Origin of the sequence: Pedobacter cryoconitis (genome assembly GCF_001590605.1) — a bacterium.
GTDB classification, from domain to species: domain Bacteria; phylum Bacteroidota; class Bacteroidia; order Sphingobacteriales; family Sphingobacteriaceae; genus Pedobacter; species Pedobacter cryoconitis_A.
Map to the genome: position 1 here is coordinate 1,441,618 of NZ_CP014504.1, position 57,671 is coordinate 1,499,288.

49 protein-coding genes and 1 tRNA gene (2 of these 50 only partly in view) are annotated in these 57,671 nt (G+C 38.7%); 23 read left to right on the plus strand and 27 right to left on the minus strand.

Annotated features, from left to right (window positions below; genetic code table 11):
* From AY601_RS06145 to AY601_RS25895, 3 genes are all read left to right on the plus strand, one after another.
* Window positions 1-1,151: the 3' portion of a hypothetical protein gene (locus AY601_RS06145; protein WP_068397954.1), read on the plus strand. It extends 109 nt beyond the left edge of the window; only the last 1,151 of its 1,260 coding nucleotides appear in the window; its start codon lies off the left edge, out of view; its stop codon occupies window positions 1,149-1,151.
* 12 nt (window positions 1,152-1,163) lie between these two features.
* Window positions 1,164-1,631, plus strand: a complete 468-nt coding sequence (locus AY601_RS06150) for a hypothetical protein (protein WP_068397957.1) — start codon at window positions 1,164-1,166, stop codon at window positions 1,629-1,631.
* 325 nt (window positions 1,632-1,956) lie between these two features.
* Window positions 1,957-2,238, plus strand: a complete 282-nt coding sequence (locus tag AY601_RS25895) for a hypothetical protein (protein WP_198163630.1) — start codon at window positions 1,957-1,959, stop codon at window positions 2,236-2,238.
* A 151-nt stretch (window positions 2,239-2,389) separates the two neighbouring features.
* Here AY601_RS25895 and AY601_RS06160 read toward each other — a convergent pair whose 3' ends face one another.
* Together AY601_RS06160 and AY601_RS06165 are read right to left on the minus strand one after the other, a co-directional pair.
* The gene (locus AY601_RS06160; protein WP_068397960.1) at window positions 2,390-3,937 is read right to left on the minus strand and encodes a SusD/RagB family nutrient-binding outer membrane lipoprotein; all 1,548 of its coding nucleotides are present in this window, start codon (window positions 3,935-3,937) and stop codon (window positions 2,390-2,392) included.
* 13 nt (window positions 3,938-3,950) lie between these two features.
* Entirely contained in the window at window positions 3,951-7,121 is a 3,171-nt protein-coding gene (locus AY601_RS06165) for a SusC/RagA family TonB-linked outer membrane protein (protein ID WP_068397963.1), read from the minus strand.
* Window positions 7,122-7,692: 571 nt separating this feature from the next.
* Between AY601_RS06165 and AY601_RS06170 the strand changes: the two genes are divergently transcribed.
* The 3 genes from AY601_RS06170 to AY601_RS06185 all read left to right on the plus strand — a co-directional run bounded on the left by AY601_RS06170 (window position 7,693) and on the right by AY601_RS06185 (window position 11,139).
* A complete protein-coding gene (locus AY601_RS06170; RefSeq protein WP_068397965.1) occupies window positions 7,693-8,580 on the plus strand; it encodes an AraC family transcriptional regulator in 888 nt (295 codons plus the stop codon).
* A 430-nt stretch (window positions 8,581-9,010) separates the two neighbouring features.
* Window positions 9,011-10,726 (plus strand): IlvD/Edd family dehydratase, encoded by a 1,716-nt coding sequence (locus AY601_RS06180; protein WP_068397972.1) that lies wholly within the window; start codon window positions 9,011-9,013, stop codon window positions 10,724-10,726.
* Between the two features lie 113 nt (window positions 10,727-10,839).
* On the plus strand, window positions 10,840-11,139 hold the full coding sequence (locus tag AY601_RS06185; RefSeq protein WP_068397976.1) for a hypothetical protein: 300 nt from the start codon (window positions 10,840-10,842) through the stop codon (window positions 11,137-11,139).
* A gap of 262 nt (window positions 11,140-11,401) precedes the next feature.
* Here AY601_RS06185 and AY601_RS06190 read toward each other — a convergent pair whose 3' ends face one another.
* The 6 genes from AY601_RS06190 to AY601_RS06215 form a co-directional block, all read right to left on the minus strand.
* A complete protein-coding gene (locus tag AY601_RS06190; RefSeq protein WP_068397979.1) occupies window positions 11,402-13,051 on the minus strand; it encodes a hypothetical protein in 1,650 nt (549 codons plus the stop codon).
* A gap of 2 nt (window positions 13,052-13,053) precedes the next feature.
* Window positions 13,054-13,467: a DUF4280 domain-containing protein gene (locus AY601_RS06195; protein ID WP_068397981.1), complete on the minus strand. Its 414-nt coding sequence runs from the start codon at window positions 13,465-13,467 to the stop codon at window positions 13,054-13,056.
* Entirely contained in the window at window positions 13,464-14,315 is an 852-nt protein-coding gene (locus tag AY601_RS06200; RefSeq protein ID WP_068397984.1) for a hypothetical protein, read from the minus strand. The genes AY601_RS06195 and AY601_RS06200 overlap by 4 nt, the downstream gene beginning before the upstream one ends.
* An 11-nt stretch (window positions 14,316-14,326) precedes the next feature.
* Complete coding sequence (locus tag AY601_RS06205) at window positions 14,327-16,126, minus strand: type VI secretion system Vgr family protein (RefSeq protein ID WP_068397987.1); 1,800 nt, start codon at window positions 16,124-16,126, stop codon at window positions 14,327-14,329.
* Between the two features lie 127 nt (window positions 16,127-16,253).
* Window positions 16,254-17,375: a hypothetical protein gene (locus AY601_RS06210; protein WP_068397990.1), complete on the minus strand. Its 1,122-nt coding sequence runs from the start codon at window positions 17,373-17,375 to the stop codon at window positions 16,254-16,256.
* Between the two features lie 769 nt (window positions 17,376-18,144).
* Complete coding sequence (locus AY601_RS06215; protein ID WP_068397993.1) at window positions 18,145-19,770, minus strand: carboxylesterase/lipase family protein; 1,626 nt, start codon at window positions 19,768-19,770, stop codon at window positions 18,145-18,147.
* A gap of 546 nt (window positions 19,771-20,316) precedes the next feature.
* Between AY601_RS06215 and AY601_RS06220 the strand changes: the two genes are divergently transcribed.
* Complete coding sequence (locus tag AY601_RS06220) at window positions 20,317-20,949, plus strand: flavin reductase family protein (protein WP_068397998.1); 633 nt, start codon at window positions 20,317-20,319, stop codon at window positions 20,947-20,949.
* Window positions 20,950-21,093: 144 nt separating this feature from the next.
* Here AY601_RS06220 and AY601_RS06225 read toward each other — a convergent pair whose 3' ends face one another.
* A complete protein-coding gene (locus AY601_RS06225) occupies window positions 21,094-22,026 on the minus strand; it encodes an alpha/beta fold hydrolase (protein ID WP_198163631.1) in 933 nt (310 codons plus the stop codon).
* 201 nt (window positions 22,027-22,227) lie between these two features.
* Here AY601_RS06225 and AY601_RS06230 point away from each other — a divergent pair, with 201 nt between their 5' ends.
* Window positions 22,228-22,593 (plus strand): transposase, encoded by a 366-nt coding sequence (locus tag AY601_RS06230; protein WP_068398004.1) that lies wholly within the window; start codon window positions 22,228-22,230, stop codon window positions 22,591-22,593.
* 10 nt (window positions 22,594-22,603) lie between these two features.
* A complete protein-coding gene (locus tag AY601_RS06235; protein WP_068398007.1) occupies window positions 22,604-23,557 on the plus strand; it encodes a transposase in 954 nt (317 codons plus the stop codon).
* A gap of 135 nt (window positions 23,558-23,692) precedes the next feature.
* Here the strand turns inward: AY601_RS06235 and AY601_RS06240 are convergent.
* Window positions 23,693-23,765 (minus strand) — tRNA-Lys (locus AY601_RS06240).
* Window positions 23,766-23,971: 206 nt separating this feature from the next.
* A complete protein-coding gene (locus AY601_RS06245) occupies window positions 23,972-26,038 on the minus strand; it encodes an OPT family oligopeptide transporter (RefSeq protein WP_068398010.1) in 2,067 nt (688 codons plus the stop codon).
* Window positions 26,039-26,280: 242 nt separating this feature from the next.
* Here AY601_RS06245 and AY601_RS06250 point away from each other — a divergent pair, with 242 nt between their 5' ends.
* From AY601_RS06250 to AY601_RS06280, 7 genes are all read left to right on the plus strand, one after another.
* Window positions 26,281-26,979, plus strand: coding sequence for a hypothetical protein (locus AY601_RS06250; RefSeq protein WP_068398013.1), 699 nt, complete (start codon window positions 26,281-26,283; stop codon window positions 26,977-26,979).
* 27 nt (window positions 26,980-27,006) lie between these two features.
* Window positions 27,007-27,885 carry a hypothetical protein gene (locus tag AY601_RS06255; RefSeq protein ID WP_068398016.1) on the plus strand — a complete coding sequence of 293 codons (879 nt, stop codon included), beginning with the start codon at window positions 27,007-27,009 and terminating at the stop codon, window positions 27,883-27,885.
* A 40-nt stretch (window positions 27,886-27,925) separates the two neighbouring features.
* Complete coding sequence (locus AY601_RS06260; RefSeq protein ID WP_068398019.1) at window positions 27,926-29,209, plus strand: hypothetical protein; 1,284 nt, start codon at window positions 27,926-27,928, stop codon at window positions 29,207-29,209.
* A gap of 132 nt (window positions 29,210-29,341) precedes the next feature.
* Complete coding sequence (locus AY601_RS06265; RefSeq protein ID WP_068398022.1) at window positions 29,342-29,938, plus strand: TetR/AcrR family transcriptional regulator; 597 nt, start codon at window positions 29,342-29,344, stop codon at window positions 29,936-29,938.
* Window positions 29,939-29,945: 7 nt separating this feature from the next.
* Window positions 29,946-31,100, plus strand: a complete 1,155-nt coding sequence (locus tag AY601_RS06270) for an FAD-dependent oxidoreductase (protein WP_068398025.1) — start codon at window positions 29,946-29,948, stop codon at window positions 31,098-31,100.
* Between the two features lie 99 nt (window positions 31,101-31,199).
* Entirely contained in the window at window positions 31,200-32,066 is an 867-nt protein-coding gene (locus AY601_RS06275; RefSeq protein ID WP_068398028.1) for a hypothetical protein, read from the plus strand.
* 181 nt (window positions 32,067-32,247) lie between these two features.
* Entirely contained in the window at window positions 32,248-33,876 is a 1,629-nt protein-coding gene (locus tag AY601_RS06280; protein WP_068398031.1) for an ABC1 kinase family protein, read from the plus strand.
* A 68-nt stretch (window positions 33,877-33,944) separates the two neighbouring features.
* Here AY601_RS06280 and AY601_RS06285 read toward each other — a convergent pair whose 3' ends face one another.
* Window positions 33,945-35,153: an NAD(P)/FAD-dependent oxidoreductase gene (locus tag AY601_RS06285; protein WP_068398035.1), complete on the minus strand. Its 1,209-nt coding sequence runs from the start codon at window positions 35,151-35,153 to the stop codon at window positions 33,945-33,947.
* Window positions 35,154-35,301: 148 nt separating this feature from the next.
* Between AY601_RS06285 and AY601_RS06290 the strand changes: the two genes are divergently transcribed.
* Window positions 35,302-37,335: a PAS domain-containing sensor histidine kinase gene (locus AY601_RS06290; protein ID WP_068398038.1), complete on the plus strand. Its 2,034-nt coding sequence runs from the start codon at window positions 35,302-35,304 to the stop codon at window positions 37,333-37,335.
* Window positions 37,336-37,476: 141 nt separating this feature from the next.
* Here the strand turns inward: AY601_RS06290 and AY601_RS06295 are convergent, their stop codons facing one another.
* The 4 genes from AY601_RS06295 to AY601_RS06310 all read right to left on the minus strand — a co-directional run bounded on the left by AY601_RS06295 (window position 37,477) and on the right by AY601_RS06310 (window position 42,163).
* Complete coding sequence (locus tag AY601_RS06295; protein ID WP_068398041.1) at window positions 37,477-38,232, minus strand: LytR/AlgR family response regulator transcription factor; 756 nt, start codon at window positions 38,230-38,232, stop codon at window positions 37,477-37,479.
* Complete coding sequence (locus AY601_RS06300) at window positions 38,225-39,325, minus strand: sensor histidine kinase (protein ID WP_068398045.1); 1,101 nt, start codon at window positions 39,323-39,325, stop codon at window positions 38,225-38,227. Before AY601_RS06300 ends, AY601_RS06295 begins: the two co-directional genes overlap by 8 nt.
* A gap of 1 nt (window position 39,326) precedes the next feature.
* A complete protein-coding gene (locus AY601_RS06305) occupies window positions 39,327-39,974 on the minus strand; it encodes a hypothetical protein (protein ID WP_068398047.1) in 648 nt (215 codons plus the stop codon).
* Between the two features lie 80 nt (window positions 39,975-40,054).
* Entirely contained in the window at window positions 40,055-42,163 is a 2,109-nt protein-coding gene (locus AY601_RS06310; RefSeq protein WP_068398050.1) for a TonB-dependent receptor, read from the minus strand.
* 152 nt (window positions 42,164-42,315) lie between these two features.
* Here AY601_RS06310 and AY601_RS06315 point away from each other — a divergent pair, with 152 nt between their 5' ends.
* Entirely contained in the window at window positions 42,316-42,738 is a 423-nt protein-coding gene (locus AY601_RS06315) for an acyl-CoA thioesterase (RefSeq protein WP_068398053.1), read from the plus strand.
* Here the strand turns inward: AY601_RS06315 and arsB are convergent, their stop codons facing one another.
* From arsB to AY601_RS06335, 4 genes are all read right to left on the minus strand, one after another.
* Window positions 42,739-43,824: an ACR3 family arsenite efflux transporter gene (arsB, locus tag AY601_RS06320; protein ID WP_068398057.1), complete on the minus strand. Its 1,086-nt coding sequence runs from the start codon at window positions 43,822-43,824 to the stop codon at window positions 42,739-42,741.
* A gap of 11 nt (window positions 43,825-43,835) precedes the next feature.
* Window positions 43,836-44,255 carry an arsenate reductase ArsC gene (locus AY601_RS06325; protein ID WP_068398060.1) on the minus strand — a complete coding sequence of 140 codons (420 nt, stop codon included), beginning with the start codon at window positions 44,253-44,255 and terminating at the stop codon, window positions 43,836-43,838.
* Between the two features lie 61 nt (window positions 44,256-44,316).
* Window positions 44,317-44,646 carry an ArsR/SmtB family transcription factor gene (locus AY601_RS06330; RefSeq protein WP_068398063.1) on the minus strand — a complete coding sequence of 110 codons (330 nt, stop codon included), beginning with the start codon at window positions 44,644-44,646 and terminating at the stop codon, window positions 44,317-44,319.
* Window positions 44,647-44,757: 111 nt separating this feature from the next.
* Window positions 44,758-45,228 (minus strand): Lrp/AsnC family transcriptional regulator, encoded by a 471-nt coding sequence (locus AY601_RS06335; protein WP_068398066.1) that lies wholly within the window; start codon window positions 45,226-45,228, stop codon window positions 44,758-44,760.
* Between the two features lie 162 nt (window positions 45,229-45,390).
* On the opposite strand from AY601_RS06335, the gene AY601_RS06340 reads away from it, so the two are divergent.
* Window positions 45,391-46,533 (plus strand): histidine decarboxylase, encoded by a 1,143-nt coding sequence (locus tag AY601_RS06340; protein WP_068398069.1) that lies wholly within the window; start codon window positions 45,391-45,393, stop codon window positions 46,531-46,533.
* 365 nt (window positions 46,534-46,898) lie between these two features.
* Window positions 46,899-47,369, plus strand: a complete 471-nt coding sequence (locus AY601_RS06345) for a phosphatase PAP2 family protein (protein WP_157287751.1) — start codon at window positions 46,899-46,901, stop codon at window positions 47,367-47,369.
* Here the strand turns inward: AY601_RS06345 and AY601_RS06350 are convergent, their stop codons facing one another.
* Both AY601_RS06350 and AY601_RS06355 read right to left on the minus strand, forming a co-directional pair.
* The gene (locus AY601_RS06350; RefSeq protein WP_068398075.1) at window positions 47,370-48,374 is read right to left on the minus strand and encodes a GNAT family N-acetyltransferase; all 1,005 of its coding nucleotides are present in this window, start codon (window positions 48,372-48,374) and stop codon (window positions 47,370-47,372) included.
* A 586-nt stretch (window positions 48,375-48,960) separates the two neighbouring features.
* Window positions 48,961-49,824 (minus strand): DUF4249 family protein, encoded by an 864-nt coding sequence (locus AY601_RS06355; protein ID WP_068398079.1) that lies wholly within the window; start codon window positions 49,822-49,824, stop codon window positions 48,961-48,963.
* A 350-nt stretch (window positions 49,825-50,174) separates the two neighbouring features.
* Between AY601_RS06355 and AY601_RS06360 the strand changes: the two genes are divergently transcribed.
* Window positions 50,175-50,711: a DUF3347 domain-containing protein gene (locus tag AY601_RS06360; RefSeq protein ID WP_068398083.1), complete on the plus strand. Its 537-nt coding sequence runs from the start codon at window positions 50,175-50,177 to the stop codon at window positions 50,709-50,711.
* 118 nt (window positions 50,712-50,829) lie between these two features.
* On the plus strand, window positions 50,830-52,116 hold the full coding sequence (locus AY601_RS06365; RefSeq protein ID WP_068398087.1) for a citrate synthase: 1,287 nt from the start codon (window positions 50,830-50,832) through the stop codon (window positions 52,114-52,116).
* A 132-nt stretch (window positions 52,117-52,248) separates the two neighbouring features.
* On the opposite strand, the gene AY601_RS06370 is transcribed toward AY601_RS06365, so the two are convergent.
* Together AY601_RS06370 and AY601_RS06375 are read right to left on the minus strand one after the other, a co-directional pair.
* A complete protein-coding gene (locus AY601_RS06370) occupies window positions 52,249-53,424 on the minus strand; it encodes an aspartyl protease family protein (protein ID WP_068398090.1) in 1,176 nt (391 codons plus the stop codon).
* A gap of 32 nt (window positions 53,425-53,456) precedes the next feature.
* Window positions 53,457-54,050 (minus strand): 2OG-Fe(II) oxygenase, encoded by a 594-nt coding sequence (locus tag AY601_RS06375; RefSeq protein WP_068398093.1) that lies wholly within the window; start codon window positions 54,048-54,050, stop codon window positions 53,457-53,459.
* Window positions 54,051-54,163: 113 nt separating this feature from the next.
* Between AY601_RS06375 and AY601_RS06380 the strand changes: the two genes are divergently transcribed.
* Entirely contained in the window at window positions 54,164-54,562 is a 399-nt protein-coding gene (locus tag AY601_RS06380) for a hypothetical protein (RefSeq protein ID WP_068398098.1), read from the plus strand.
* 268 nt (window positions 54,563-54,830) lie between these two features.
* Here the strand turns inward: AY601_RS06380 and AY601_RS06385 are convergent, their stop codons facing one another.
* The 3 genes from AY601_RS06385 to AY601_RS06395 form a co-directional block, all read right to left on the minus strand.
* Window positions 54,831-55,775: a ketopantoate reductase family protein gene (locus tag AY601_RS06385; protein ID WP_068398100.1), complete on the minus strand. Its 945-nt coding sequence runs from the start codon at window positions 55,773-55,775 to the stop codon at window positions 54,831-54,833.
* Between the two features lie 21 nt (window positions 55,776-55,796).
* Window positions 55,797-57,062, minus strand: a complete 1,266-nt coding sequence (locus AY601_RS06390; RefSeq protein WP_068398103.1) for a NupC/NupG family nucleoside CNT transporter — start codon at window positions 57,060-57,062, stop codon at window positions 55,797-55,799.
* Window positions 57,063-57,129: 67 nt separating this feature from the next.
* Window positions 57,130-57,671: the 3' portion of a bifunctional nuclease family protein gene (locus tag AY601_RS06395; RefSeq protein ID WP_068398106.1), read on the minus strand. 76 nt of this gene lie beyond the right edge of the window; only the last 542 of its 618 coding nucleotides appear in the window; the start codon falls outside the window, past its right edge; its stop codon occupies window positions 57,130-57,132.

The following is a 57,671-nucleotide window of genomic DNA, read 5'->3' on the forward strand; positions in this document are numbered from 1 at the left end:
CCATGCAGTCTCTTGTAGAAATCGCTAAATCCTCTCTAGAAAAGCAATCGGTGGCGGGAAGTCCGCTATTGAGCAGCTTAAGATCCATTGGCATGGCGCCAGACTGGTCGAATATCAAGACTAGCATAAATAGTGAAAATAAAACCGTTCTCGCCATTCCTCTTGAACAAACAACTAATTCATTCTCTGAATTAAATGTGATTATAACCAATGGATTGCCACATGAGGTAATCAAAAAATATACTGTGTCGAATGACAATTCAATATTATTAGAGTTTTATGCCTTAAATGGTACATTACTAAAAGCAGGACAGTATGATGCAACATCAGGCAAGTTCCAATTAGCAAAGTCAATAACCAACAGGGTTATCTTATACGAGCAAAAAAATAAACTCGGTAGCAATGGTAATTTATTTTTGTTGTTAGGTAATAATAAAACAAAAATATCCACGGGAGTCAAAACTGTTGCCGTAAACGGCATCCATGACCTTGAAGAAGTTGAAATTGAAGGACAAGGCCCATCAACACCACAAATCGGAGATCCTCAGGGGCCTTCAACTGATAATGGTTATGGGCCTGTTGACTATTATCCTGTCGAATCCGTACCTCCATCAGGTGGATCAGTAGGTGGATCAGGTAGTGAAGGTGATCCGTCAAAAGCAGATCATCAGCTAGCCTCCGCCAACCTTCCTCCAAATAATACAGACGACAAACAGGTAGCAAATACATGTGTATTTAAGACAATGGAATGGATTAATAAGTATTTTGGTGGAAGTAAAGATCTTACAGCAATCATAAACAAGTATGCACAATCTACGGGACCTGCTGAATCTGGCCCGACTAGGGCTTATTATTTGGTATTGAATGGTGTAACTCAGAGTGAAATGCCAAATTTGATTGCTCTGTTTTTTAACACTAAAGCAACAGAATCAATTAAATCATCAATTGACGTTGGATTTCCCTTAATGGGAACTATCTCAACAGGGAAATTAACCAATGGAGGTGATATAGTAGGCCATGAAGTGATGATCACCGGTTACAATCTTAACGGCAGTATACAATATTTTGATCCAGAAACCGGGGTGTATGCAATAAAAGCGAGTCCGGCAGAGTTCACTAACTTAATTACCGTAACTTCAAATAAAAATTAAATTAAGAATTTCATGAAAAAGAACATTATTTTAATATGGTTTATTGTGCTTGTAGGAAACAATTTTTGTTTTTCACAAGATAAAGAGGATTTATCCAAATTGCCAATAGTAGTCCTGAAACTTTCCGATGGTACAGAAAAAATGACAAGGTATCCCTTAATTACATCTAAGCAATATAATGAAATGAAGATCCTACCAAGGGATAGTTTTTTCACAAAACATCCAGATTTAAAAGGGACAAATGTTCTTTCTTTTTCGTTAGTTCCAAGCGTCAAAAAAATATTAAGTATAACTGATATTTTTAAACTTTTTAAAATCGACGACAAGTATATGGACTACGATATTTACGGAACGGGTAATCCAAAGCCCCTTGCGGATAAAAAGAATATCTATGCACCTGAAAATTCCATACAGTCAGTGACTGTTGATGAACAGAAGAAAAGAGTTATGATTAAGTTGTTCTTTGCGGACAAACGTTAATCTACTAAGATATTAAAATAAAGGCCAGTTTAAACCAGCTGGCCTTTATGATTATTTGGATAAATATAGCCCCAAGACCCTGGTGGTAATTTATCTGTAGGTAGCCGCTTCAATACATCTGCTGACACGCAGTAAATATTTAGCAAGCCTCGACATTATCGATGGGTTCAGCGAACAGGAAATTTATACTGTAGGTTGGGAAGGCGAAATCTGGAAGTACGACGGTTCTCTCTTCAGTCAGCAAAACAGTCCGACCGAGCTGGCGCTCTACAAAGTTCGCTGTGCGCCGGACGGATTTGTCTATGCCTGCGGTCAGCTTGGAACCTTGCTTCGTGGACGCAATGATCAATGGGAAATAATAAAGCATGAAAGCACCGAAGAAGACCTCTGGGGTATGGAGGTTTTCGACGGACAGTTATATGTGTCTTCTACCAGTTTCGTCTATCGGCTCGAAGGCGATAAGCTCAATCCTGTTGATTTTGGGGTCGACATTCCACGCACTTGTTATCACCTGAGCGCAGCTGACGGGATCATGTGGTCCATAGGGATCAAGGATATAATGGAGTTTGATGGTTCGAACTGGAAGCGGATTTTGCGAATTGACTAATCCGGGTCAGTTTTGCCGCAACTCCCAATCTCGTGTCAAAAAATACAATACCATCTAAAAGAACTCGATCCTGTAAAACATGTTTTTACAGGATCGAGTTCGAAAGTTAGCTTATAAAAAAGGGAAATTTTGAGTACTATTGAGGATTTTCCTATTTATCCCAAAAAACACGTGTGTCCATATTATCTGGCCCACCATTGTCTGCAACTGCTGCCTGGTAATTCGTTGAGTTTGCAGAAAGCTCAAGCGTTGGATAAACAAACCGGCGAACAAAACCACCAGTTATATTTTGTCCTGGCATGGTATTGGGCGATAAGGCCGGGAAACCGCTTCTCCTGAAGTTAGCAAATGCCTCGGTACCATTGCCCCAGGACGCCACCCAATATTGAGTATTAATAAGGTTTAGTGCATTTGCCGTTGTATAAGCATTAACGGGATTATTAATAAATGCATTTTGTGTAGCTAAAGGAATGATGGCTGCTGGATTATAGGTTGTCCATTGATCCATTGCCGCACGGATACCATTCGCATAATAAACATCAGGTGTACTACCAGTTATCCAGCCTCTAAAAGCGGCCTCTGCCAGCAGTAATTGCGTTTGAGCATGAGTGATAAAAAATTGCGGAGCGGTTAAACTACCGAAAACACTATAATTAACCTGCGAATAATTAAAACCCGAGCCGTTACTACCTCTAAATCCAGGGGCAGTTGGTAAAGTAGCGTTGCTATAGCCTATAGGAAGTCCGAACTGATTTGCAGATATGGTGTCTGGTATGCTTGTAGGTGCCGATAATGGGTTTGCGTATTTGCCGGATATAAACTTCAATCGCGGATCACCACTATTTTTTAGTTGATCAACAAAGGGAGCCGCTAAATAATAAGTATTCGCTATCGCAGTAATAGTCTGGCTCACGGGATTCACGTAAGTTGTATTGTATTTCAGATAACAGTTGTCAGCATTTGATGTCATTACACCACCTGCTACGGCAGCTTGCACAATAGCTTGCGCTTTTGCAGGTTCAAATTTACTATATCTCATACCTAATCGAAGTAATAAGGAATAACCCAATCTTTTCCATTGGGCGATATTGCCACCGTAAAACACATCAGCCTTTACTATATCCTTTGTTGGATCTAAAGCTGCGGTTGCCGCAGTAACTTCGTTAATCAGGTCAGTGTAAATCATTGCCTGATTATCGTATTTAGGCGTAAGCACATTTGATAAATAGGCTTGTCCGGCTTCACTATATGGCACGTTTCCGTAACTATCTACCAGCATCATAAATTGGTAAGCTTTCCAGATTCTGGCTTCGTTATATAAATTTGTCCTTGCTGCATTGCCTTTGAGCTGGCTTAATATTTGGACCAGCAATTGAACAGGACCTGAAGAGCTTGTTGCGCCACTATTTGTTCCCGTATATTCAGCATTCCAATTTTGCGAAGTATAGGTTTGATTCAGCTGATTAAAATTAAATGCCGAGGTGATTCCTGAAAACGGATTTACAAATTGCTGCACAATTGTTGGCTCGGTTTCCATCGTTGCTCCATGCGTTCCAAATTGTGCACTCGTAAACAAGAATGATGCGTCGAGTTCTGTTGGGTTATTTGGATTAATATTCAATTGATCAAACCCTTTATTGCAACTGGAAATTACTGGGACCCAGATTGCGATGACTATAATTCTGATTAAATTTTTCATATTGTATATAGCGTTAGAATCTTACGTTTAAGTTAAATCCGAAAGTACGTGTTGTTGGTAGTGATGCTTGCTCATAACCTGTTAAGTTATCTCCGCTTGAGGCTATTGCTTCAGGATCAATGTTTGGCGTATATTTCTTAATGATCAATACATTATGACATACCGCAGAAAGCACTAAGCTTTTCACATATTTTTTATTGATAAATTTAGACAAGTCGTATCCCAGCGAAAGGTTTCTTAATTTAATAAAGCCCGAGCTATAAATAAATGGATCTAAGATATTCGTTGAACGATAATTTGCGTAAAAATCTTCTGCATTTACAGCGGTGGTATTTGGTAATCCGTCAGTAGCGTTTACGCCAGGAAAAATTACTCCACCCACACGGCCAGGTAAAGACTCTTTTGATAAACCTTCTCTTAATAAGTTTAAACTTGTGCTCGAGAGTACTTTACCTCCTGCTTTATAATCAATATGGGCAACAAAGGTAAAGCCTTTGTAGTTCAACGTATTTAGCCAGCCCCCTGTTGCTGTAGGAAGGCCACTACCAAAATTAACTGGTTTATCACTTGCTACGGGTTTGCCTCCCGATAATACGATATTTCCGGAAGCATCCCGCTTGTAAGTTGAACCTACAATTTGGTTAAGGGGTAAACCTACCACGTCAACAATAGACCCAAAAAACTCAGGACTGCCCACTACAAGTTGCGATTGGTTGTTAGCTAATGACAATACTTTTGAAGAGTTGAAAGCAGAATTAAAAGCGGTTTTCCAGGTAAATTTGTTATTTTGAACAGGTATTAATTCCAGGTTAAATTCTAATCCTTTATTATCCAAACCACCTAAGTTAACTAATGTGGTGCTATATCCGCTTGCTGCAGACAGGCTTATTGGAACGGCTTGATTAGTCGTTTTTTTATCGTAAGCAGCCACGTCCAGATTCACTCTGTTGTTGAACATGTGTAACTCGATACCTATTTCTTTTTCATTTACACCAAAAGGCTTAATTTGGGTGTTTGGTGAAGATGTCCCGTTTATACTTCCTAAGGGAAGCCCATTGAATGAATTTTGAGCAAGCGCAAATGTTAATGCATTGTAGCTTCCAACGCCCTGTGCGCTTCCGGTTTCTGCAACAGCAACTCTAATCTTTCCAAAATTTAACCATTTTGCTTTTGGAAGTAATTCCGAAAAAACGAAACTTCCGCTAATTGAGGGATAGAAATAGTGATCTATATCTCTGGCCAGTACCGAATACCAATCTGTACGGCCGGTAAGATTCAGGTAGAATAAATTTTTGTACGACAATTCTGCAGTACCATACAATGAATTTACTGTTTGTTTAGTCAAGTTGTAACTCGAATTTGCCGTAACACCGTTTCCGATCGTATATAAACCTCTGATGTAAAAGTTTGTTACCGCTTCATTAAATGTAGAGGAAGTTAATGGAAAGTTATTACCACCTGCCGTTGCATTAAATGAAAAATCTTTCCACTTATGCCCACCACCCAGCAAGAAGTCAAAATTATTTTGGCGTGTACTTGCTGTACTTATCCCATAGCTACCGTTGAACAGCCCTGCAGGTGCTGCAGATACAGCCAGCGTACCAGTTGGAGTGTTTGATTCATAGGTAGATTGCAAAAGGTCCATATTTGCCCTGCCCTGAAAATATAGCCAATCGAAAAACTGATAGCGTACCACAGCAGTACCTAACAAATGATCTTTTGTTTGTCTTTGAAATTGGTGCGCTAATATCCAGTATGGGTTGGTAACGGTAGCAAACCTCGAAGTTGGTGTTTCATTTCCGTTGGCATCCGTTGCGCCTGCCTCAAGTACATCAAAAGAAATGGAGTTAGCCAGCCTGTAAATTGATGTAGGAATTGCATTTCCCTGGACGCCTACAAGTGGCGGATTGTTATTAAATTGGTGATCATAGTTAACGTAAAATTGTGCAGATAATTTATCGGTAAGTTTATAGTTAATGCCAACGTTAAAAATCTTTTTATGAAAATCGTTGTTTGGTATTATGCCCTGAGCGTCTTGATTAGAAAGAGACACCCGAAAACTTCCTTTGTCATTACCGCCAGAAAGTGCAACTGTATTACTCCACGATGATGCAGGTCTAAAGAACGTACTTATTCTGTTTTTAACAGGCGCATAGGGACGTTGAACTCCGTCGAATTGATACGTTGGTACATCATCAAATGGCACACCAAAACTCCAGGCACCAGAACTCTGCGCAGTTCCTTGTGAGGAGGGACGAATATTATTTTCACCTTGCCCGTACTCATATTGAAAATCTGTATAATCGAGCGCTTGGTTTAGCGTAAAATTAGAGTTGAACTCAATACCTATTCCACTGTTTTTGGATCCCGACTTTGTCGTAATAATTATTGCGCCGTTAACTGCACGCGACCCATACAATGCTGCAGCGGTAGATCCTTTTAGAATAGTCATCGATTCGATGTCATCCTGATTGATACCTTGCAAATTATCTCCCTGGTCGACATTTTGTGTATAACCATTATTACTGCTCGCGCCCTGCGACATTGGCAAGCCATTGATTACGATTAGCGGCGAATTGTCTGCGGTGAAAGAAGATTGTCCACGCAAACGAATCTTTGTACTTCCACCTGGCCCTGCGGCGGGTGGAGAGACGTCCAGCCCGGAGATCTGGCCCTCAAGTGCATTGGCAAGGTTAGTCGTGCGGTTAGTTTGTAATGCCTGTACGTTGGCTTTCTGAGCCGAGTACCCCAGGCTTTTGGCTTCCCTCTTTATACCGAGGGCAGTTACGATAACCTCATTCAAAGCATTTGTAACCGCCACCATAGAAACATTAACAACGGTTTTTGTATTTACCGTTATTTCTACGGGATTATAGCCAATGGATGTGAACACCAACACCGCATTGGTATTTGCAACATTTATCTTATAACTGCCAGATGCATTGGTTGTAGTAGCATTTTGAGTTCCCTTTTCAACAACGCTAACGCCGGGTAAACCAATTGCCTGTTCATCGGTAACTTTACCTGTAATTCCTATCGAAGCTAATTTTAACTTTTTTGTTGTTAAAGATTTGCTAAATATTACGGTTGTTAGCCCACCAGCTGATGCGCTCGCGGATTCGAAAAGAATGAATACCGTTAACACCGTACAAATAAATACTAGTGGAAGTAATTTTTTTTTCATAATTGTTATTTGGTTAGCATTGTTTTTTGTAATAAACAGCTTAAATAACCGCAGAAGAGGCGGTGCTGTCATTTCGGAGCATACGCAGCGTTTAGCGACTACGTATGGTGGTGAATGTGAAGTAAATCTATCTCATAGGATTATATTGGTTTGCTGGTTAATCAATCCCTGCTCTAGTAAGCTAAGGCAAATGTGCTTAGGCTAAATAGTTTGTTTGAGGAAAATAGTTGCGAAGAACAGAAGATCACTTTTCATTTATATTTGGTTTCGAAACAGTTAGGTTACTCAATCAAATAAAGAGAACTTTAATGAAAATCAATTTCAGTATTACAGCAAAAAAATGTAACATATTAACATAGATATTTCTTTCTGTTATGAGTTGCTGATTGATGAGATATCTAAAAAACTTCTGTATATCAGTTGTTTATGATGTTATTTTACAACTGTGCCAGTCTAATGCACAAATAGAAAAGCCGGGTATTGTTAATATACACATATCAATAAGTAATCAGATGGATATTATATCGTGCATAATTTCTAATTTGATGTTTGTAATTAACCAAGTATAAACATGAAAGCTACGTTAAAAAAGGCTACTCCGAACCCGGAGCATTCCTTTAATATCCGTAAGGATATAGGGCATGCGATATTAAGTGCCTGGCATTATCACCCCGAGTGCGAGCTATTGGTTGTTAAAAGGACCTACGGTACCTGCCTGATAGGCGACCATGTTGGTCCTTTTAAAAATGGTGATGTATTTTTATTTGGATCAAACCTGCCACATACTTTCCGGTGTGAACAAAAATATCTGGAAAGCGATACTGAAAAAGTTGGAGAAACAATCGTGATTCTTTTTCAAACTAACATCTGGGGCGATGCATTTTTAAATCTACCTGAAATTAGCCCAATTGTTAAAATGCTGAATACTAGTAAGCTGGGTTTGCGGTTAAAAGGAGTAACCAGAAGAAAGGTCGGCAAAATAGCGGAGGAAATGCTCAACGAATCGCCTGCCCGTAAGTTGATCAGTTTATTATCCGCTTTGGAAATAATAGCTGTTTCGAAAGAATATGAAATTATATCATCCAACGGCTTTAACCCAGAAGTGAATAGCATCGATCAAAACCGCATCAACACGATATTCGAGTATACGTTTAATAATTACCACAAAAAAATAGGGCTAGAAGATGTGGCTGCATTAATTAACATGGGAAAGCACTCTTTTTGCAGGTACTTTAAATCCAAAACAAAGAAAACATATATCCAGTTTTTAATGGAAGTGAGAATTGGAAATGCATGCAGATTGTTATTAGAAGAGGAATTTAATATAACTGAGGTAGGCTATGCCTGTGGCTATAACAATATTTCTCATTTCTATCATCAATTTAAAACGCTTACGAAAAAAAATCCAATGGATTACAGACACAATTATCTTAAAACTGAGGAGAAAAAATTTACCTGACAGCAAGTTTTGAGTTGCTTTTAATGAGGCGTTTAGATGATCAAATCGTCATCAAATCAGGCAATGCAAACCAGTAATTTTAGTATTGAAGCATTTTATTGTATTATATTAACATCATGCTTTAAATGTGCGCTAAAAGGACTTATTTGCCTTTAGATTTTACCGCCTGGATACTTAAATAAGTTCAAACCTGATTTTCGATCCAAAAAACTAAACCAAATAATTATGAGAATTTATTACACCTCTAGCGGGATTATTATAAATCTCAATAACCAATATTTATTAACAGAAGAGAAAGGCTGGAATAGGTTTGTCAACAGGAGCAACCTACCGCAGGCAAAATCATACAATGGGGCTACCGCTTTAGGTCCTTGCCTTTTGGTAACAGACGGCCCAATAGATCCGGATACTAATTAGTTATATTCTAGACATGAAATCATATAGAAGTTCGACCTGGTTTGGGAAAAAAGATAAAATGGGCCTCATCTATCGCAGTTGGATGAAAAACCAGGGCATGCCCGAAGATATGTTTGACGGCAGACCGGTAATAGGGATTTGTAATACATGGTCTGAACTTACACCTTGCAATGCCCACCTGCGCGATATTGCCGAAAGTGTTCGTCGCGGGGTATTGGAGGCTGGCGGCTTTCCACTGGAATTCCCCATCATGTCATTGGGAGAAACGCTCATGAAACCCACTGCCATGTTGTTCCGTAATCTCGCCAGTATGGATGCAGAGGAATCAATAAGAGGCAACCCTATTGATGGTGTAGTATTACTTACTGGCTGTGATAAAACTACGCCTTCTACGTTAATGGGAGCGGCAAGTGTAGATCTGCCAACGATTGTGGTTCCTGGCGGGCCCATGTTAAACGGAAAATATCACGGACATGACATAGGCTCAGGAACAAGTGTATGGAAGCTGACAGAGGAATTAAAGAAAGGCGAAATTACTTATGATGAATATGCAGAAGTAGAAAGTTGTATGTCTCGTAGTCCGGGCCACTGTATGACAATGGGAACGGCTTCCACTATGGCTTGCATGGTAGAAGCGTTAGGTATGAGCCTTTCTGGTGGTGCGGCTATACCTGCCGTTGATTCCCGCCGGAAAAGGCTTGCTCAGCTATCCGGAAGGAGAATAGTTGAAATGGTTAAAGAAGACTTGAAAATTTCTAAAATATTAACCCGGGATGCTTTTGAAAATGCAATTAAGGTAAATGCTGCGGTAGGAGGTTCCTCAAACTTTATTATTCACCTCACCGCTATTGCAGGGCGTATGGGGGTAGCGCTAAACTTAGAGGATTTTGATGCTATTGGCAGTAAAATGCCTCTTCTTGTAAATCTTATGCCTTCAGGGAAATTTTTGATGGAGGATTTTTACTATGCTGGTGGTGTACCTGCTGTTTTAAAACAAATGCAATCTGTTTTAAAAATGGATACCATTACGGTAAGCGGGAAAACGCATGCCTGGAACATAGCTAATACAGGAATAAATTATAATAAGGAAGTTATTTATGAATTTGAGCAGCCACTCATTCAAGAAGCCGGAATTACTGTACTAAAAGGTAATCTTGCAGTTAACGGAGCGGTTATAAAGCCATCTGCAGCTACGCCCAGTTTGATGCAGCATCGAGGTAGGGCAGTAGTGTTTAAAGACATTGAGGATTACCATGCGAGAGTAGATGACCCTGATTTGGATATCGATGAAACTTGTGTAATGGTCTTGAAAACGGTTGGTCCGGTCGGCTATCCAGGTATGCCTGAGGTAGGCAATATGACTTTACCGAAAAAGCTGCTTGACAAAGGCGTAACAGATATGGTAAGGATATCGGATGGCAGGATGAGTGGTACGGCATATGGTACAGTTGTACTGCATGTATCGCCAGAGTCTGCTATTGGTGGAAATTTAGCTTTTGTAGAAAACGGAGATATAATTGAGCTGGATGTAGCCAATAAACGTATCCACCTTGAAGTGAGTGATGAAGCATTAGCCCTGAGGCGAAACAATTGGGTACAGCCAGTTCCTGCTGCAACACGTGGTTATGTAAACTTATATATCAAACATGTTCAGCAGGCAGATAAGGGTGCTGATCTGGACTTTTTAGTAGGCGGCTCAGGTTCAACAGTAACCAGAGACTCTCATTAAAGCAGGAGCATGGGGGTATTGATTGTTTTGGCTGTATATTCTTTTTATTAATTGTTGACATGATAATCCGTCGCATGATCTTTTAAGATTTCTATTAATAAGAGATTAGCCGTATGAACGATTACGGCAGAGTGGTTGTATGTGGTTCCATTGACAGTTATAACGATCAGGAGGCCGTCAGTGGATTAAGATTACTACCCCTGATTGTTTATAAAAAATTATTGATGCAGGGATTTTTAATCAGTGACTATAAACAGCGTTTTCCGGAAGGCAGAAAGCAATTGGAACAGTGGATAAACGAAGGCAAGCTTCATTACAGGGAAACCATAATTAAAGGATTTGATAAATTGCCTGAAGCTTTCATCGGCCTTTTCTCAGGAAACAATGAGGGTAAAATGCTCGTTGAAGTTTAAACTGTAAAATTAATTGGTGTTTTCGTAAACAAAAGCCTCCGGTTTTGCAATGCCCCAAAAAGTTATACACTATTTGGGGGCATTTTTATGAGAAAAAACAGGAATCACACAGCTGAGTTTAGGGCTTAAGGTATGATATGATCACAACATGAATGAGAGTATATTAACGAAGAGGGGTGCGAATATGCTCTTTCTTTACAATAGCACGGGTTTGTGCTATAAAAGCCGTTTTTTGTATTCGAATAATATGATCTCCTTTAGTTTAATGGATTTGTGCAGGGTTAATCAATAGTTTTGAATTCTTATTTGCCTTGCGGTAAAAGATACCAGCACCTTTCTCCTTGATCATATCGAAGACGCTTTTGCCGGGCGCCCAGTCTAATACCCTGGTATCCAATCCCCATGCTACAGGGCCGGAGTGTGCAGCAAGTTCTGCATCAAATAACTTTGTATATGCAGTGACAACTGCATCTTCATAACGCCGTATTGTATAAACAGTACTCGTTACAGCAATTCCCATGGTACTGCCGGTAGAAGTATAGGTGTAGAAAGCCTTATCACGACCAGCTTCAATATCTGCCTGTTTTGCTTTATAGGCATGGTACACCTTCGAAAAGTCAGCCACCAGATCCGTATAAATAACAGTTTTCTTTTGTTTAACAGCCACATTTACTCCTGTACCTTCATTGTCGTACGTTAATATCTTATTTAAGATATGTTTGGAAAAGATCCGGTAAGAAGAGGGGGTAACTTCAAAAGGGGTAAAATGCATATCATCTCCATCACTATTACAGGCATTGGCAATACCGTGAATATCACCCAGACGGCTCACTACGTCTGAACGGTCATTTGAAAAAGTAAATTGCACTCCTCTTGATTTAAGTTTATTCCAGCCAACGATCCTTTCACCCGCATATTCGTCAATACCTTTTGCGATATAAAGCTTATTTCGTTCAAAAAACTCGGCTAATTTTGCTTTCATATGCTTATTGGCAAGCATATCCAGTTTTTTCTTCTTATAGTCGTTGTACTCATCTATGGTGAAACCCCTATTCTGATGAAGGGCTAAGTAAACCATATTTATCGCAGCTTTATCCCATTTGAGTGTCTGTAAATGCGCTAAGATCCCCTTTGCTACACCAACCCCAAGTGCATTTCCCTGGCTATGCATTACAATCGTAATTGGATTATATTCTGGTGATGCTAAACCGGGCATATAAGGAAGGAAAGTATCATAACTAGGTTTTTCCATATATTTCAGATTCAGTTTTGCCCAGGTGAGACCCTGTTTATAACCATGCTGCATCCGGTGTCCGGGATCTGACTGCAAGCCATGAGACCCGTTAAAATAGTGTATATTATCTTTGGCGTCAAAATATTCAGCATACTTTGTGGTGAATTGATATTTATTCTCTTTCACATTCCAGTATTTCACATAACGTTGGAATTTAGTAGCATGGAAATACATATATATTGCCCTTGCTGGAAAGAGCCCGTTCTTAATAGATTCCTTAATCCGGGCCTTATTTGGGTTAGCTGTATCTTTTTTATATTCTTCGGGTGTATACCTGTCGTCATCATCCGTAAGATCTTTTTCATTGGTATTTTCAGCACCTCTAAGGCTATAGGAATCACCGCGCTCAGGAACTTTATCCATTAAGCTGTTCCAGGCCACTGCACCGGTGTTTTTTACCGGATCGCCCCAGAAGCCATTTATAAAAATTATATACCCTTTAAATTCCGGATGGCCGCTTTTAAGCTTTAGTTTCATTCCCCCGGTCGCTACCAGACTCCGCTGTGGACGGTATACAAATGTATTGTCAACTACAGCGGCTGGAAATGGTTCTTTTAATTTGGGTTTCACCTTAATTGCCGGCTGCGGTTTCTTTTCTATAGTTTTCTGCTTACCCATAACTAGTTGCCTGATATATTGGTTGATTGATAAGGTACCATTGGCATTGCAGAAGAGAGCTGGCTTATTTTTTCCGGATCAGCACCGCCCGGTGAGGCCCGCTGCAGATCATCATCAATAATGATGAGACCGCCATTACTGCATTTAACAGTAGAGTTATCCATTACGAACTTCCTGCTGCCCATTACCACTTTTTTACTGGTCTGCTGCCACTTTTGTAAAGCCGGAACACATGGGGGCTGGTTCGATGAACGCTTGCAGGAACCAAAATTAGGTGCTAACGTTTTATCTTCATCGGTCACTTTTAACTTCCCCTGTATAAATAATTTATGCTGAGAAGTGACTTTTATTTTGCCCTTAGCGGTTCCCAGCGAACATATTACACAGGCACCATCAATAACATATTTTCTACTCATGGCTGTAACTTTAAGTGATAAACAGTTAGTTTCTTATACCCTGGGCAATAACCGGAAATGGTTAATTCTGCTTTATCTATATGATGTTGTACTCCAAGGCTCAGCTCATACCGTCCCTGGTAATCAAAATAATAATCCATCTCTTCATCAGATTCCTGTCCGGTTACCTCTGCAAGGTAATTGTTCATCCCTTCCATATCAGTGAACGACTCACTGATCTGACCTGTCACATCTATCGTTGCTATATTTGAATTTTCATCAATAGCTACCAGCTCTTTATATTCTATCACGGGCAGTCCGGTTGCCCCAAAGTGTTTAAGTATGATCTTTTCAGTTCCAATACTTTCTTCTCCTGTATACGTCTGATATATATTATTAAATAAAAGATTGAGCAGCGGATCATTATGATAAAGTAATTTCATGTCATTCTTCAAAGTATAATCCATACTATCAAACAGTCCGGTTATTTCATTTTTTTCATATACAGCACTGATATCTTCTTTGGCTAATTCCCATTCTGACAAGATCCTTTTTTTATCACCTATACCTGTTATAGATCCGTACTGATCGGTTTTGATGATAAGGTTGCTGTTGATAGAAAATAACCTTGCGAATAACCATTCGTGTTTTTCATAATCACCTTCTGCATTTCCATTGATCTTAAGGTTATCTAAAAAAAGAAGATACTGCTGAGGCTCATCATCAGCTTTTATACGACAGGTAAATTCAATTAGCGTCTTATCTTCTTTATCGTTAATAATAAGCTGATCTGTGAGCCGTACAGTATAGGTCAGTTCTTTCAAAAGGGGAGTGACCGGCATCGCATATTCCATTCCTTTATAGATCATATGCAGCGCTGTTATTCTCCATAATCTATCCGGTCTTTACTTTGTATGGTGATCTTTCCTGTACCATCAATGAGTATTTTCCCTTCATTTGTATGCATTGTCATTTCTCCTGCAATGTGCTGTGCCTTTTTACCGGTAACCTGATCTGCATTTTCTGCCACCGTGGTTTTCATGTTCTTAACCTGTAAATCAAAGTTTTCAGTGACAAATTCCTTCTTATTCTTTCCAACGGATACGTCCATATTTTCCTGGACATTGATCTTCATGTTTTTCGAGTTGAAGGTCATCGTTTCCAATGCAGAAATAGTGATGTTATTACCCTGAGTATCAATATGTATCACGTTATTATTCTGATCGGTAATAGTTATTCCCTGAGAACCCTTACTGTCATCAAATTCAATCATATGTCCGCTGCGTGTAGACAGGCTTTTGAGATGGTTATTTGCCTGTATTGCACTATCAGTATTCTGGCTATGGTAGATGCTTCCCATCACGAAAGGCCGGTTAGGATCATTATATCTAAAGCCGACGATGACCTGATCTCCAATCTCGGGGATGACATAAAACCCCCTGTTATTCCCATTGACCTCGCCACTTCCGGCATCAGGCTGTAAAACCCGGATCCATTCAGTTGTTTCATCTTTTTGCCATAACATCTGAACCTGGATACGGCTTTGACCTTCAGGATCATGATTAGCGGTCACTGTAGCTACCTGAGATTCTGCTACAGGATAAACAACATGATGAACAGGCATTATTTCAGTAGCAGAAGGGATAGCAATAAAGTCATTGATATAGCGATTATTTCCATCTATCTGATGGACTACTTCTGTAATTAAGTAACTTCCGTAGGTTTCTTGAATAAAATCAGACAGCTCTTTTCTGGAGACTTCAATGTTTGCGATACTTCCCAGATTTACACCAGGGTTCCGGCTGTGTCCGGTAATCCTGACCATATCAGCTATTGTACCTTCTTTACGTAATTTAACGATGTTTTCCAGTTCCTTTTGATTTTGAACACGTGTATTTACAGGAGTATCATAGGTTTCAGAAAATAAGCTTTTTGACCTGGATACTGCAAATTCATGCTGCTCATTTAGTCCGCTAACCTCTCCGGTTGCTTCAGAATTATTGAGCTGGTGTAAGGAGGAATTATAACTGTAATGCGAAGTATTCACCGGACTGAGTTTCATTGACCAATTCAGATTATGTAAATCCTGTCCATATATAAGGTTAACTTCTACCTGGCTGTCGGGTTTTCCAAAATGTAAAGTATCCCCTTCATAATAGAACCATTCTCCATATTCTGCAGAAAGACGGTTCATAAAAGTAAACGCACTTTCTTTATACTGTGTAATATAAGGTATAGGCTTCGTATAGTGCGGTTTTACGGAGAAGCTAAGATCATTCCCTGCTACCGAAGAACCCACTTTATTCACGATCTCCTGAAGAGTCATTCCTTTAAAGGACTTGATGTTAGGACCACTATCCAGTAAGATCGTAGGACTAAATCCACTTAGTATCACTTCACCATGAAACCCGTGTCCCTGAGCCAGATCGATCTCAAATATGATACCTGCAAAACGGGTCTCATTCCCGGTTACACTATCAGTTAATACAATTGATATGTCTTTACCGATCAGCTCTCTGCTGCGGTCAGCGCGGTAACTTCCTGAAAGTTCAAAAGTATCGTGGTCAACATGTAATTCAAATTCATGATGCCGGTTAAAATACTGACGGATAATCAGGTTTGAGAAATGTAATACTTCTTTCCCTTCAATGTGGATCTCTGTAATTATTTTCTGTTCCAAGTTGGATAGATTTTAAGTAGGATAAATAAATAAGAAAATATAATACAATGGGAGACGGTGTAAATAACTTTATAACAATCAGTTATAAAAATTGTTTTAATTATGGTTTTATTTCTTAGTTTTAGAGTTAATGAGATTTGTCTGCTACGAAAATAGAAGTCACACGCATTGTTTCTTTACTGAAAATAGAAGGGGCAGTATTCTTCCAGACGATAGTTTGGTAATTAAATGCAGGATCCGCAAGTGTGCAGGTAATATATACATCATGGCCGTTTAACGCCAGAAATGCATTGGTCTTTGCATCAAGAGGTTTTTTGGATAGGGTAGTGGCCTTTCCGTTTTTCCAGTATTTGACGGTATGGAAAAGGGATGCAAGTGTATCCTGGATGCCGGCTACGTGTACATCCTGTCCCGAAACAGCAATGGAAGTCGCTTTTGAACTTTCATTATCGGTACCTGATTGATTAAGACTCTTTTTGGGAGCCAGTAATACTGGTATACCATTTTTCCAATAGGCTGCAAGTCCGCATTCCGTTCCGGCAATATAGACATCGTCCCCTGCAATAAAAATAGAATAGGCCTCTGAATAATTTGCTCCATTTGATAAATTGCTATCAATCTTCAGCGCTGTTTGTTTACCGTTTTTCCAATATCTGGCTACAGAGATCTCGTCTTTTTCATAGCCTGCTACATACACATCAGTTCCTTTGACTGTAATAGCTGTGGCACTGGCGTTTGCATGACCATCTGTTAAAACCACAGGAATCCCATTCTTCCAGTATTTAGCTATTGATTTTTGAGAATGAACGGGCTCAGCGGTATTTTTATCGCCATTGTATTCATAACCTGCTACATAAATGTCTGTACCTGATACCGCAATGGCAGTAGCGACCGCAGCAGTTCTTCCGTCAGTCAAAAAAACTATATTTCCATTTTTACTGTATACCGCACGTGCTTTACTGTTATTAGTTAAACTATCTTTTATAGCAATAAAACCTGCTAAATAGGTGTCTTTACCAGATACCGTTACTGCATTGGCAAACATTCCTTTTTTGTCAAGGCCAATGGCTTTTCTGTTTTTCCAGTAAGTAGTGGAGTCGCCCAGCTCGCCGCCCATATAAATATCGGTTTTGTCAAACCAGTTCAGAGAAGCAATGTTACTGTCTTTATGATCACATGAAATTAATACAGTAATTAGAATAAGAAAGAGCGAAAGAGCCGATTTAATTAATGATTTGGAATTACACATGATGTATGCTGTTAATTGATCTGCCCTTAAGCTTTTATAAATATAAATAAAATAATTTACTTGTATGTGTAATCTCAAATTGACGGGTTTTGTTTAACGCGCTTTACTAAAGCAGGCTTTTCCGGATTTCCATAAATAGTTTCTTTTCCACTAATGTAGACCATTATCGTTAAGGATTATCCTCTTGCGTAGAAAATGTGCGTAATTGTCCGTGGCTGTCTGCAATTGTTCGTAGTTGTCCATAGGTTATTCAAAATGAAAATCATAAATTTCATGAATCTTCAACTAGTTATGGTTTGGTTGTGCCTGAGTGGTGGTCGGGATGATACCAGGTTGAGAACGGGCTTTAACTATGGCAAGTCTAAGTCATTTCAACTAGTTGTTTTGACTTGGACTTGCCATGCTCTCGCGTTACTTTAGCACTGCTCTTACCCTAACGAGTACCCGGACAGTACTCAGGCAGTACCCGGACGATATAGGTTCACCCGGCGCTAATCAAGTCACCTGGGCTTTCAAGTATAGATCATTGATTTGGGACGATCATCAACCGTTAAATGAGCCATCAGTAGATTGATTTTCTGTCTGCCTTTTAAGCTTCTGAAGTTTTTACCTTCGCAGCGAAGGTATTGCAGAAAAGCCTGCAGTACAAATCAGTGTGAATACAATTTTAACAGTTTGTTTCATGAATAGCCTTTATAAATAAATCCCATTTCCATCCGCAAGCTTATAATAGAGCGTATCGAAATGAGATTTTTAATGGCTTTTTGTATTACATGCCGCCAGCAGGTTTAACCGAACTTGCAATCTTTAATAATTCTGCATCAGGGTGGTTACGCACTTCGCATTGTGTATTAAATAGCATCGTAGCGCCAGTTGCGGATGTGTAAACGGGCCATTTTGGTAAGCCAGCAGCATTTGGGTTTCCGGTTTTAGCAAAGTTGATCCAGGCACTGCTCATCTTTCCTGCTAATATAACGGCATCTTTTCCTCCACCTGTCATTTCCTGGCAACGCGCAATATTATCAAACTGGAAAGCGATGTCCATACAATGCATCGCTTTATATAACCCATTGTTTACAGGCGATTGCCAGGTAAACAAATACATATACACCGGTGCAGCATCTGCCAGCCCCGATTTCATATCGGCCTGCTTGATAGCCATCGGCCTGAAACTAAGATCAATATCTGTGTATCCTGACGGCTTGCTGGTGGAAGGATAAGCAGCTTTTACCGCTGCCATGTAAGCATCCGTTTTATCTCCGTATCTTTTTTGCAGGCCGGCTTTAAGGTCTTCCATGCTCTGGTTTTCTTGCGATGGAGCAAATACGTTAAATTCATTTTTTGTAGTGCCAACTAATAAAGGTATGTTTTTAGATAACTCCATTGCCGCGGGATCGGTTGGCTGATTAGGGAAAAAGTCTTCGTTTAAGACCGCATTCCATCCTCCGTCACCTGCTTTTCCTGCTTTCCTCATCTCCATTGAAATTTTTCTGAGTGCTTTTTTGCTAGCTTCATTCAAGATAGTATAAGGGATTTTTTGCAACGAATCAACCTGGGACGGTTTTAAATGCAATTCCTCCAATAAAGCTGCTGCAACTCTCTGCGAAACTGATTTTTCATTGAATGAAGTGATATAACTACCACTTTCTACTATAGCTTTTTGGAATAAGCCTTTAGCCTTTGGCGTATTCATCATACAGGTAACTTTGCCACCACCACCAGACTGTCCAAAGATTGTAACGTTATCAGGGTCGCCGCCAAATTGCGCGATATTTTCTTTTACCCATTGTAAGGCAGCAACAATGTCAGCTAACCCAGCGTTTCCAGAATTTTTATATTTATCGCCATAGGCGGAGAGGTCAAGAAAACCCAGCACATTTAAGCGGTGATTAATGGAAACTAATACTACATCGCCTTTTTTTGCCAGGTTTTCGCCGTCATAAGATGGCAGTTCGATTGATGAGCCATCTGTAAAACCGCCTCCGTGCAGCCAAACCATCACCGGGCGCTTTTTGCCATCGTTTAATTTTTGCGTCCATACGTTCAGTGTCTGGCAATGCTCGTTGGAGTAGCCCAAATCGTGATGGAAGGCAAATTCAAAGGGATCATTCACTGTGGTAGTGGGTGACGTAGGACAAACTGGGCCATAGGTCATAGAGCTGCGCACATCAGACCAGGGTGTTGGCTTTTCAGGTGTGGTAAAACGATCTGATTTAGCGTAAGGTATTCCTTTAAAAGTAAAGATGTTATTATGAATATATCCTTTTACTTTACCGCTTCCGGTTGAAGTTATAGCGATGTTGGATCCCGCTGAAATAGGGTCATTCTGGCAAAATGCCACAAATGGTAAACATAGGATAAGCAGCAGCACCCGGCTAGTTGTAGATTTTTTCATAAATTTTATTTAATAGGTTTATATTAAAACCATGGAGTTAAACCCAGTCATTGCAGACAGCGCATTATGTAAATATAAAGTAACGAGAATTTAATTCTGCAAAATTCCTTAATTATTTAAAAAATTTATTTACTTCATCTTCACCAGTGTAAACAAAATCCGACCTGTCAAAATAAAAGAAGAGGGTTGCAATATTTTTAAAGCTCTGATTGAAATTGATTCGGATATTATTTCCGGATAGAGTTATACCACTTTTGTATAACTCGTAGCGCTAAGCATGGTCACTTTTCCTGGTTTACAGGACAAACGGGCATCAGGATCTGAGAGACTTGTCAGTTTTTGATTTACTTTTTTGGGATGCTTATCTGAAGGTTGACCGGATTTGTTTTGAGCCTGGAATTTAATTTCCAATATAACTGTATTCTGAAATACATACTTCAGTTTAGAATGAACTATATGTTGCAGGATTAACAGAAATTTGTTGCTATGCAGTATAGAGAGAACCTTACCTAAAGTTCAGTATTGCTAACAATCAAAATATAATTTATGATAAACAAGAAAGAAGATATACCTGTATTTTTAACTATACAACCTAAAGTACTCTATTTTGGTACACCAGTAGCATTAATTACTTCTATTGATAAAAATGCTAAGACGAATATAGGCCCCATATCTTCTTTATGGGCATTGGGTTATAATTTAGTGATCGGGCTTGGATGCGATAGTAAGACTTATCAGAATATTATTGAGATCAAAGAATGTGTTGTCAATTTACCATCTGCCGATCTATTTGAAAATATTGAAAAAATATCAAATTTAACAGGATTGAATCCAGTACCGGCAAATAAGAGCGGAAAATATAGATATGAAGAAGATAAATTTTCAGCGGGAAATTTTCAGCCCATGGCTGCTGAAGTGGTTACTCCGCCTGCTATCGCTAGTTGTCCCATACAATTAGAATGTGTTTTGCAAAATCATTATATCGTAGAGTCTACTATAGATTTTATTCCTTTAATTGCTAGTGTCCACATGAAAGTGGTTAATGTTAGGGTACATGAAAATTTAGTAATCAACCAGGACTATATTGATCCATCAAAATGGTCACCGCTTATTTATAATTTTAGACACTATTACGCACTCGGTGAAAAAGTGGGTAAAAATTTTAGGGCAGATGTATAAACCAAACGCTCCTAAATTACTTTAGAAGCGTTTGGTATTCTGGTGATCCTGCTGGGATGTGAACATAATGCGAAAATCAGGGTTGATTCAGTATTTGATGAGTTTTTGATTTGGTACTCACCGAACCGCTCATCTTTTCATTTATTATAAGCAATCTGCTTTATATTGGGTAGTAATCTGATCGATTACCAATTTAGGATTATCCCAAAAAACATAATGAGTAGTATTTACAGCTAGTACAAATTTTCGATTCGGCCGCTGTGCAGCAAAAGCTTTTTGACCTGCTCGCCAAGCAAGATTATCATCTCCTGTTAATGGACTCTGCTCAGCACAGATAACAGTTAATGGGATTATTAGACTACTTGCTGAAGCATGCAGCTGCGTTATAGACGCTTTATAATTTATCCACTGGTAATATTGTCCGGGGTTTGATATCTTTGCCTCATCAAGCTTTGATCCAAAAGAATTTACCAAAGCATTTGTGAATTCTTCTGTCATAAAATTTGGTGCTGTAATATCGATCATTACTCCGCCTTTTACTTTACCCTGATTTTTGTCTGCAAATGTTATTGTATACGCACCACCAAATGAATGACCTACCAGGAAATAATTCTCGCTATATCCCAACTTATTCAGTGCAATACCTAAGCTATTGATTTCATTATTAATATTTAATCCAACGGTATCCAAAGGACTTTTGCCAAATCCTACTCTATCATAGGTAATCAGGGGCGCACCGGTTGAATTATGTAATGGATCAATTAATGATTTCCATACCGAACCATCATCGCCTGCTCCGGCTTCGAAAACAATCGGCACTCCTTTTCCTTTGGCAATCCGGAAGTGTAGCTTGAAGGTTCCAGTATTAATTATTGTATCGAGAATTTGGGCAGTTGCGGAAGAACCGGAATTACTTGGAGCGGATTCCTTAATATTATGATCTTTCTTGCAACTACAAATTAATACAAAGCCCATCAAAAGTGCAATCATTGATAAATATTTGCGTTTGATATGCATTTTACTGCAATTTTCATTTTTTGAGCAGGTCGGCTTCGGACACTTGAAATTTGTTTTCATAAATTCTATTTTTGAGGTATGACAAGCACCAGGCATTTAACCCTTACGTCACCAAAAAATATATATTCATCCTCAGTCAATTAAAACATAAAATATTCAGGAAAACGTTCTGAATTTCGTTTTACTTGTCTTTTAAGGGATCAATACCAAAACTTGTGGGGAAGCGTGAAAATTTTTAGTTTTGGGCTTTGAATTTTACAGATGTTATCAAGTTACCAAGAGCTCCTACGTTTATTATTACCCGATTTTATATTAGAGAATTTTGAGTTGAAATCTGCTCGTAAAGAGCATGATATTTTACATATTGCTCTGGAAGAGGTGAATTCTATTCCAGTGGCATTTGAAAAGGATAAACTGGAGTCCAAAGGTTTCTTTCCTACCATCACCGTCCAGGATTTCCCCATGCGCGGACATCAGGTCTTTTTTCATATCAAACGACGCAGATGGCTGAACGATACCACAGGAAAAGTGGCTTACCGAGACTGGAGCCTGGTTGCTAAGGGAACGCGAATGACAGGGGAATTCGCGGCTTTTTTAAAACAACTCAGTCAGTACCGCCCCGAATGATATTCAAACGATCGGGAACTTTTATGGAGTAAAAGGCAGAAATCTTGGGCGTCAGTACAAGGATTTTTTAAGTGGTTTTAAGAGTTGGGATCAAAAAGAACATGCCAGTAAATGGTTGCTTTATCCAGACAATCTGGGTACACAACTTTCCATAGATGAGACCAGCGTGTCCCATGGCGAGCTTTATACCATTGTCACTAATAAAGCTGCCAGAGGTAAAAAAGGGGCAATTGTAGCAATTGTTGCAGGTGTAAAAGCAGAAACTGTCATTGAAGTGCTTAGAAAAATTCCATTGAATAAAAGGCGGAAGGTGAAAGAAATTACGTTGGATATGGCTGGTAATATGGAACTGATTGCCAAAAGAGCATTTCCTGTTGCGGTCAGGGTAACCGACAGGTTTCATGTACAGCAACTGGCCACAGAAGCCTTGCAGGAAATGCGAATCAAGCACCGATGGGCAGCATTAGATGCCGAAAATGAAGCGATAGAAAAGGCGAAAAAAGGGAACTATGATTTCCAGTCCAGCTTTCTCCCTAATGGGGATACCCTCAAGCAATTACTGGCCAGAAGCAGATACGTTTTGTATAAACGTGCTAAACATTGGACTCAAAGTCAAAAAGAAAGAGCAGATCTGTTATTTGAGCGTTATCCGGATCTGAAGCAGGCCTATGATTTAAGTATGAACCTCAGCAATATCTTTGAAAAAACTACCGATAAAGTGTATGGTTTGGCCAGGCTGGCCAGATGGCACGAAAAGGTAAGGCAAGCGGGATTTAAAGCTTTTAATACCATTTCAAGAACCATTGAAAATCACTATCAAACGATCTTGAATTATTTCGACAACAGATCTACCAATGCTTCTGCGGAATCTTTTAATGCCAAACTCAAAGCTTTTAGATCCCAATTCAGGGGGGTGAGAAATATCGATTTTTTCTTGTTCAGACTATCTCGGATTTACGCCTAATTTAATTCAGCCCCACAAGTTTTGGTATTGATCCAAAGTTTTGTGAATTCGTGCGAATTTTGGCAATTCCCTAAAAGCAAAAACCCTGCTAATCGATCGATTGCAGGGTTTTATACGTTTTGATAGTCTTTGGTGTGATCCCGCTGGGATTCGAACCCAGGACCACTACATTAAAAGTGTAATGCTCTACCAGCTGAGCTACGGAATCATCATTCTTTTCAGAACAATACTTTAAAGCGTTTCCGTTTAAAGTGATGCAAATATAGGAGTAGGATACATATAGTGCAAATAAATATTGCCCTTATCTTATAGTAGCCTGATTCTAAGCCTGATTAATTGCATTTAACGTTAAAAAACTGTTAAATTAAGCTAATAAAGGAGGTTTTAATAGTGATAAACCTCCTTTATGAACCTCTATTTTACGATGTCTTCAGCTTCGTTTTTCTTTTTTGAAATGTTATACAATACAAATCCCATGAAAAGGAAGATCAATACACCCAGCAATTCATAACCACCAGCACCAAACCAGCGGGTAAATAATGGCTGAACATCTACTTTGCTCAGATTGCTTCGTACAGAAGGGATTACCATCAGAATTGCGACGACAACTCCTGCCAGTGCACCACCAGCAACAAGCCCCGTTGCAAAAAGATTTCCAGGGCCTAATTCTTCTTCTTCCGGAGTTTTCACTTTTTTGCGTTCTTTCCAGTCTACAATTCCTTTGATTGCACCACCCACAAAAATTGGTAAAGTAGTAGATAAAGGTAAATAAGCGCCTACCGCAAATGATAAGGAATTGATACCACATAACTCGATAGTAATCGCGATAAATACACCAACCAGCACATATTGCCAATCCAGGTTAAAAGAAAGCATCCCTTTAATCAGCGTTGCCATCAAAGTAGCTTGTGGAGCAGAATATAGTTCAGTACCAATGGCATGTTTAATACCTTGTGCAAGCATTTCTGGAGTAGGGGTGTCTAGAATACGAACAGTCAGTCCAATGACAATAGAAGACACGATTACACCTATAAATAAGGCGATCTGCTGATATCTTGGTGTAGCACCAATAATGTAACCCGTTTTAAGATCCTGAGAGGTTGCACCCGCGTTAGCTGCTGCAATACAAATCATACCACCCACAACCAATGCCATTGGCTCATAGACCTTACCAGTCCATCCAACTGCAATGAAAACAAGACAGGTCCCCATGATAGTTGCAATCGTCATACCCGAAATAGGGTTGTTACTTGATCCGATTAAACCAACAATACGACTGGATACTGTCACGAAGAATGCACCAAATAATACTACGAGTACGCCAATCAATAAATTGCTTAAAATCCCGTTACTTGGAATTTGTGGTAATACAGCCACAAGAATAATCAATGCTAAACTTCCTACACCAACAACTTTCAGAGAAAGGTCACGATCTGTTCTTTTAGTTTCTGCTACTGTTTTTCCTTCCTTAATAGAACCCAGACTATCTTTGAATGAAGATATAATGGTAGGGATTGTTTTTAATAAAGTGATAAATCCTCCGGCAGCTACAGCGCCTGCACCAATTTGTTTCACATAAGCCTGATAAATTGCTAATGGATAATCTGAAAACGTTTGTGTCGCAGGATTCCAGCCTACAGAACCACCTGCTTTAGTAATATCTGCAAGTAAGCCAAGCTTTACCAATTGATGTGCTGCTAATGCAGGATCAATTAATGTGGCAAGTAAAGGAATAAGTCCAAGCCAGGCAAGAACACCACCAGCTACCAGTACTCCGGCAATTTTTGGCCCGATAATATAACCAACACCCATATACTCTGGTGTGATCTCTCCGCTAACCTGTGCGGAAGGGAGAAATTTGTTAGCTTGTGTCGTTACCCAGGTTGGCGCTTCAGAAATCACATGGAAAACTTTCTGCAGCAATGCATAAATCATGGCAAAACCTAAGCCCCAAAAAGCTGTACATGCAAATGATCCACCTCTTTCTCCGGCTTTCAATACTGATGCACAGGCTGTTCCTTCAGGATAAGGTAGTGTGTCGTGTTCTTTGACGATTAATGACCTTCTTAATGGGATCATCATCATCGTTCCTAAAACTCCCCCAAGGATAGCGAGAATCAGAATCGTCATATAATTGAAAAATGCTTCTCCTGAACTTTGTCCGCCAATATCTGTACTCAGGAATAAAAATCCCGGAAGGGTAAATACAACACCGGCAGCGATGGATTCACCAGCAGACCCTGTAGTCTGAATAATGTTGTTTTCCAGGATAGTTGTTTTAAAAAATTTCTTGCCCAGCGTGATAGCCAGTACAGCTATAGGAATTGATGCTGAGACGGTTAATCCTGCTTTTAAAGCGAGATAAACGGTGGCAGCACCAAATATGATCCCGGCAATACATCCCAGTAAGATGGACTTGATTGTAAATTCTGCTACATTACTTTCTGCAGGTGTGAAAGGCTTAAATTCTTCTTTAATCATTATAAAAAAATATGGTTTAAAGATATCTTTTTTTGCCCATCTGACAAGCCTAAATAAGAAGAAACCATGTATTTTAGTGTTTTAATGAGTGTATTTAGAACACAATGATGAATAGTTTACAGGGTAGAAAACCCATGAAATACTTTAGATACACTGTAAAAAAGTCAAAATAATTAACCAGTAGTTCAACAGAAAATGATAAGTTGCGTATCCAAAAAGCATTAGTTATTTAAATATTGACAATGAATCAGCGCAAAATCCTTCTATTATCTTTTTTAATCTTCAGTACCTTCTTGATTACTAATGCACAAAGCAAAGTCGTGTTTAAAGAAACATTCGGAAAAAACAAGCTTCAGAAAAATTGGCTTACCGTAAATGGAAACTGGGAAGTCAAGGATCATATGATTCATGGAAGCAGGGATGTTAACTGGGCTATTTTGCTTTGTAACAAATCAGTTCCAGATAACTATATCCTGACATTTTCATCCTTAGTTGAGCCAGAATCGAACTTGTTTGAAGTAATTCTCAACCTGAATGGCCCTAAATTCCTCGGAATTCTGCTCAACCAGTTAGAAGACCGGGTTGCTATTGAAGACCGTTCCTTAATGCTTAATCTCGATCAGAGAGGTAGCTTTATCCAAAGTACCGGGCATATTGGTAGGATGCCAAAAGTAGATAGGCCCAAACAATATACCTGGCAGAAATGGAAAATCCAAAGAGCCGGCAACCAATTTTTTATCTGGATAAATGAGGAAGAGGTGATTTCTTTTACAGATAGCAAAAACTTTGTGAAACCTAATGGGCAGTTTGGTTTTGCAGTGAGTGGAAAGGCTTTTATTAAAGAAGTACAGCTCTTGAGCACAAAAGGAGAAGATGCGCTTCCTCCACAAAATTTTAAAGGTAAACCACCAGTGAAAAAAGTTCCATTTCATTTTGAATAATCAAGTCATAAAGTTAAATAGCTCTATATGTACGTTTTAAAAATATCAATATTTTTTGTCTTGCTTTTCAGTAGCCTGAGTTCCGATTCGCAAGTAAAATCAGTATACAATTGGAAGGGGGGCGAACTTCCTTTATATGAAAAACCAGGAGCCGGGAGCCGTGTGTTACTTAAAATCCCTAAAGGAGCTAGATTACAGCAAAGTGTTAGTCAGGCAGTATTACCATCCTTCAATATCATATTAAGCTATTATGGTATTACGGAATTACCGGGAAAAGAAGAACTGACCAGTAATGGTGGTACTTGGTATAGTATGCCTGGAACCTGGACTAAAGTAAAATATCAGGATAAAAGCGGGTACGTGCCGCAGCTGTTCTTGTCTTGTTTACCCGATTTGCAGATAGCTAAAAACAATAAAGATGATTTTGAAGAATTAACAACTGGTTATCTGACCAGGTTCTTTGGTACTCCGGTTTCCAGGAGTAAAAAGGAGTTGCCAAAAGGAAGTAAAGACGAGATTAATTATCAAAAAACTTACCGGTTTAAGAATGGTAACTACCAGGTTTCAACGTATCAGTATTTTGAGAAAGATGGGCCTGGAGGTGAAACGCATAGGCTGTTTTTAAAAGGTTTAGCGAAGCATGAAGCTATTTTATTAATGCTAAAGTTAACTTCATATAATGATTCAATAGATATTGATTTTCATGATGTTAAGAAAAGAGTAGTGACCAATAGTTTATATGATAAATTCTGCTGGTGGTATAATAAAGATTTGGAGAAGGATACGATGAAAGAGCGTAACATTGATACAGAATTCTTTTTTTATCAGGAGGGTGGTTCAGCAGGTATAACGTTGAAAGAAACAAAAGAGGGTGTTATTATTACCTATACTTTCGGAGGCTGTTAAATTCAAAAATAATCGATTAAAATAATTATAATTACTCTTGATGAATAAGTATTTAGCGTTTTCAATTATTGCAATGATGATGGTAGGGTGTTCAGGTGAGCAAACTGACCAGTTACTATTGGAAAAAGACCGTCTGGGATTAGTGAAAAGCCTGACATCGGATAAAATTATATTCTGGAAATTCGCCAAGCTTGGGGTACGTGCATCTGCTGTAAAGGATACAATGATGCCTGAATATCGTGATCACGCTAAAGAGTTACGGGCGGTATCTGGGATTATTGATAAAATGGGTACTGGAAAAAATAATATTTCCCTGGTCGATGCTGCACTATTGTATCGGGATTATAGTAAAATTAAGAGTTTCGTGATCAAGACGGATGAAGATATATTTCCTCCGTTGTTAGATGGAATACAACCAAAAACGGCACCTCTACATCGTTCCGAAGCTGATAAAATGGTATTGCAAAACGGAGAACATGCTATTTTGAGTATGCTGGCGTTGGCAGCAAAAGATTTAGGGATGGAAATCTCTCTTTACGAATGCAGTAAGACACAACCTGATAAATTGCCTGATGGTGAAATAAAGACGCTGCTGCAATTTGTAAGGGGTTTACTATTTTTTACGAACAAGTTCTATTATTTATCGGAAGATGAAATTGGTAATAATATCAAATGGCTTGACAAACAGCAAAAAGTAGATTTGCCTTATACACGTGCATTTTTTAAATGGGGTAAATTTAATAATGAGCAGACGCACGTTGCTTTTCATGGTTTAAATCATGTTTTCAGAGGTCTGGATCGTTTAATGATGAAGCGTGATATTGATGAAACCAGGGCTTTGGACGACTTTGAGGTTTTCCTGGCAGATGCGCATCAATTAGGCATTCAAAATGAGACGGTATGGAGTATAGAGAGTTTTGTATATATCAAAAGAGGTAAAAATGAGCAGGCCATAGCCTCCCTGAATAAGTTAAAGAAAAGCCCTTTACTGAGTGATAGTGAGCGTGAATCTATACAGCAATCCATCGAATACCTGAATAAAAGGGAGCCTGATGCAAAACTTAGTGGTGTTTATGACAAATTCTTTATTGGTAAAATAGCGACCCGGCAAATGTTGGTTGTTTTGGCTAAAATTGATTGGAGAACATTCCTGAAAGAACATAACATTGTGCAAACTGATAAAATGTTTGATACGATAGATCGGTTTGAAGTAGTCAATGCCGAGCTGCAAAAGATGAGTGATCCCAAGTCCATTATCCAAAAAGGGAATGAGCTGAAAGATAAAAGCAAGAAATTGCTAAACACTATTCCTGACTTATTTTAATAAATAGCTGTTTTTGAGGTTGAAATGGGTGTCTGAGTAGTTTTTTGTATTATATATTATAAGTAAACGTTTATTTACTTATGTTTGTCTTATGATTTATCCTTTTCTACAGCGAAAGGGAAATCTTTGATTATGAGACCAAAGAATTTAGAGAAAGAGGAAGCAATCCGTACAATAGCCCTGCAGATAATTGCAGAGGAAGGGCTGGAGAACCTGAGCATGCAGAAATTAGCGAAAGCCGCTAATGTTTCTCCGCGCACCATTTATATCAAATACGAAAATAAGGAAGATTTGCTGATTACGCTTTTTATTGAAGATGTATTAGGAGCTTATGAAAAAGCTGTGCTGGAAAACTTTAATCCTGACGTGGATTTTAACCAGGGGGTTAAAAAGATCTGGCTCAACACTTTTCATTATCTGAAAGAGAACAGAAACTCATTTGCTTTACTTCAGTATGGTAAGTCATCGCCTTTGCTAAATAAAGCTTTCCAAAAGGCAAATATTAAACAAGGTCATTTCTTTGCACCCATACACGATTTTTTGCAATTGAATGTTGCTAAAAATATCATCAGAGATTTCCCGCATGATGTACACCGCGCTATGTTATTTTCCCCGCTTTTAGATCTGGTCAATGAATACTTTAATTATAAAGAGCGGCCTGAACAAATTATTACAGAGGAAATAATTCTGGAATGCTGTGAGGCCGTGATTAAAGGAATGCTTAAATAAATAGCTTATGAATACGATTGAAAACAAAAAGATTGCAATAGTTGGAGCTGGCCCGGGTGGATTAACATTGGCCAGGATCTTACAAAGCAGAGGTGCAAATGTCAAAGTATATGAAAGGGATGCTAATAGTGAGGCAAGGCCGAAAGGAGCGACTTTAGATTTGCATTATGAATCTGGTTTAAAGGCTATTGATGAGGCTGGATTAATGGAAGAGTTTAAGGCTAATTACCGTCCGGGTGCAGATAAATTACGGCTGACAGATCAGCATGCCAATATTATATTTGACGATCAGGGAAATAAAGAAGCAGCAGAGGCACCAGAAACATTCCGTCCTGAAATTGACCGTGGGCCTTTACAACAAATTTTACTGGACTCCTTATTACCGGAAACTGTTGTGTGGGGCAGCCATTTTATTTCGCTTTCCCCACAGGGAGAAGGTTGGGACCTGGAATTTCAAAATGGCAACGCTGTCTACGCAGATCTGGTAATTGCTGCGGATGGTGCAAATTCGAAAATCCGTCCTTATTTAACACCAATCAAGGCGCTGTATTCGGGAGTTACGGTTGTGGAAGGAGCAGTGTATCATAGTGAAATTGCGTGCCCTGAAATACATGCGCTATTAAATGGCGGAAAGATATTTGCCATGGGAAACGAAAGATCTCTGATTGTAAGTTCTAAGGGAGACGGTAGCCTGGTTTTTTATACGGGTGTGAATACAAACGAGGAATGGAGCCGGGAATGCGGCATTGATTTTTCTGATAAATATCAGGTAATAGATTGGTTTAAAAAAGAATATGAAGGTTGGGATAAAGTATGGCTTGAATTATTTGAAAACGCAAGTTCAGGATTTATACCGCGTCCGCAGTACTATATGCCGCTGGATCAGAATTGGGAAACTTTACCTAATTTGACTATGTTGGGAGATGCGGCGCATTTGATGCCTCCTTATGCAGGTGAAGGTGTGAATATGGCGATGCTTGATGCCCTGGAGCTGAGTAACTGTCTGACTAATGATAATTTTACAACTATCAAATCTGCAATTGCTGCTTATGAAGAAAACATGCGTTTAAGAGCTGTAGAAGTCACTGAAGCAACATTAGAATCAACGGCTGCCATACATTCTCCGAATGCTATTTCTTATTTAATTAATATTATTAGCTAATGAAAAACTTATTTTAATTTATGGATTAATTTCCTATATTAGAAATCTCTAAGGCAGAGCGCTCTTGGTCATAATGTTAAGATAAGTTTTACGAATAGCATGAATAATTTACCAGGACTAGGGATACTGAAAAGTAAACACGGTCCTCCTAAGATTTTTGTATTTTTTGCTGTCGGTATCTTTGTTTTTTTATCGGGGCTTGCCTGGCTGATCTATGTGAATGCAATTATTCCGGCAGAAGAGCAAAATCATCTCAGTTTTTCAAGTGTTATATACAATACAAATCTTTCAGGAGAAATTGACCGGCTTTATTGGGTTATCATTTTAATCATGGTAATTGCAATAGCTATATTGCTGGCAGCTGTAAGTTTTACAATCGGAAAGACTTATTATCTTTATGATAAGGGTATCGTAATTGAAAATAGCGGGCAGCTCAAAACAATACTTTTTGAAGATATAGATGACCTTGGATTATTTAGTTCGGGAAATAGCTTTAATCCCAACAACATAGCTTTCCGGAATAGAAGGGAGGGCCAATGGGAAATTATGACTGCAAGGAACAGACATATATTTAAAGCAATAGATTTGATTTCAAGCTATCATAAGGTACTGTTTACTGCTAAAGTATTCAAAGAACTTAAAAAGGGTAATCGTATTGTTTTTAACTATATAAGTGATCCTGATTTAAATGAAATTACAGCAAATGGAGAACACTTTGCCAAGTCAGCGAATTCATTTTTAAATTTGCCTCAAAAAGAGATCCTGGTCTATCGGCATCACCTGATTATTGATGAGTTAAGCCTTCGTATTGCAGATATCAGCCATTTCTTTATAGACGATGAGAGGATCAGTCTGTACAACAAGGATAATAAGATTGCTTTTACTACTTCTTTAATGGGTTTTTTTAGCAGTGAAAGTTTTATTACAGTATTGCACAGACTAATCAGAATGTCAAGAGAGTTATAGTTTCGGTTTTCCGTTACTTTCCCAATGTTGTTTGCTGTGTTTAGCATTGCAAATGCACTAATAATATAGTTAAACTACTATATGGTCGTCTTTATTCTGGCGTTAAAATTGAGTAAGGATGCAGGAGCAAGGGGGCTGATTATTTCAGACCTGTTGTGAATCTGGTTAAGGCTACAAACCTATGATGGAAAATCAAAAAAGAAAACTCAAAAGAACGGCATCACTCGTTAAAATATTGGCGAAGTATGGGTTTGAGGAACTATTAAATAATACAAGCAGTGAGGCTAGTTTGAAGGATTCATCGCTGAGTGTTTATGAACGCATCAGGATGGCTTTGGAAGAGTTGGGGCCAACCTATGTAAAATTTGGACAAGCTTTTAGCAGCAGAGAGGATTTGTTGCCTAAAGAAATGATTGTGGAATTACAGAAGCTGCAGGATAAAGTGGAATCCAGACCGATGGATGTGAGGGAATTGCTCAAAACTGATCTGGGCATTGATCCTGACGAGTTCTTTACCTCTATTGCGGAAGAGCCTTTTGCTTCTGCTTCTATATCACAGGTTTATAAAGCAGAATTAAAGAATGGCCAGTCTGTAATTCTGAAAATTAAACGTCCGGGGATACGTGAAGTTGTCGCCTCAGACATGTTGATTATGAAAGATATTGCCGGATTCTTGACCAGTTATAGTGAGGTGTTCCGCAGGATTAATCTGGTTGAGGTATTGGAGGCATTTGAGAAGTCTATTTTTCAGGAACTTTCTTTTCTGAATGAACTGGCTAATATTGAGCGCTTTTCCAGAAATTTTAAAGGTAATGAAGCGATTTACCTGGCGGGCGCTTATCCTGAACTATCTAATGATAGTATTTTGTGCATGGAATTTATAGCAGGAGCTAAAATAACAGACAAAGAAGCTATCATTTCAATGGGATTGAGTCCGGAGAAAATTACGCATACTGGTCTTGATCTTTATTTGATACAGGTATTGGAACATGGATTCTTTCATGCAGATCCACATCCTGGAAATTTGCTGGTGATGCAAAGCGGTAAGATTGCTTTTATAGATTTTGGTTCTATGGGCAGTATGATGCCTACAGAAAAGGTGATGCTGGAAGATTTTGTTTCTTATTTTATGGCAGAGGATGCCAGAAGATTAATCGCCACCATGAAAAAAATGGCAATACGTTTCAATGTGGCAGATGAAAGTAAACTGGAAAGGGACATCCATGAGTTTTTTAATTTGCTGGATGGGGTTTCTCTGGAACAAATGGACATTAAAGAAGTGCTGACTAAGTTTTCTGCGATTCTGAATAACAATGAAATACTGATGCCTGATCATCTTTACCTCTTGGTTCGCGGGATTGTATTAATTGAAGGGATTGGCAGAGCACTGGTACCGGACTTGAATATTCTGGATGGTTTACGCCCCTATATATTAAAGATTGCATTGAAGAGACTTAGTCCTGAGGAATTGAAGAAGAGTGGTTTAAAACTTTTAAGGACACTTACGGAGGCCTTGAAAACTATGCCCGACGATGTTCAGTCCATTATTAGCAAGCTGAATAATGGAGATTTAAAGGTTGTACAGGAAGTGAAGGGCTTGCCTGCGCTTAAAACAATGGTGGAACGTAGTCTGTCCAACCTCAGTTTGAGTGTCTTTCTGTCGGGATTATTGATCACTTCTGCTATCCTGATTTTGGCGGATAAACCGCCTAAATTTAATGGGATACCAATTTTAGCTTTATCGGGATTGGTGATCAGTCTTCTGATTGGAATAGTTATCCTGGTGCAGGCAATTTTCAAAAGAAAATAAGGTGAGTTTCACCCACAGTTCATTTTTTTAGCGATGAACTGTGCTTAGCGCATTCGTCAGCAATGAAGCTAGCGGTAGAAAATTTCAAAGTCTTTTTCACCATAATGTTCAGGTAGTTTTCTGTGACTGATCAGATGAGCTGCTACTCCTCCAATTGCATCAGAACACATCGCTGAATAACCATTACAGCCACTGGCTACATATAATCCAGGCTGATTGGTTTCTCCGATATACGGTCTGCCATGCACCGAACGGTTGATGATGCAACGTTTAGTCAGGTATTCAACAGGTTTAATATTTGGTAATATCTTTACTAATGCCTGTTTTAATCTATTGATAAACTGATCACTGTTTCCTTTTCTAAACCAATCCTGTACCTGCTTAATATGATCAAAGTAGATGTCTTCGGGCATGTTACAGCCCATTTTTATATAATAATGGCCATCGGGGTACTGAACGGGCTGAATCAGATATATTCCTTCGGTGATGGTGTTGTCAATTTCATAGAGTAACGAAGGGAGTTTTGCTAATTCTGATGCTTGTGTGGGTGTCAGTCTGGCTAACAGGATAATTTCATTTTTTAGTTGTAAATCCAGCTTCTGAGTGATCAGGTTATGGAAATTTACAAATGATCCGGCGGCCAGCAGTATTTTAGGCGCCTGATAAGAGTGACCTTCTTCTGAGGTGACTATATATCCACGTTTATGATGGGTAATAGCTAAAACAGTCTCCTTTAGATTTGTTCCATTATGCTTTTCAAAAATTGATAATTGTGCCTTTAGCAATAACCTGGGATTAATCAGACCTGAAGGTGAGGGTTCTAACAGACCCTGTGAACTTTCAGGAAAACTGTAATCACCAAAATCTGAAGCAAGCGCTGCACCATTGGCATAGGCTGTATAATCCAGGCTGAATTGGCTGGCCAGATAAGCTGCTTTATTTAAATATTCATCTCTCCCTGCTGGATTTACGTATAAACAGCCAACAGGATTGTGAAAATGTATGCCGCTTTGTTCTTGCAGGGTGCGGTATTGTTTAACGGAGTCCAGATTTAAACGTGTCCAAACTTTATCTTTTCCGATGATGCGTTGTACACGCGCCTGATCATAATGACTTGCAAAAACTGTGGATTTATCATAATCTGAAGGCTCATCCGGCCCTATAACAGCAATTCTCTTCTTTGTGATCGACAGATATTTAGCGGCTGCCGATCCAACTAATCCTTTACCAATAACAATAATGTCGAAATCCTTCATCCTGTTTGATTTTATCGCCATCAGTTTCAACGAATGGTTATGGAATATAAGGATTAATTATTTTTTAGCGATGAAAAATTCAGAGCGTTCATAGCAGGGCCTTATATATTTATACCTTCTTTTGTCAAAGTAAGCTTATCTTTGATAAATTCAAACCTACCTTTCTTTAATGATTCCTTCTAATGAACAGCTTTTTCAGTCCGTATTTAATTATGCCACTCTTCCAATGTTTGTGGTTAATACGGATTTTGTAATAATTGCGCATAATAAACAGCATAAAATAATTAGTAATACCCTTGATCAGGATATTATAGGTGTTAATGTAGGTGTAGCATTTGAATCTTTAACGGGGGCTGAAGCATTGACTTTACTAGTTGATAATTTGATGTTATCAAAGAATAATAAAGAAGTTACGCAATTGCCTTCTTTTCAATTTATATCTCTTGCGCCGCTAAATGATGAAACTGAGAATATCTGGCGGATAGAAATTGTACCGGTCTTAAATAATGCACAGGAGGTAGATTATCTATTAACAATCTGGCATGCCGTTCACCTGACTGCAGAAATTATTCCTGTTACCCAAAGCCAGCTCACAGAGGAAATAATGGCAACCAGCGGACAAGTTGAATCAGGTACTGAACAGCTTGAAGCTGCTGCTGAAGAGTTAGAAACGATCAGCGATGAATTAACGCAGACACAGGAAAAAATGAATAAGCTGAGTCAGGAACTGGAAGAGAAGGAAAACCTGGATGCTGATAAACATTCAGATAAGAAACAGGAGGTAGAGAGCCAGCGGGACCGGCTTAAAAGGTTCTTAATGCAAGCCCCTGCAGGGATATGTATACTGGATGGGCCTGAATTTGTTTTCGAACTGATTAATCCTTCTTTTCAGGAATTATTTCCTAACCGCAGTCTTCTTGGAAAAACTTTTGTAGCTGCTTTACCAGAAATCAAAGGACTGCTGATGTGGGAAATTTTGCAGGAGGTTTATGCCACCGGAGAAACTTTCCAGGGAAGTGAAATGCTTATTCCCCTTGCAAATGAAGAGACTGGAAATGCTGAGGAACGTTATTTTAATTTTATTTACCAGGCACGTTTTGATTCGACAGGGAAAATAGACGGCATATTGTTGTTTGTATATGAAGTGACGGATATGGTTTTAGTGCGGCTTGAAGTGCAGGAAAATGAGCAGCGTTTCCGTTTACTGTTAAATGCGATCCCACAAATTGCCTGGACCAATACAGTAGAGGGCGAAATCAATTTTTACAACGAGCAGTGGTATAGTTATACGGGAATGGGTGCCGAAGAAAATCAAAGCTTGGCTTTAAGGCAGATGATGCATCCTGATGATCTCAAAAATCATATTGAAAGGTTTAAAGCGATTCTGGCCAGTGAAGATAGCGGGCATTATGAGACGCGCTTAAAAGATGAAAATGGCGGTTACAAATGGTACCTGATCCGGATGCAGCCTATTAAAGATGATGAAGGTGTGGTTTTGCTTTGGATAGGGACAGCTACTGATATTAATGATCTTAAAATTTTACAGCAGCAAAAAGATGATTTTATCAGCATTGCTAGTCATGAATTGAAAACCCCGGTCGCTTCTTTGAAGGCTTCTATGCAGTTATTGGACCGGATGAAACATAATTCTTCTGAGAAGATGCAGAGTCTGATCGGTTTGGCTGGTAAAAGTGTAGATAAGGTTAGTGGTTTGATAGATAGTTTATTAGATTCAAATCAGCTGGCCGAAGGAGGGATTCCGCTTCATAAGACCTTGTTTAATTTATCTGAACTGATTGGAAGTTGTGCCGTGGAGGTATTCAGAGATGATCAAAGTCAGCTTGTAATTACCGGAGATAAAGATCTTTCAGTGAACGCAGATCAGGATAGGATAGAGCAGGTTATCATTAATATGTTGACGAATGCGGTCAAATATGCTCCGGGTTCAAAAGAGATTACTATAAATATTGAAAAGATAACGGATACGGTTAAAGTGTCAGTTACCGATAAAGGGCCTGGTATTCCTGCTGAAAAGACGCCTTATTTGTTCGATCGTTATTATAGGGTAGAGGATTCCAGACAACCTGGTTTAGGCTTAGGCCTTTATATATGTGCGGAGATTATTGCTAAACACGAGGGGAAAATAGGCGCAGATAGTGAAGTAGGAGTGGGTAGTACTTTTTGGTTTATCCTGCCGCTTTAGCGCTCAAATCCTGGTTCAGTTCAAATTTTGGTTCGGCTCAAATTCCGATTCAAGTTTCAAATTATAATTTGCAGAAAAGTTCGAATTTCCATCAAATCCCTAACTTTTCTGCAAATGCCTGCATCCGGTTTTAATTAGTTCTTAAATATCAAAAATATCTTTTAATGCGGGACCAAAACTTCTGCTGGAATTGAGTTTGGTACACTCAGCATCGTTCATGATAAAAAAGAATGCACCATTAAAACCTCTTTTTATTTCTTTGATTAAATCAGAATTGATAATTGTACTTCTATTAATCCTGACAAATTGATCAGGTAGTTTTTCAGCCAGTGCTGTGATCGTAAAATCTGTGAGGCTCCTTTTTCCATCTATAGTATTTAAAAAGACATACTTTTCTTCGGCGTCAATATAAACCAGGTCCTGGATTTTGACTAACAAAATTCTATCGCCGATTTTAACAGTCAGCGTTTTAACCTCTTTTTTTATCTTCAACTGGCGCATCAGCAGATCCAGTGGTATCGTGTAATCAGGCTCTTGCTGCTGAGTTTGCAATCTATTTACAGCTTTTGCCAATCTTTCATCTTCAATGGGCTTTAATAAATAATCGACAGATTCTTCTTCAAAAGCCTTTACCGCATATTGATCGTAGGCTGTTGTGAAGATTACTTTCGGTGATTTTGCCAGACGGCTTAACATTTCAAAGCCATTCAGGACTGGCATTTCTATATCAAGAAATACCAGGTCTGGATTAAGCTTTTCTATTTGTTGTAAACCTTCAGCTCCATTGGCTGCTTCTCCAACAATATGAATACAATCGTGGACAGCAAGAAGCCGTTTAAGCCTTTTTCTTGCCAATTCTTCATCGTCTATAATAATGGTAGTCCAGTGCTTACCCATGTGTAAAAGGAATGATAATTTTTATTTGTTTAATGGGTTGATTCAGGATTTGCACCTCGTAATCGCTACCATAAAGCAGCTGTAATTTTTCATAAGTACTTTGCAGACCGTATCCAGTTTCCAGTTCTTCAGGAAAAGGAACACCGTTATCGATCACAGCAATTGTAATTTTATCTGTTTTTTGTATTTCAACACGTAAAAGGGCATGGTCAGCTACATTTTTCAGTCCATGCTTCAGCGCATTTTCTACCAGCGGCTGAATCAGAAACCGGGGGATTTTATCGTTTGATAGTGCTTCATCAACTGCAATTATAAAGTCAATCCGGTCACCAAATCTTACCCTTTCAATATCAAGATAAGTACTTACAATCTCCATCTCTTCCTGAACAGTAACCAGGCTTTCCTGATTTTGATTGATACTGTATCTGAATAATTTAGAAAGCTGGATAGTCATGCGCTCCGCCTGATCAGGGTTTTCATGTATTAAACTGGCAATCGCATTCAGAGAGTTATATAAAAAATGAGGATTAATTTTAGATTGAAGTGTGGCCAGCTCTGCCTCGGTTTTCATTTGATTCAGCTTTAGGAGATTCATATTTTTCTCTCTTAGTTTCGCATTCATATTTCTTTTTTGCGAAGTGTAGATTTTAATAACCGTGCAGACAATAACAACTACAACAATACTGAACCGGGCATCTTCCAGGTGTAAGAAATGATACTCTTGATGAAAGAGCCATGCTTGAATCAGGTATATCATTTCTATAGCGATCAGCATCCCCAGAATACTGGACAGATAATATACAATCAGGAACAGCCATCCTTTTCCACTGCTGATTTTCATGATCTTCTGAGAAACGAATATGGTATTGACGATGCAAAAAGCAATGACCGTACTAAATAAAACCTGGTAAATAAGGCTTCTTGTGCTAATCCATTGCCCTTTGAATGCGCTGATCAGTAAGCAAAGTGCAATGCCTACCCCAATTCCAACGGGGATATTATAAAGGTTTAACCTCAGCCAGCTTATCGAGCTGAAATTGTTCAGACTTTTTTCCTGGTGCTGATCCTGATCGCAGTTATCTGATATTTTCATCTTATTTACATTGCGCTAATAATGTTTTGGCAGATTCTGCTCCCCAGTTGGGATCTATAGTATTTGCGGGCTTAAATATAGCAAATTTTGCTACTGCTGATTCTAAAAGTGATTTAGCTTTTGCTTTTCCACCACCGAAAGCTTCGGGTGTGTAAAAGATGTCCTGACCTCTGATCAAATCGGTACGTGGGTTTTCTGGATTAAGTGTTGCTGCTTTTTGCAGTGATTCAGCAGACTCACCCATCAGGTACATTCTTGCTCGCGGATCAACAGACATTTTCATAAATTGAAGTGCACCTCTTAAGGCATAAATTTCACTGTTATTTGCGGATAGGGCATCAGCTTTGTCAATTTCCAGCAGCGCTTTATCCCAGTATTGATCTTTCAATTCTTTATCTGCTGTCATGTATCCCGCATAAAGGTGGCAATAGGCAGCATAATAAGAAGGAAGCCATTCTTTAGTTTCTACTGCAGCAATGCGTTCAAATTGGTTTTCGGCTTTGAGGTAATCTTCGGCTCCTTTAGCATTAGCAATTAGTTCTAAACCACTTTTTATAGCTTTTGTAAATTTAGGATCGGCATTTTGTGCAAGGCTATTTAAGCTAATCAGGACAAAAAGTAAGGTGATTGATTGCATTAAAGTTTTCATGATGATTTGTTTTGATGTAGGGTTAAAATTTATAGATGTTTTATTTGTGTAATTCGTTTATCTGAATTTGAGTAATTCATTTATCTTACAAAGGTGTTATCACCGATAGTGATCAGTATACCTATCAAAAAATCTCTTTTTGCTGCAGGTACAACAGCTTGTCTGTTGAGTCCGTTGGCACTATATTGATAGCCATAAACCTGGTTGAATCCTGGTACATTATTGATGTTCAGGTACAAGACTGAAAATTGCTTTAAAACGTGCGTTAAGTAACTGACATTTAAGCTAAGCGTATTGAAGTTCTGTGTCTTGTCGGCCAGGTAAACCGGATTATTTGGGTTAACATAAGGTCTGCCTGAGGCGAAGGTATAAGTTCCCCCAAATTGGGTGTGTAAGGATTCAATGAAGTGTTTGTAGACTACAGAAATGGTATGTTTAGCTGCGAAGGAAGGAGTGGCCATCATTGGAAAATCCCTGAAATCTCTTTTGGTGTCCAGGAAGGAATAGGATAGCCAGTAATCTGCATTTTTGATACTCTTTTTATCTCTCCAGAACAGCTCGAAACCTTTGGCATAACCGCTGCCTGAATTGTTTGGATCACCATTGTTGATTTTAGTTAGCCGGTTATAGTCTTTATAATAGCCTTCGATTCTGAAGTTCCGGTCTGGTGTATTGATTTCATATTTAAGGATATAATGATCCGCGTGTTCAAAGTCTGTTGGTTTGATAATCAGATATTCATCTTCTGGGTTTTGGTAAAAGCGTCCATAAGCAAAGGATAGCTGTGCGTGTGCACTGGTTTTGAAACCCAAAGATGATCTTGGCGCCAGGTTATACTTTTTGAGGTAGGACGAATATTCACCTCTCAGACCCAGGCGAACAACAATTTTCTGGGTTAAAAATAGGTCTGTTTCTGCAAATCCTGAGCTGATCTGATCATTATATGCTCTGGCTAATCCATTTAAACTTTCCAGCCTGCCGGTATGGAATGTCTCTGCACCGAATTTGAAATTAGAGAGTTGTCCAAAGGATTTGGTTACTGTCGCTTTCCCTTCCAGCAAATGATCCTGACGGCTATAGTCGTTAACAGTCATCAAACCTGAATCTTTGTCTTTAGTATAAGCGATGCCCGTTTCCAGCTTCCAGCTGTTTCCAAAATATTCTTTATAAGTAGAATTGAGATAAATATTAAAATTGTGATTGCTGAAGTAATTTGGTGTTGCCGGTGTATCGATGTTGGCGCTGTACAGGGCGAGATTCGTTCTGCTGTAGGAAGCATAGATTTTAAACATACCAGTTGAGGATGTTTTTAGCTTGTACTGAAAGTTGCCTCCTAACTGTTCCGGTGCTTTGATATAATTATGCTGCTGTTTAATGAGACTATAAGCGGGAGATAAGTTATAATAATAACCCCCTATGGTAATTGCGCTATTCTTGAACCTGATGTTTTGATCAACGCCACCGCCAACTGAGAGTAAGGAGATGCCTGTGGTGGTTTTTTCAGGGAGATCAGTGCTTTCTAAAACCAATGCTGAAGATAGCGCCTGGCCGTATTGTGCAGAATATCCGCCAGCAGAAAAAGAAGTGCCTTTAAATAAAAATGCAGATAAGCGGCCTCTGGATGCCTGATCTGGAACGGTTGCATTGAAAGGGCTTTTAACCAGCATTCCATCAAAATAAGTCTTGGTTTCTGAGGCTGTACCACCTCTGACAAATAATCCGCTTTCTGAAAAAGAGGTTTGTGCACCCGGTAAGGTTTGCAGGGCTGCAAATATGTCGGCACGTGAACCGGCTATGGTTGCAATGTCCAGTGAGCTTAGTATTGCGCCTTTCTTTCCGTCACCGGCGATGAAAGAACCAGCACTGATGCTTACCGTTTGTAATTGATTTATAGCTTCCTTGATGCTCAGGTTAAGGATTAAGTTTCCCTGGCCGAGATTGAGCTGGATAGAATCTTTTTCAAAGTTCAAAGCTGAATATATTAATGTTGCAGGGCCTGATGTGGTCGTTGTAAAAGCGAATCTTCCTGTACTATCTGTAGAAGCACCATCGTAACTGTTTTTTAAACTGATATTGGCATTGGCTACGGTTATTCCCTTAGTGGTTTTGAGCACACCAGATATTTTAGTCTGTGCTTTGGCCAGGGTAAAAGAAAAAAGGAAAAGGAGCGATAATTTAAGCGGTTGCATAGCGTTCTGTATTTAATTATAGAACGAATATGGCGGGTAATTGGGCAGCTGCAAGGGCAAAGCCGATGAATGGTAGTATTGGCAGGATGAGTGGTCGTTTTATAGGGAAATTATTACATTTCGCCACAATTAAAGGCACATAAAAACACCAAATGGAATTTACTAAAACCTACACTGTAAAGGATGAACATATAGATGTTCAGGAAATAATGGATGGCTTATACTATCCGTTTTATATGGAGTATTGCCGCCATGATTATATTAGAGAAGTACTGGGGTTCGATTTCGAGGAACAAGCAGGAAAAGGAGTTTTTATGGTATTATCTGGTTATAAAATCAGCTTTTTAAGATCACTTAAAAAAGGTGATAATTTTTCGGTGACTTGTACTTTATATACTGATAAAGCTGGTTTACCAAGATTGCACTTTAAACAGGCAATTATGATGAATGGAAAGGTGATGACAAAAGCAACTTTTACAGGAACTTGTATTCCGGCATCGGGAGGCAGACCTTATTTGCCGGAATCGCTCACTGAAAAAATTGCTGATGCACCAGTATTGGAAGAAGAAGTTTAATTAAGGCTTTGCTGCAATTGGTTCAGAAGGATAATATTTCTTTCTGAACCAAAAGGCAAGGTTGACCAGGGCAATCAGAGCTGGTACTTCTACCAGCGGGCCAATGACCCCGGTAAAAGCCTGACCTGAATTAATCCCAAATACGCCTATGGCAACTGCAATAGCCAGCTCAAAATTATTACCTGTAGCGGTAAAGGCGATTGCTGTGCTTCTTGAATAGTCGGCTCCGAAGTACTTACCTGCAAAAAAGCTTAACGTGAACATGATCGTGAAGTAGATGACCAATGGTATTGCAATGCGGATTACATCAAATGGGATCTGAACAATCAAGCTACCCTTAAGACTAAACATAATGACAATTGTAAAGAGCAGCGCAATTAGTGTAACGGGCGATATCATGGGGATAAACTTAGTCTGAAACCATTCTTCTCCTTTTAAACGGATCAGGCTATATCTGCTGATCACGCCCATTGCAAATGGAATACCGAGATAGATTGCGACACTTTTTGAGATTTCGGCAATTGTGATATTGACTTCCAAACCTTTAAGGCCAAAATAGGGAGGGAGTACCGTGATAAATACATAAGCGAAGACGCTGTATAACAAGACCTGGAAAATACTGTTTAAGGCAATCAGGCCCGCTGCATATTCGCGGTTTCCATCTGCCAGTTCATTCCAGACCACCACCATGGCAATACACCTGGCCAGACCAATCAGGATCAATCCGATCATATATTCAGGATAATCTCTTAAAAAAGTAATCGCTAAAAAGAACATGAGAAGGGGGCCAATAACCCAATTCAAAATCAGAGAGATACTTAATACTTTGGTGTCTTTAAATACTTCTCCCATTTTTTCATATTTCACTTTCGCTAAGGGTGGATACATCATCAGGATCAGGCCAATGGCGAGGGGGATATTTGTTGTCCCACTGGAAAACGAATTGATAAAACCAGCACAAGAGGGGATAAAATAGCCAATTCCAACTCCTGCAGCCATGGCTAGAAAAATCCACAGGGTTAAATAGCGGTCTAAGAAACTTAGTTTCTTCCTGTCATTTGTTGGGGCACAATGGTTTGCAGTCATTTCTGTAATTTTTAGGGATTGATGTTTTCTTTAACAAATGTTGAAGCGTAATCTTTAATGAGGTCACGGACTCTTCTGAATTCCTGCATAATCTCCTGGTCAGTTCCTTTGGCTTTTGCGGGATCAGGAAAGTTATAATGAAATTTTGATGCCTGAGTCGGGAAGTAAGGGCAGCTTTCTTTTGCGTTATCGCAAACGGTGATTACATAATCAAAATCGATGTGGCTATATTCATCAACATGATTTGAGGAGTGAGTGGATAAATCTATTCCAACCTCGCTCATGACCTGAATTGCTTTTGGATTTACACCATGAGTTTCAATTCCCGCACTGTAAATTTCGGCCTGATTGCCTGCAAATTGTCTTAGAAAACCTTCAGCTAATTGACTGCGGCAACTATTGCCGGTACATAATACCAATACTTTTTTCATCTGGAATTAATCTGTTGTATTTATATATTGCAATTTAACGATTGATAAGGGTAAAAAAAGGTTAACAGCAGTTAGGTCCGCCTTTGTATGAACCTAGAAAAGCACCTAATTGTAGTTCTAATTGTTTCCATACGATAGGGTTGATGCAATAGCATACGCTAACACCTTCAATTGTACCCCGAATGATTCCTGCGTTTTTAAGTTCTTTCAAATGCTGAGAAATTGTAGCCTGTGCTAAACCCAGTTCTTCAACCAGATCACCACAAATGCAAGTATTTGATTTTAAGATTCTTTGTAGAATAGCTATACGAGCCGGATGTGCCATTGCTTTTAACAATTGTGCCAGCTGATTTTGCTCGTCTGTGAATATTTCTGTTTTTGTAAGTCCCATATAGTATATTGCAATATTACGATGTATTGAGTTGTTCTCCAAATAATTTGTGTTTTTAATGAATAATATATATTGTGGGAAGGGTAGGAATGCGGGGCAGAAAGGAGTGGATTAATAATTCAGGTAATAAGCTGTTTCGCGTTTAATTTCTTTTAAGACAAAGCTGCTGCTCAGGGTAGATATATTGGATAAAGAGGAGAGGTGCGTTACGACAAAAGTATGGTAATCATTCACATCATCGACTACAATTTTTAACAGATAATCTTGTCCGCCGGCAATACATAATACTTCCAGTACTTCTTTAAAACAGATCACTGATTCTTCAAAATTCTTCAGCGTTTCTATGGACTGTTCTTTCAGGGTAACCGTACAGAGCACCAATAAATGCTTACCGAGTCTTTCGCGGTTAACCAACGCCACGTATTTTTCAATATATCCTTCTGTTTTTAGTCTTTTGATCCGTTCATGGGTGGGAGAAACACTCAGTCCAATCTGCTGTGCGATGTCTTTAGTGCTTAATGAGGAGTCTTTTTGAAGGATATTTAGTATACGTGTATCCAGCTTATCTAATTTATCAATCATTGCATTTTACTGAAATGGGATTCAGCAAGGTGCAAATATGATATTTTTTACTGTGAAAAGATTCCTGAACAGTATTTTTTATTGAATATCATTTAATCAAAGAAAATAATATGGCAGGTACATAATTTTGAAGAATTAAATACCCTATAGACATAGCCCCAAATGAAAACACAATTGAACACTCAGGATAATGATCGTCTGAGTACTTATATGAAAATGGCAGAGGAACGCGCTAAATATTTTATCGGGTATCCTATTGCGCAAGACTTTGATTATTCAGCGTTATATCCGCTATTGAAACTGCCTTTAAATAATGTAGGCGATCCATGGGTAGAATCTACTTATGATCTGAATTCCCGTTCGCTGGAGTTGGAAGTATTAGAGTTTTTCGCTGAACTGTTCAATGCGCCAGCAAAGAACTGGTGGGGTTATGTAACTAACGGTGGATCTGAAGGGAATCTTTATGGTTTATATGTAGCAAGAGAATTATACCCAAATGGAATCGTGTATTATTCAGAAGCAACTCATTATAGCGTACAGAAGAATATCCAGTTACTCAACCTGCGCAGTATTGTTATCAGAACGCAGGAAAACGGAGAAATGGATTATGAAGATTTAAATGCGATGGTTCAAATGCACCGTGATCAGCCCGTAATTATTCTGGCCAATATCGGTACAACAATGATGGAAGCTAAAGATGATTTAAAACAGATTCAGTTAATCTTACGCAAACAAGCGATAAAAAATCATTATATCCATTGTGATGCAGCCCTGGCCGGTACCTATAGTGCATTGTTAGATCTTAAACCGGGATTTGATTTTGCAAATGGGACAGACAGTATGGCGATTAGCGGGCATAAGTTTATTGGCTCGCCAATTCCTTGTGGATTGGTACTGGTTAAAAAGAATTATAAGGATAGAATCGGGAAAGCAATTCCTTATATCGGTACAGTCGATACCACCATTACGGGTAGCCGTAATGGTCACAGCCCTATTTTTATGTGGTATGCGATTAAGAAGCTGGGTAAAGAAGGATTGAAGCAGCGCGCGCTGGAATGTCTGGAAATTGCGGCTTATACAGTTGAAAAGTTGAACGCTATTGGTGTTAAAGCATGGACTAATCCTTCGGCATTGACAGTCGTATTTCCTGCGCCTTCAATCGCATTGAGACAAAAATGGCAGATTGCAACTGAAGATGGTAACAGCCACGTCATTTGTATGCCGGGTGTAAGTAAAGAACAAATTGATCATTTTGTTGCTGATTTAAAAGAAGACCTGGTTGCAAATGCTCCTGTTATTGGTTAATAATAAGCTATTTATTGAAAATTATTCATAAAAATATATTCATTAAAAAGGCAGAACGTTTTTATGTTCTGCCTTTTTTGCTACTGAAATGTTACTTTTTATAGCATCCGTTGGACTAAACAATGTCTTTCCAGTTTGCTGATTCCCCATTATGATTTGTATTTTTGGGTTTTCCTGTAATCTTGTATAAATTGATAGACACCGCAACTGTAAATAGAAAAAGATTTCTAACCTGGTTTTTAATAATCCTGTGTTCCGGGTTTATATTTTTATCGTTCATTGTCACCTTATTTCCGCCGTCGGCTTTCGATTTAAAAGTTTCTGCACTTGTACAATCAACTCAGAATCCTGAATTGGACAGGATCATGGAATTTATTAGTTGGTTTGGTGCTTTTCCTGTTCCGATGTTTATGGGATTTGTAGTGGCTATCATCTTTTACGTCTTTAAATTCCGTACAGAAGCACTTTTTGTTATATTCACTTTTGTTTCCGGGCTCATCAGTACGGTTATCAAAATACTGGTGAACCGGCCAAGACCTACTGTAAACCTGGTTAGAATAGTAGAAATTGCTAAACAGCAAAGCTTTCCAAGTGGACACACCTTATTTTACACTATTTTTTTTGGTTTTCTGCTGTTCTTGATGTGGAATCTTAAACAGATCAACCTGGTTTTAAGGATAGTGGTAGCTTTGCTGTCTGCAGTATTGATCTTAACAATACCTTTTTCAAGGATATATCTGGGTGCCCACTGGGCCACAGATGTATTGGGTGGATTTATACTTGGTCTGATCTGTTTATACTTTATCGTAATTCTCTACCTGAGAAAAGCGCAATAGTTATATACTCTTTTCTAAGATTAACAAGTGTTTGCAACGGATCCCATTTTCAATAATCGGATCCGGATAATGATCAATAAAGAAGTTGTGGTTCATACCAACAAGTTCAAAACCTCCTTTTTGATATAAAGCCAACTGACCTATACTTGAATTCCCGGTTGCGATCCTCAGTGTTTTAAACCCCTTGGCTATAGAAGCAACGGCAGCTTTTTCCAGTAAGCGTTTACCAAGACCAATACCCTGGTACTGAGTTTTAACAGCGATGTTTTTAATTTCAATCGTGTTTTTATTCAAAGGCAACAGTACAAAAGCACCTACGATTTTTGTCCGGTACAGTGCAACAAAAATCTGGTTATTATGTGTGTATGAATTGATAACTTCTATAGACGGGTCTGCAGATAACAGCAGATCATAGAGCGTACGGTTAATTTCATTTTTTTCTGTAAATGCCAATTCCTGGTGGATAGACAGGTGCTCAATTTTTTCATTGACCAGCCGCAACCGTTCTTCAATTGTAATGTCACTCTCCAGGCGGAGCGTTGGTGTTTGTAGTTTATTGAGCCACTGCGTATGCAGTTCAAAACTTCTGCTGGGAAAACCCGGCTGATCATAACCTGATGCCCATGTTATAAATTCAGTATACTTTTTTTTCCGGTATTCATCTGTGATCAGTAAATCTCCGTACCGTTCTTCTTCTCTTTTAATTAAGCGTGTTATTCTGATCGCAGGAGGAATCCATAAGAATACAACCAGGTCAAAGTAATTATAAAATTGCGCATTCCAATTTAAGATTGAGCCAGAAACAACAATGTTTTCATATTGCTTAAAATCATTGCTGAATAATTCGTCGCGTTCCTTTGGCTCGCGTTTTAGTTCAAAAGGTATTTCGCTTTTGAGCCAGTAATAGTCATCAGTATCCAGGTGACTAAAACCCCGCTCAATGGAGAGCCGTTGGGCTAAAGTGGTTGTACCAGAGCCTGATGCTCCAAAAATCATGATTTTCATCGAGTAGTTGAGTTATAGTAGATTAAACGAAAATATGAAAAGAATCGTTTATTTTTATCATTTACTAATAATATTAGCAAGATAGTATTGCGATTATTTACTGGTAACATCGCATAAGCTGACTCGGGAAGTATCTGAATAGTTAACTCTTTTCACCTGTTAACAGTCTGAATTTCCATATTTTAACTTGCTTTGAATTCTATAATTCTGCGCGAAATTTTTAATGTAAAAATTAGTTATACAGGTTTAATATATTTACTGTTTTTAGAATGGCCTTGTTTCATGGATAACTATGCTGACTAATGCTTTTTTAAGCCTTATTCAATGTTTCCTCACCGCTTATATTTTAAGCGTCCATGGTTAGGATTTTAAAATTATCAATGATAATAAGGCTTTCAGGGTTGCTAACTTAGAAGAGGTTATTTTAAGTGTTTTCAGGATGGTAAAAGTATCTGAGAGATATTCAATAATTGGTTTCTCGCCAAAGTCATCCCGCTGATTGAAAATGGTAAATATTACTTTGTATAGGACGATACCAATATCGATTTGCAGAAAAATAATGCGCAGCGTAAAGATGAGTTCATTTTTATGGATTTGGTATAGGAAATTCTTTAGTAGATAAGCCGCCAACTATTCCTGTTCCGTTTTGTATATTACCAGGAATGATCATCTTTTCTGAGAACAGGCTACCTGCGCTATCAGCTGCTTTGGATAAACTCTTTAAATACCTATAACTGGTTTCAGTCAGTAAGGTTACTTCTATAAACATCTTTCTGGATATTGGTTTATCGTCTGTACTGAAGGCATAAAATATTGTTTCTCCAGCTGGTTGGGCCTTTTCAACGAACCATTCTTTTTGATTTGAATTTCCGCTTCCAAAAACAGCTGTGGTATTTACCGGGCGGATATAAAATGGCTTCTTTTCACTCGTCTTGTCAGAATTTTGGCCGTATAAGATCCGGAAGCGGTAATATTGTTTTTCCTGGCTATTGTTCTTCAGCAGAAAATTGAACTTTAGTTTATGGTTATCACTATTAGACCCGATAACTGACTGGTTATTGATTTCAACAGTGGCCATATCGGGAATAATATCGCTGCCTTCAACAGGATTATAACCTGGCGCAGTCGCTGTTACTTTATACTTTTTATCTTTCAGTACGCCAATAGTGCTCACATAATACTTTTTACCAGCTATGGTCTGAGGTTTTAATGCTTCTTTGAAAATATCATTTTCATATAATTTTGTTTCGGCATTTTCGGGGTCTTTAAACGACTGTCCTTCCGCTAAGCTATCAGATACGGCAAATCGTACTTTAAGCTGGGTATTTTCATTCATCAATACATGCAGCACAGGACGATCAGCATCCTGAGGTAAGCCGGTAATTAATCTTTTCTCACAAGATGTCAATGATAAAATAGCAATTATGAGTAAGAAATCAGGTTTTTTCATGTGTATTTAAATTCACAGCTAAGACGCATAGGGTTGAACATACCCCTATAGCTTGCGAAATATTGTTGTAAAACATTGTAGCATTCTATAGTTATTATACGTTTTACTTCTTGATAACTATTTTTTACTATTAATCTCTTTCGACTATAAAATGAGGATATGTTTTTACTTACTTAAATTTATGCTTTTGTGTTGCAGGGGTAAACTCCGCTCCTGACAGCTTTGGTTTTCTGATTTCTTTTGAGCTCACTTCTCAACTAATTGCAATATTTATGAAAAGCAGTTCATTTATCTTGTGGTTTTTTAAGTATTTAAAATTAAAATAGTATTTTGAGCAAAAAACGAAATTGATGAAGAAATATATTGGAATAGCAGTTTTGTCAACTTTGATGGCCTGTACCGGTGCTGTTAAAAATGAAACTGCTGTAACAGACAGCACAGCTACTGCTGATCAGGCGGCAGAGGTGAATGATGTTAAGCTGGCCGACCCTAAATCGGAAAGTATATATAAAGGCTACATTAGCCTGAAAAATTCGCTGGTTGCCAGCAATGCCGCAGCTGCCCACCAGACTGCGCTTGATCTGGCTGCTTCACTTAAAGCTTTTGAAGGTTGTGAAAATACAGCCCTGATTGCAGAGAAAATTGCAGGTACTGAGGATATTAAGGTTCAGCGTAAAGAATTTACTGCGTTGAGTTCTGATGTTATCGCACTCTTCAAACATGCTGATCTTAAACAAGGATCTATTTATGTACAACATTGCCCGATGGCCAATAACGGCGATGGGGGAGATTGGTTGTCTTCAGAAAAAAAGATCAGCAATCCATATTATGGAAAAGAAATGTTGACTTGCGGCGCAGTGCTGGAAGTGATTAAAGCGAAGAAATAAGCTCAATTCTTACTTAATGATGACCCGCGGTTAACAATTATTTAACAGCTTTGTTATCATTGTATGTAGGCTATTTCATTAGAATAGTTAAATTTGTTATTTATAAATTAGAAGATATATGTCAGATATTGCAGAAATTAAGATCGATGGTAAAGTATATGAATTTCCCATTGTAACTGGTACCGAGGGTGAAAAGTCAATTGATATTTCAAAATTAAGGGATTTAACAGGGCACATTACCCTGGACTTAGGCTACAAAAACACAGGATCTACAAAAAGTGCAATTACCTTTTTAGATGGTGAAAAGGGAGTCTTGAAATACAGAGGTTATTCAATTGAGGAACTGGCAGAGAAATCTACTTTCCTGGAAGTTGCTTTTCTACTGATCTACGGAGATCTGCCAACAGCAAAAGCGCTTGAAGATTTTCAATCTCAAATCACCAAGCATACGCTGATCCATGAGGATATGAAAAAATTCCTGGACGGCTATCCTTCGAAATCTCATCCGATGGCTCAATTGGCTTCATTGGTATGTTCATTGTCAACATTCTATCCAGAATCGTTGAACGCGAACTCTTCGCCTGAAACAATGAACCTTACGATGATCAAATTGCTGGCTAAATTTCCAACAATTGTATCATTTATCTATAAAAAATCTTTAGGTCATCCACTGATCTACCCTAAAAATAAATATGATTATGTAAGTAACTACCTGAACATGACTTTCGGTCAGCGTACAGAAGAGGTTGAAATTGACCCGGTCGTAGTGAAAGCAATGAATACATTATTGATTTTACATGCTGATCATGAGCAAAACTGTTCTGCCTCTACTGTTAGAATGGTAGGCTCTTCAGATTGTAATTTATATGCTTCAGTTTCTGCTGGTATTGATGCTTTATGGGGCCCGCTTCATGGTGGTGCTAACCAGGCTGTAATTGAAATGCTTGAATTAATCAAAGAAGATGGTGGAGACACTGAAAAATGGATTAATAAAGCAAAAGATAAAAATGATCCTTTCCGTATGATGGGATTTGGTCACAGAGTCTATAAAAACTTTGATCCGCGTGCTAAAATTATCAAAAAAGCATGTGATGATATCCTGGAGAAATTAGGAATCAATGATCCTGTTCTTGAAATCGCTAAAAAACTGGAAGAAGCAGCTTTAAGTGATTCTTATTTTGTAGAGCGCAAATTATATCCTAATGTTGATTTTTATTCAGGTATCATTTACAGAGCTTTAGGTTTCCCTACAGATATGTTTACTGTATTATTTGCCCTTGGCCGTTTACCAGGATGGATTGCACAGTGGAAAGAAATGCACGAAAATAAAGAGCCTATCGGCCGTCCGCGTCAAATTTATGTTGGACATACGAACAGAGCCTTTGTTGAAATAGAAAAACGATAGAACTGATATCCTGATCTGAAAAACACCTTAAGTTTCAGAAACAGATAGGATTAAATAAAAAACCGCTAATAATTTATTAGCGGTTTTTTATTGAGATAGTAAAGCAGGAATCCTTTTAACTGTGACCGGGATTTAATAATGTACTTTACTGATCTGTATTTTCCGTAAGTCTCCGTGCTCGTCTTTTACAGTGATCGTGGCGGTTTCTTTACCAGCTAAGATATGCGGACGGTTCAGCATGTCACATAGCGTTACTTTAGAATAATCTACCTCATCAATAGCCAGGATCTGCTGTCCGGGTTTTACTTCATTTTTATACTTGTCCCAAACTACACCAATAGCAAGACGGTCATTAATTACCGTGGGTACAAATGGCCATTGTTTCTCTCTCACTTCATTCTCTTTGTGACTACTGTTGAAGTAGAATTTACTATGAATAAAATCAAGCGTGACAATTCCATACTTCAGAATTTTTGACCCTATAGCTGAAGTGCCACTTCTATTGGTTTCTACAATGGTATTGTTAAACAGTCCATTGCCTATTTTTATTTGGGGAAACCTTAATAAATATTTTTCAGCACTTTGCTGTAATCCCAAGCCGCCTATAGTATTGGCTCCATAACCTTTGGCCAGGATTTCATAGGCACCAGAATCGGGCAGCTGACTCACCAGATCTTCGGAGATCCGGAGAAATTCATTGTCACCGGTATCGAATCCCAGGTCAATTGTAATGTTATCTTTCAATACAATTTTAATCACCGGGTTACTTTGATAACTTGTATTGGTAATCAGCGGGGAACTGTAGCTCTCCATAAGATTTAACTTTTCCAGCTGGTCGGTCAGAATGATTACCTGCTTTGTTCCATTGATACTGACAATAGAATTGCGGAGAATATTGCTTCCTATTACGCCATCTATGCCCCAGCACCTGTAAAAATCGGGGAATAGTGTGATGGCAGGAATATGATTAAACAGTACTTTACCTATTTTGATCTCAGGAATCTGTACAACGCCCATGGTGTCGGTAACACCGTTGACATCAGAAAGTGTGTCCTCGTCAAGGAATTTGGCCTTCAACTGCTTAACCAGTTCAGGACTAATTGCAACCGGAGCACCGGTATCAAACAAGAATTTATGCTTTTTGCCATGCAGTTCTACCTGAATGAACATCTTGCCGTTTATCGTTTGATAGGGAATCTCTTCATAATAGTTTCTGGATGTGGTTCCTCCCTGGTTATAGGTGAATTCTTGTGCATTGACCTGCAGACAAATGGCCAGGAGTAAACAGAGGTTGGAAATGAGTTTCATTGCGTCGTATTAACGCAGCAATTTAAACGTTTTTAATTAATTTTCAACCAGCCCGTTATACTTAATCTCGGTTTATGCGTCATTAAAACTTCGTGTATAAGTTCACTGCTTTTGAAGAAAACACTTTTACCATTATCGGGCGATATTTTTTGCAAACTATCCTGATGATGGATACAAAGTTCTCCGCCATCATTTTCCTTCCAATTTGCATTTAAATAAATGATCATTGAATATTGCCTGCTATCATTGTTCTTAAACTGATCGAGATGTTTTTTATAAAAACTTCCCTCTTCATATAAAGTATAATGAAATTCATAACCGGTAATCCCAGTATAACAGGTACTATTCAGGTAACTGACAAAGCTATCCATCAAATCGAAAAAACTATTTTCATGGATATTATCGTGCTTTCTGTCTAACCAGTAGATCTTATCACTTCTTACCAGTTGATCATGGGAAACAATAGTTTCGTTCCCTGTCCCTGCTGATAGCAGTAATTTATCCTGATAAAGGCCATACAGATTTTCTTTGAGTTGTGCGGCTAGAGCCACGCTTAAAAAATTCTCTGTAATGCCTACCTTATTGTCTATAAAACTATCGATTAGCGTGTTGAAGATGTTTTGCAAGGAGCGGGGGTGGGAAAATATATGGCAAATCGCCAGCATGTTGGTGAAGGTAGGTTTAATTAATCAATAAAATGCTAAGTTTGCAACCCTAACGCGCATGTCAATTTTAACCAATGAATTTATTAGAAGCAAGAGTACTATGGAGTTATGATTATGAACTGGAATCAAAAACAGGAATCAACAATATTGCTGCCCAGTTTACAGGTGTTCCTCCAGTACATGATCATACTGGGGTTTTATTCTTAACAGAACAAGGACTATGGGTTCGGGGCGATGATCAGGACATAGATTTGAAAATCTCATTAGCAGATATAGCAGAAGTTTATATCGGCTTTGATCAAAGCTACCAGCGTAATTTTGTAAAAAACCTGGGTTTGTTATGCCAGCCGCTTAGAATTGTGACCAATGATGGGATTTCGAAAAAGACGATCTACCTGATTCTGGATCATAATTATTTTGGTTGTGCCAAGAACCTGACCCTATTTGATCTGCTGCAGGAAATGTTAGCATAAAAGGAAGAGATTTCCGGTTGAATCTCTTCCTTTTGAATCTCATCACCGTTTGGGCGACAAAAAATAGCTAAGTTTGCAATTCTTCAAAAATAACTATGGCAGATTTCTTTAAAAAGAACGGAGTTAAAATCATTTCAATTTTATTGCTCATTCTTATCCTTGGTGATGCATGGCTTTTATTAACCAAAGGCTTTTCATCTACCGTACTTTCTGGTTTAATAGGTTGCTCACTAACATTATTTGGTCTGAATTATTTCAAAAATAAAAGCTAAACCAGCATTCCATTTTTGATTTCATTATAAATGTCAGTGGTTTCCGGAACAGGGATGCCAAGCTGTTTTCCGTAGGCAATAATTGCCCCGGCAAAGAGTTCAAGTTCCGTGTTTTCTTTTCCTGATTGTACATCCAGTTGCAAAGAAGTCGGTGTTTGGAAAGGGAAGGAGGCTGCTTTCTGAAAAGTCTGTTCAATAATGTCTTCAGGAAGATCAATTTCTTTTCTGACTGCGATTGCCTGTATTTCCTGCATTACCGCTAAAGCCCTCTGGTGTAATTCTTCTTCTTCATTAACCTGTCCTATAGATTTATTGTACCTGGCAGAAACCAATCCAAAACTTGCAATAAAGAAGTATTTTGACCAGATAGCCGGAAATGAATCCTCCTTATAGTCGATATCGATTGAAGCATTCTTAAACAGGTCAACAATGCCCTGAGGATCGAATTCCGGATGTTCAGGATCTTTCCCTGCAATGATTTTACCAGGATTTCCTTTGTGCTCAACAATCCCTTTTTCTTTAATATGTGAGGCTACATAAACGCAGGAAGGCAGAACAATTCCATTGGTAATTATTTTTCGTATTCTTTCATAAATATCAACCCCATTCATCAGCGGAAGAATGACAGTATCATTTTTAATTTTATCTTTTAATTGATTACAGATATTCTCCAGATCATATTCTTTTACACAGATTACAAATACATCGGTATGGCCTAGTTCAGCTACAGTTTTAAAAATTTGATCTGGTCTGGCAATAGGATCTTCATGTGCTTCAGAAAGCAGGGTAAGACCATTTTCTTTAACAATTTCGTAGGTTTTTTCGCGGGCAATAAAAGTAACGTTGATTGCGCTGTCTGCAGTATATTTCTGAGCTAATTTAAACCCGAAATAACCACCAACACCACCTAGTCCAATTATAGCAAATTCTGTTGTTTTCATTTTTTGTTAAAATCAGTAAGATTACATTAATACACCTGCAATAGAAGCAGAAAGATAAGAAGCTAATGTTCCGCACATTAACGCTTTTAAGCCTAGTTTAGCTAAGTCTGCACGACGTTCTGGCGCAAGCTCTCCAATTCCACCAATCTGCATACCAACGCTGCTGAAGTTTGCAAAACCGCAAATAGCAATACTGATAATCAATATGCCTTTTTCAGTCACAATCGGAACGGCTTTAGTGGTCAGGTTTTTGAACGCAAGAAACTCATTTACAGTTAGTTTTTGACCAAGTAAAGTCGCAGCATTGCTAACATCCACATCTGGAATGCCCATTGACCAGGCAAATGGATAGAAAAGTCTGCCAAAAATCCAGTCCAGCGATAAATTAAAGTTTGGATTGAAAAGGTGTCCGATATTAATTAAAGTATAATCCACTAAAGCGATTAAGGCAATAAAGCCGATTAACATCGCGATTACGTTCATAGCTATTTTAAAACCTTCTCCTGCACCATGCGAAATCGCATCAATCAGGTTTGTATATTCACTTTTAACTTCCAGCTTTACTTTACCCATCGTTTGTGAAACCTCTGTTTCAGGAAAAACGATCTTAGAAATAATCAATGCTCCCGGAGCAGCCATTAAACTGGCCATAATTAGTTTCGGGGCAAGGTTCATTCCGGCCTGGGCACCCATGTTGGCATAAACGATCAGGATACCACCAGCAATACAGGCTAAACTACCGCTCATAGAAGCCAGCAGTTCACTTTTTGTCATTCCTTTAAGATAAGGTTTGATCATCACCTGAGCTTCAACCTGGCCAACAAAAGCACTGGCTACGTTACTCAGGGCTTCAGCGCCACTCACACGCATAATAAAGTTCATTCCTTTGGCAATGACAGATACAATACGCTGCATGATACCAAAATGGTAAAATATAGCGACCAGCACGCAAACCAGGATAATTGTGGCCGTTACATTAAAGGCGAAAATGAAACTTTCAGGGGCGGCATAGGCATGTGTTTTACCATCAAAACCAATCACAGCAACACCACCATAAACGAAATCAACACCTACTTTAGCGAATTGCTCGATTTTCTGCATTCCTTTACCAAGAAACTCAAAGAAGTGTTGAACGGGGGCAACTCTCAATACAAGAATTGCAATGACTATCTGGAGCGTAAGCCCACTTGCTACAAGTCTAAAATTAATCTTCTTCTTGTTATTAGAACAAAGATAAGCTAGGCCCAGTATAAAAATGACGCCAATTACTCCGTGAAAACGCTCCATAAAAAATATTCAAATAAAAAAAATTGGGTAGAAAAAATAAAGATGTGTATAAACTTGCAAATAATAACTATTGGGATGAATTTCTTTTGTTGAGTTCATCTCTGATACGGGCCGCTTTTTCATAGGCCTCCTCAGCAATAGCTTCCTGAAGTTTTTGATTAAGCTCCTCCACACTAAGACTTCCAAAGCCAGTTCCGGGAATTGAAGTATCAATATCGTCCTGTCCTTGTTCCTTGTTCAGGTTATCCATGTTTTCGAGAAAAACAAAGTCGTTACCTTCAATAACGATACCTGCAGAGGATAAAATAAATTCGTAGGTGTAAATTGATGAGTTGAAACGAACAGCCAGTGCTATTGCATCTGATGTCCTGGCATCGATTTCTTCTGTTCTTTCACCGTCTGTACAGATCAGCTTAGCGAAGAAGACACCATCTACAAGATTGTAGATTAGGATTTCTTTGATCTCAATTTTATAAGTCTGCGCAAATGTTTTGAATAGATCATGCGTCAACGGCCTGCTTGGGGTCATTTTTTCAATCTCAATTGCAATAGCCTGAGCTTCGAATGCACCTATGATGATAGGCAAACGTCTTCTGCCGTTTACTTCTC

Bases quoted from the DNA above. Each gene is read 5' to 3' on its own strand.
- AY601_RS06315 (WP_068398053.1), top strand. From the start codon at position 42,316: ATGGAATTTACTAAAACCTACACTGTAAAGGATGAACATATAGATGTT.
- AY601_RS06170 (WP_068397965.1), top strand. From the start codon at position 7,693: ATGAAAGCTACGTTAAAAAAGGCTACTCCGAACCCGGAGCATTCCTTT.
- AY601_RS06265 (WP_068398022.1), top strand. From the start codon at position 29,342: ATGAGACCAAAGAATTTAGAGAAAGAGGAAGCAATCCGTACAATAGCC.
- AY601_RS06225 (WP_198163631.1), bottom strand. From the start codon at position 22,026: ATGAAAACAAATTTCAAGTGTCCGAAGCCGACCTGCTCAAAAAATGAA.
- AY601_RS06220 (WP_068397998.1), top strand. From the start codon at position 20,317: ATGATAAACAAGAAAGAAGATATACCTGTATTTTTAACTATACAACCT.
- AY601_RS06340 (WP_068398069.1), top strand. From the start codon at position 45,391: ATGAAAACACAATTGAACACTCAGGATAATGATCGTCTGAGTACTTAT.
- AY601_RS06180 (WP_068397972.1), top strand. From the start codon at position 9,011: ATGAAATCATATAGAAGTTCGACCTGGTTTGGGAAAAAAGATAAAATG.
- AY601_RS06160 (WP_068397960.1), bottom strand. From the start codon at position 3,937: ATGAAAAATTTAATCAGAATTATAGTCATCGCAATCTGGGTCCCAGTA.
- AY601_RS06230 (WP_068398004.1), top strand. From the start codon at position 22,228: ATGTTATCAAGTTACCAAGAGCTCCTACGTTTATTATTACCCGATTTT.
- AY601_RS06270 (WP_068398025.1), top strand. From the start codon at position 29,946: ATGAATACGATTGAAAACAAAAAGATTGCAATAGTTGGAGCTGGCCCG.
- AY601_RS06200 (WP_068397984.1), bottom strand. From the start codon at position 14,315: ATGATCTATAAAGGAATGGAATATGCGATGCCGGTCACTCCCCTTTTG.
- AY601_RS06380 (WP_068398098.1), top strand. From the start codon at position 54,164: ATGAATTTATTAGAAGCAAGAGTACTATGGAGTTATGATTATGAACTG.
- AY601_RS06255 (WP_068398016.1), top strand. From the start codon at position 27,007: ATGTACGTTTTAAAAATATCAATATTTTTTGTCTTGCTTTTCAGTAGC.
- AY601_RS06385 (WP_068398100.1), bottom strand. From the start codon at position 55,775: ATGAAAACAACAGAATTTGCTATAATTGGACTAGGTGGTGTTGGTGGT.
- AY601_RS06185 (WP_068397976.1), top strand. From the start codon at position 10,840: ATGAACGATTACGGCAGAGTGGTTGTATGTGGTTCCATTGACAGTTAT.
- AY601_RS06345 (WP_157287751.1), top strand. From the start codon at position 46,899: ATGGAATTTATTAGTTGGTTTGGTGCTTTTCCTGTTCCGATGTTTATG.
- AY601_RS06310 (WP_068398050.1), bottom strand. From the start codon at position 42,163: ATGCAACCGCTTAAATTATCGCTCCTTTTCCTTTTTTCTTTTACCCTG.
- AY601_RS06215 (WP_068397993.1), bottom strand. From the start codon at position 19,770: ATGAAAAAATCTACAACTAGCCGGGTGCTGCTGCTTATCCTATGTTTA.
- AY601_RS06355 (WP_068398079.1), bottom strand. From the start codon at position 49,824: ATGAAAAAACCTGATTTCTTACTCATAATTGCTATTTTATCATTGACA.
- AY601_RS06190 (WP_068397979.1), bottom strand. From the start codon at position 13,051: ATGGGTAAGCAGAAAACTATAGAAAAGAAACCGCAGCCGGCAATTAAG.
- AY601_RS06150 (WP_068397957.1), top strand. From the start codon at position 1,164: ATGAAAAAGAACATTATTTTAATATGGTTTATTGTGCTTGTAGGAAAC.
- AY601_RS06350 (WP_068398075.1), bottom strand. From the start codon at position 48,374: ATGAAAATCATGATTTTTGGAGCATCAGGCTCTGGTACAACCACTTTA.
- AY601_RS06330 (WP_068398063.1), bottom strand. From the start codon at position 44,646: ATGGGACTTACAAAAACAGAAATATTCACAGACGAGCAAAATCAGCTG.
- AY601_RS06285 (WP_068398035.1), bottom strand. From the start codon at position 35,153: ATGGCGATAAAATCAAACAGGATGAAGGATTTCGACATTATTGTTATT.
- AY601_RS06210 (WP_068397990.1), bottom strand. From the start codon at position 17,375: ATGTGTAATTCCAAATCATTAATTAAATCGGCTCTTTCGCTCTTTCTT.
- AY601_RS06195 (WP_068397981.1), bottom strand. From the start codon at position 13,467: ATGAGTAGAAAATATGTTATTGATGGTGCCTGTGTAATATGTTCGCTG.
- AY601_RS06245 (WP_068398010.1), bottom strand. From the start codon at position 26,038: ATGATTAAAGAAGAATTTAAGCCTTTCACACCTGCAGAAAGTAATGTA.
- AY601_RS06260 (WP_068398019.1), top strand. From the start codon at position 27,926: ATGAATAAGTATTTAGCGTTTTCAATTATTGCAATGATGATGGTAGGG.
- AY601_RS06275 (WP_068398028.1), top strand. From the start codon at position 31,200: ATGAATAATTTACCAGGACTAGGGATACTGAAAAGTAAACACGGTCCT.
- AY601_RS06295 (WP_068398041.1), bottom strand. From the start codon at position 38,232: ATGGGTAAGCACTGGACTACCATTATTATAGACGATGAAGAATTGGCA.
- AY601_RS06335 (WP_068398066.1), bottom strand. From the start codon at position 45,228: ATGATTGATAAATTAGATAAGCTGGATACACGTATACTAAATATCCTT.
- AY601_RS06250 (WP_068398013.1), top strand. From the start codon at position 26,281: ATGAATCAGCGCAAAATCCTTCTATTATCTTTTTTAATCTTCAGTACC.
- AY601_RS06165 (WP_068397963.1), bottom strand. From the start codon at position 7,121: ATGAAAAAAAAATTACTTCCACTAGTATTTATTTGTACGGTGTTAACG.
- AY601_RS06365 (WP_068398087.1), top strand. From the start codon at position 50,830: ATGTCAGATATTGCAGAAATTAAGATCGATGGTAAAGTATATGAATTT.
- AY601_RS06390 (WP_068398103.1), bottom strand. From the start codon at position 57,062: ATGGAGCGTTTTCACGGAGTAATTGGCGTCATTTTTATACTGGGCCTA.
- AY601_RS06305 (WP_068398047.1), bottom strand. From the start codon at position 39,974: ATGAAAACTTTAATGCAATCAATCACCTTACTTTTTGTCCTGATTAGC.
- arsB (WP_068398057.1), bottom strand. From the start codon at position 43,824: ATGACTGCAAACCATTGTGCCCCAACAAATGACAGGAAGAAACTAAGT.
- AY601_RS06280 (WP_068398031.1), top strand. From the start codon at position 32,248: ATGATGGAAAATCAAAAAAGAAAACTCAAAAGAACGGCATCACTCGTT.
- AY601_RS06325 (WP_068398060.1), bottom strand. From the start codon at position 44,255: ATGAAAAAAGTATTGGTATTATGTACCGGCAATAGTTGCCGCAGTCAA.
- AY601_RS06300 (WP_068398045.1), bottom strand. From the start codon at position 39,325: ATGAAAATATCAGATAACTGCGATCAGGATCAGCACCAGGAAAAAAGT.
- AY601_RS06290 (WP_068398038.1), top strand. From the start codon at position 35,302: ATGATTCCTTCTAATGAACAGCTTTTTCAGTCCGTATTTAATTATGCC.
- AY601_RS06360 (WP_068398083.1), top strand. From the start codon at position 50,175: ATGAAGAAATATATTGGAATAGCAGTTTTGTCAACTTTGATGGCCTGT.
- AY601_RS06370 (WP_068398090.1), bottom strand. From the start codon at position 53,424: ATGAAACTCATTTCCAACCTCTGTTTACTCCTGGCCATTTGTCTGCAG.